The organism is Cytobacillus gottheilii (genome assembly GCF_001636345.1).
In the GTDB taxonomy this organism is placed as follows: domain Bacteria; phylum Bacillota; class Bacilli; order Bacillales; family Cytobacillaceae; genus Cytobacillus; species Cytobacillus gottheilii.
This window is the reverse complement of record NZ_KV440945.1, coordinates 3660233-3717903: the sequence shown is the minus strand read 5'-3', so window position 1 is coordinate 3717903 and position 57671 is coordinate 3660233. Positions and strand designations below refer to the sequence as shown.

Genomic DNA, 57671 nt, shown 5'->3' with positions numbered 1-57671 from the left:
GGTACCACTATCTCCACTCAAGACCGCAAAAAGCTGTCTCTCAGCTGCATATTTAAGCCTTCCAAGGATTTCTTGCATCATGGAAGAATCGTAAAGTTCATTCGTTGGCAAATCACGTGTGAACGGAGTATTTTCCATTTCATAGAATGCTTCAAACACGAGAGTCATCCTCCTTCCAGACTGCACGGAAGGTTACGGCAGGTTTCTGTTCAATTTGACGATCCTGGTTCCTTCGTTCAGCTGCCCTTAGTAGTCTCGAAGATTCAACACTTTGCACCTGCAGGTGCTCAGGTAATTCAGGACGTTTCCCAGCTCTTTCCCCAATGATAAGCTTCCTGGCCTTCCAAGGAGTATAATCCTCGAACTCAATGGTAAGATCCTCTATATTCGCAGGGTCATAAACTACATCCACCTTTCGCCCAATGAATGCCAAGCCCACTTCATATTTTTGATCCATGAAACTGATACACCCTGATTTATCAACCTTCCTTGTTTCACAGTGTAGAAATGCAGTGCTTAACGTTTCCTCATCAATAAAGCGAATTGCTTTTCTATCGGAACGGAAAGCCGTTTCCGGACTAATTTTCTCTTCAAGGGCAGAGTGAGGTTTATTCTGATAGCACTCTGTCAGCCACACCTGAAAAAGTTCATTCAGATGATCTAAAGTTTTTGGTTTCTCAATGATAGCTTCACTTATAAATGAATCTATAACTCTATTAAACCTTTCAATTTTGCCCTTGGATTCAGCTGCATACGGCTTAGTGTAAGAAAGGCGGGTGCCTATTTTAGAACATGTACGGGACATCCATTTGGTTCGATACTGCTTTCCATTATCAAAATAAACGGCTTCTGGAACACCGTACTTTTGGATTGCTTGCCGAAAGGCATCTTCAATGATTCTTGAGTCTAGAGTCGGATAGAAGGCTGCATGAACCACTAACCTGGTTGCATCATCAATAAAAGCGACAAGGTAAACCTGTTTATTGATCCCTTTTGGCCCAATAGGCAGATAAGGACCGTATTTAATATCTGATTGCCAAAGTTGGTTCCGGTGCTGTTTTTGAAATCTTCGGGCAGCTACACCGGATTGAGAATAGAGACGCATATGTCGGGTACTGTAACCTTTTTCCGTTAGTTTTTCTTGAAGAGTAGACCTTTTAATTTGTCCTGGATCAGTTAATCCTTCCCATTCTAGAATCTGGATGATTTGCGCCACACTACGGTTTGGCACTTCCTTTCGAAGAAGGATTGCCTGTTCCAATATATGAGAAGGAATAGCTTCTGACTTCCGAGAAACTTTTCTCCCTTGTGGTTTCAATCCTCCAAATCCATCTTCACGAAATTGAGCCAGATATCGCCTAATAGTTCTTTCAGAAAGACCGCTTACCTGCACTATCTGGTTTTTTAGCTCCTTTATTTTTCCAGCATCAAGCCCTTCTGCCAATAAAGGGGATATCAGTTGGAAACGCTGCACTGCCAACTCCTCTGATTTCTTATGATTTCTCATGCATACACTCTCCTTTTTGTTTCTATCATGAGTGTAAATCAGAGGTTATTGGACAATGAATGCAGAACGGGTATGTATCCAAAAATTAATATTTACTATAGGGCGGACAATTCTTGTCAGCCATCCATTGGCATCTCCTGCCAAGCGTCCTAGCCTTTGAAGTGCAGTCCCTGAACCTTTGGACGTAAGATCTTGGGGGATGGTTCCTTGACGGGTTCTAATCATGATAGAGGTTAAGCAACCAACCCAATAGTCCACATACTCATGAAACCAGCCACTCCACCTCGAAATAGTAGAATCATCGGCTGGAATAGTGTGGTTGGATGGGCTCGTAAGAACGCTTTCAATACATTCAGATTCATACCGTTTGTAAGGGACCAATAAATCCGGAAGTTCATGGTGAATGGTAAGGCAGTTTGTGCACCTTAACCTCCTAATGTTATAGGTCTTACTCTGTCCTGAATGATCCATAGCTTTTCGGTTCTTAGTACCTATAACCAACATGACTTTCCCACAACATGGAGACGGAATCCTACCTGCACCCCTAACTAAAAACTCCAGTAAGCATGTTTTCAATCAGCTGATAATCTGATACAATAATCATATACTTTTTGGTGGGACGTCTCCCGTATAACTGTTGGCGCAGTTATACGTTATGGGAGGCGTCTTTTCCTTTCTACAGAATTAAAAATGTCGAAATGTTTCGAATATATATATGGACATTATAATCGACTAATTCTGGACATGCAATACCGTCAACTTTCGGTAATTTAATGGTGTCAAAAACACTTTGAGTCATGGGTGACAAGCATTTTTATAAATGAATGCCGGTTTATTTATCGAAAGAGGAAAAAAACGGACGTCCAAGAACATGAGGAAGCGGTCAAATCGAATGAACTGGATACGAGGATTACGATCTCTGCCAGTCTAACAAAATTGGATGTAAAGTACCGTGAATTAATTGTCCTCAAATACATACAGGGTTTTTCACAAGAAGAAATTTCTGAGCTGCTAAATTTGCCTATTGGGACGGTAAAATCACGGTTATATAGAGGGCTGCTCATATTAAGAAAAATAATGGAGGAAGGTGAAGAATCATGAATTGTGATGAATTCCAAGAGCGGTTTATAGAGGATATTGAAGGTAACTTGGGAGAGAACGAGAGTGGATTTATTCAAAAGCATATAAGCGAATGTGTCGATTGTTCAGAGGAATATAGAATGCTGAAGCAAATAATTGGAGATTTAAACAATCAAATAGATCCACCTGAAATGCCGCTGCACTTTTTTTCCAATGTACGGAGAAAAACCGAAAAATATGCAACAGTCCAAAAGAAGAAACGTAAGTGGGGATTTGTTGCAAGTATAGGGCTTGCAGCTTCATTAACAGTGTTTACTGGAACTGTAATTGCTACAAACGGTTTCTCATCCTTTACAGATTGGTGGCAGGGGTTCAGTGCAAAAGAAAATGAACAATTAGAACAACTCACAGAAGCCGGTTATGCTGAACCGTTAAAGCTGGAAGCGATTAGCAATGACATCAAAATCACCATTACAGACGTAGTAGCAGACGATATTCAAACCACCCTTTATTATGAAGTTGAGGACTTAAAAAGGGAGAACTTATATAATTTAGGATTAGAAAACAATATTTTTAAACAAGTTGGTCAATATGGTGAACGTCAGCTATTACAGAATGCTGGTTACTCTTACTATTCAGCAAATGATTATGTTTATAAAGGGAAACAAACTTTTGAGTCATTAATTTCTGAAGATGGATTTATTTTAGCTTCAATTTCAGAGCTATTAAGAATGAAGGAAGATTCAATTGGATATTACTATCCAGAAGACCCAGAATACTCAGTGATTAATGGGGAGTGGGATTTTGAAATCCCTGTGAAAAAACATGAGGCAAAACGGTTTGACTTTAATGTTGTTGCTAATGTTAAGGGAATAGAATTGGAGTTCTATCGATTAATCGTATCCCCAACTACAACAAAGCTCCATTATCGAGTGAGTGGAGATGAAGCCGCCAGAAGCGAATTCCTTATTGATTCACTTGAAGTGAATGATGAAAAGGTTCATAATGAACAGCACTTTAAAGATGCTGCCCCTAATAATCATGGTTACGATCGAGTAGAGATCTTTGATTCTATTTATTTCAAGGATATTCAAAATGTAAAAATCAATATAGCTACTCTATCTACATTTGTTGAAAACTCTAAGGAGTTTACCATCAGTCCTGATGTTAAGAACCAAACATTTGAGTACTTAGGAAATGAAATCTCCATCGCAAATATCAATATGGGTAATCCAACGACATTTACCGTTCATGAGTCATTTACAGGTAAACGTAATTATACAAAATTGTATTATGACGTAAGAGACGAGCTTTATGAAAAAGGTGTTTTCCACGGATTCGAAAATACATTCACTGAAGGAAAATTGGTGGATATCGAAGGAAATGCTTTTGATTATAACTCTAATTATTTCCTAACTGAAGAAATTGAAAAACCACTCTACTATTCAACATCAACTGAATATGCGAGAAAATCGTATAAAGGGAATCCGTTTATCCCTAGTAAGCTAGTAATTGAAGGATATGCTAAAACAGACTTTATTGATCAAAGTGTTTCAATAACGCTCCCGTGAGACTAAAAAGCAGACCAAGATAGGTCTGCTTTTCTTATATAATATGAGGTCTTGAAAAAATGAAATGGATAAATGTGCAATTATAGGAAATCTCCATTCTATACGGGTATATACTTTACAAAATGCCTAGTATTTTTAAGGCATTCAATTGGTTTCTGTTATATGAATAAAGTTCCACTAAAAGAAATAGACAAAGCTAATCTCCAACTTTATCTACATTCTCAATTCTTTATTTGTCCTCAGCCCTAAGAACAAGACTCAAACAACTCAATTCTCTCCCAATGCACATCAGTTAGCTCTTTCTCCAGTTCATCTCTTTGCAGTTTAATTTCCTTCAAAGTAGTTTTCACAAGGTCATACATTTTTTCTGTCTGTGACATGGCATCGTTGATTTTTCCATGGACCATCCAATCGACAACGATACCATCAAAGAAGTAATCGGCAACCGTAAGCATGTTGCCGATATCGTAATCGTGGTCAAAATGCTTTTTAAGATCCAGCAGCTCTTCTCGAAATTGGCGGAGGGTGTGCTGGGCATCGTGGATGAGATCCTGGGCACTATTGTAGCGGCTATGTTTGACAAAAGTAGAAATGGTGCCGCCGCCGAACATATCAAAGGTCGACCAATTATGTGCAGATTCTAATTCGTCCAGTGCCTCATCTAACTGATGTTTTGCTTTTTGTCCGACTTCAATTGCCTCATTGTACTCCTTTAAGCCTGCAAACAGCTCTGCTTCTTTTTCTGAAAGGGTGTATAATTTGTCATTCCAAAATGAATCAGTATCGCGGATTAATCGTTCTTTTTCTTTTAAAATGGCTTCGTATTCCACATCTGCATTCGCTACAGATGTAAGCTCCATTTCAAACTTCTTTATCTCATTTTCCATATCAGCAACGGTTTCCATCGCTTCTTTAAATTTTAGCTTCATAGCTGCAATTAGCTGTTCTTCTTGATCAATCTTCTCAAGTTTTTTGCCAATTAGAGAATAAAAAATGTTGGCAAGGGTGAAAGATTCAAAGCGGCTAACATCTTCTTTTTTCTCTTCTAACATATGCATATACATGTCCCGTTTTTGTATTTCTAGCTGTAAATCGGCCCTTAAGCGTTCCAAATGGTCCTCATACTTCTCTTTTTTCCTTAAATCATCCTTCACAATGAGTAACTTTTCATTCAGCTCAGTAAACATTGGCGCTCCCCCTAAACAGCTCTTTATAGTATATACGCAAATGGCAGAATAAGGTTTCAAATTTGGAGGGAATCTTGTACCCATTTGGTGACAGTTAAATAAAGTTAATCGTGATTGGATAGATAAGTTGTAACGAATAAAACATATCCTCGCTGTTTATGGGATTTTATGTTAAAGTTTGGGTGAATAAATATTTTTTACTGTTTGTTACTTTGTGAATAACGATTTTCTAGAATGGGGGATTGTATGTTTAGTTTTCAAACCTTTAAAGATAAACGTTATTGGATTCTTTTGCTTCCGTTTTTAATTGTTTATATAGTAGTTGCTATATTTAGTTCGGGTTATTTCACAGGAAAGCCGATATTGGCACTATTATTTCCGTTTTTAAGCGTAATGCTGTTTTGGGGGACATACCACTTATGGAAGTATGTTGCAACAAAAAGAGAAGATTGAAGTTTTAAAGCGTGATAAATAATGAGCTAACGGAAATGCGCTAGTAAAAACGCACAGTCATAATTGACTGTGCGTTTTGTTTTTATCTTTATGACCCCGTTACCTAACCAGTTCGGTCTTTATATCAACTTAGTTCTCTTTAGATAGGTATAGAAATTTTTCATAGGTTCTTTCTAATGTGATACAAAATTCCAAAGAAATCACACACTTATGAATACCCAACTGTATCCCCACAACTCCAAACCGCACACCAAAGTAAATAAAAAGAGTAGTTATGAACAATCACATTATTCTCATGAAGAAGCCGATATACTTACCCTATGAGCAATAAAAGCAGTGTAAAAAGGAGTTAGTGTGAGGGAATACCCCCAAACTAGCTGCAGGAAACTGCATTGGAGGTCAAACAATGAAAATCATAAGTGTAAAAGGCCTGAAAAAGTCCTACGGAAAAAATCAGGTACTTAAAGGCCTGGATTTTGAAGCAAACGAAGGTGAGGTTATTGGCGTTATCGGTAAAAATGGTGCAGGCAAGTCAACTTTTCTTGAGATTTTAATGACGATTAAGGATTTTGATCAGGGTGAGGTTTTGCTTTTTAATGAGAATTTGCAGAAGATCACGCTGGATAAGCTGGGCGAAATCCGAAGAGATATTTCGGTTGTGCTGCAGCCTACGTATTTTTATAAGTCATTAAAAGTGGAAGAGCTGTTGAAGCTGTTTAAAGCTTATTATAAGTCGAATAAAGAGATTGAGGAGATTATGGCTGATTTTAAACTTGAGCCTCATCGGAAATCTTATTTTGAGAAGTTGTCTGGCGGATGGAAGCAGAAGGTTAGTTTGGCGATTGCTTTTTTGTCGGAGCCGAAGCTGATTATTTTGGATGAGCCAACGACTGGTTTGGATCCTCATATGCGCAATGTGCTGTGGTCCTATATTGTTGACTATAACAAGAGCAGAGGCGGGACTGTGATTTTAACGACGCATTATATGGATGAAATTGAGATGTATTGCGATAAAGTGATGCTTATTGAAAACGGAAAGAATGAAATGTTTGAGAGTACAGAAAATATTTTGTCACTAGGGTACAAATCAATGAATGACTTTTACCTTTCTAAAGTGCCGGTATAGGAGGAGATCAGTATGTTAGCCACACAGTTAAAATATGATTTAATTATGTTTTCGAGGGAGCTGTTTTATTTAATATTCTCCATTGTGGTTCCGCCGGTCACATACGTGTTTTTGGGGCACCTGGTTGGTGAGAATACATTCGCGGGCGGTTTGAGCTATGCCCAAACGTATACTCCATCGTTTATTTTATTGATTACGTTTTCTGTTGTTTTCTTTATAACAGCACCTTTTTTTGCTGTGATCATTCTTGTGATCAGTGATCATTTATGCTTCTTAGCGAATTCCTTTCTGTTTGATATTTCCGTGGAAATGGTAAATGCTCAACTGTCCTACTATGGTTTGCATTTGCTTTTCTTTCTCTTATTTTCAGTTATTCTCAGTGTCATCACCCATAAGGTGATTAGAAAACTGAAGCAGTTCGTACCTGTTTTTAAGCATTATTTTTTATTCTTGATGAGTTTAACTGTTCTGACGGTATCATTCTTTTATATTAATATTCTAGTATCCGATAGATCAGGTTTCTCAAGTGAGATTGTCCAGTTTAACAGCTTCATATTTTTAGCCTATTTTGCATTATTTATCACGATATTGGGACTTCTGCTTTTTTCGGTGATTAAAGAAATGAAAGTGAAAAATAAGCAGGAGGAGTATAAGCAATTGCGGATGTACTCGGAGAATTTAGAAGAAATGTATGGGGAGCTGCAAAAGTTCCGGCATGATTATATAAACATCTTATCTTCCATGTCAGAGTATATCAGAACGAAAGATATGGAAGGGTTAGAAACCTATTTTAATGAAAAGGTCATGCCCACCGGCCAGGGGATTAAAAAAAATCATTATAAGCTTGGTGCCTTACAAAATGTGAAAGTGACTGAAGTGAAAGGGACATTAGTCTCAAAGCTGATTAAGGCACAGGACTTAGGGATCGATATTGCCCTTGAGGCAACGGAGCCAGTACATCAAATAAATATGGATTATATCCGATTGTGCCGCTGTTTGGGAATCATCCTCGACAATGCGATAGAAGAAGCGGAACAGTTCGACGGAAGCAGTATACATATTGCTTTTATTCAAAAAGAAAATGCCTTGCTCATTGTGGTCGCTAATACGATTGGCGGAGAAATACCAAAGCTTTATAAAGTATTCCAGCAAGGATACTCGACCAAAGGGGAAAACAGAGGGTTAGGATTAAGCAATTTAAAGGAAATTGTCTCTAAATGCGAAAATGTGACACTGGAGACAAAAATAAAGGGGAAAATGTTTTTTCAGGAATTAGAGATTGCTGATTGAACGGAGGAGTTCATATGGTGGATATTTTTATTTGTGAAGATGATCAACAGCAAAAGGAAAAAATCACAAACTATATAAAAAACTATATTATGATCGAACAATTAGATATGAGAATCACCCTTTCTACCGATAATCCTGATGAAATCATAGATTATGTAAAGTCTAACAGAGTGACTGGCTTATATTTTCTTGATGTGGATTTAAAGCATGAAAAAAGCGGGATCGTGTTAGGAGCCGAAATCAGAAAATACGATGCTAGAGGATCGATTGTCTTTGTTACCACACATTCAGAACTCACGTATTTGACGTTTTTATATAAAGTGGAAGCACTTGACTATATCATTAAAGATGATTTTACGGATTTTACAGCAGCGTGTCATTGATTGTATCGTGACAGCGAACGAACGCCACTTGTCTAATAGTGGTGAGGCGAAAAAAAGATTTCAGATTAAAAATGGCGATAAGGTTATAAGCGAGGATTACGACAATATATTATTCTTCGAAACAAGCTCCAAACTGCATAAAATCATTATGCATACAGATTCCAGGCAGGTTGAATTTTACGGGAAACTAAAGGAGATAAAAGAGATCGATGACAGGTTTTATCGGTGCCACAATTCCTTTGTCGTCAACATAGAAAATATTTCAGCTATCGATAAAAAAACACGTGAAATTACCATGGTGAATGGGGAGGTTTGTTATTCATCCAGCCGTTTTCTTAACGGGTTACAGAGAGCTTGGGAGAAGAAGTAAAATAGGAACAAAGCGCGGGTGCATCGTAATGATGCGCCTTTTTGTGCGACGGGCAGTTGCATTGGGTGCTGACTAAGTCAGTACCCTTCAATTTTTTTTTATCGGATAGAGACGTCATCGTGATGAAACGACTAGTTCAACGATAACCAAATTAGAATTCCAGATGGTGAAAATCCATACCCGAGGAGACTGACCTAGCTCGGGAAACCTAATCTAGGGCGACATTGTGAGGTGTTGTCTGAAGGAGATGCGGAAAATCGAGAGACCCGCAGGTGAAAGAATAGACCCTAATGCAAGAAGTGTGAAGCACGGCGGCGGGATAAGTTGGTGACTTTGCGAAAAGTGAGGAAACCCACTAAGAGGCATTTCCTTTAGAAGTCAGAACAAGGAAATGTGACTTATCATGTGATGGTGCAGGGTATGTTCTGAAGGAAAATGCGATGACCCCGTGAGGTCTCCACCTTACCAAACAGGCTGGGTTCTCGTCTATAAGGGCAATCCGAAATGACAAAGAACGGGTGGAGAAGTCAGACGTTCTCATAGTACGGAAGTAACTTAATGACCATAACATTAAGTGAACGGAAGGGGAACGACCTATGGCTCCAAGCCATGAACAAGATGTAATGCCAACAATGAAGTTACTGAGGTAAAACTGCTTGAAAGTACATCAAGGAAAGGCGAGGAATACGCAATGAATCAAGAGTGGAAATTTAAATTACACAGTGTTTATGGACAACTTCTATTCGACCGTAAACTCACGAAAAGCTTTGAGCAAGTGAAAGCAAATAAGGGTGCAGGCGGAATAGATGGTGAAACAATTGAAAGTTATGAACGAAACCTGCATGACAATATCATGAATCTTCTTGGAAAGTTGAAATCAAAAACATATCATCCTCAACCTGTTCGCAGAGTCTATATTCCAAAGAAAAATGGAAAGAAGCGTCCATTAGGAATCCCAACAATAGAGGACCGTATTGTGCAACAAAGCGTAGTCAATGTTCTTCAACCTAAATTTGAAGAACAACTTTTCCATAGCTGGTCAGTGGGATATCGTCCAAATCGAGGAGTCAAAAGAGCCTTACAGATCATCTTGTGGAATATTGAACAAGGATATAATCACATATATGACTGTGATATCAAAGGATTCTTTGACAATATCCCTCATGAGAAATTGATAAAAGTGCTAAAGAAATATGTTTCAGACCGGACAACCTTGAATTTGGTCGAGAAATGGCTTAAAGCAGGATATATGGAAGAAGGGAAAAGACTACACTCGGATTACGGAACACCGCAAGGTGGAGTAATATCACCACTCCTTGCGAATGTCTATCTCAATGAAATGGATTGGATATGGGATCTGCATGGAATACGTTTTGTTCGTTACGCAGATGATTTTCTTCTTTTCGCCAAAACAAATGATGACATACAAAAGGCTGCCGCCTTAACGAAAGACGAGCTAAAAGAATTAGGATTAGAAATTGCCAAGGAGAAAACAAAAGTTGTAGACTTTCAAAAAGATAACTTTGATTTCTTAGGTTTCACTTTCCACCACTGGAGAGAAGGAAAGAACAACAAAAAGCCTGTCTTTCACGTAACACCTAAAGCAGAATCCATTAAAGACTTTCGTCTTAAAATAAAAGAGAAGACAAGAAAGAACCTTACTTTAAGTAAGGAAGAATGGATCAAACGGGTGAATCCCATCATAAGAGGAAAAGTGAATTATTATGTCACTATTATTTCGGCGATTAAAGAGAATGCAGATCTGGGTCTTAAAAGTAACTGTAAAACGAGATGGGTTCGGAGAACTCTAGAAGCCCTAGATGGATATATAAGAAGAAGACTGAGAGTGGCTTTTATTCATAAGCATCCTTCTCAAAGGAAAGGAATGAAGATGCAAAGCAGATGGAATAATGTATTCTTTCTAAAAATCAACCTCATTCCCACCTACTGGCTTTATCTAAACAAAGCTTATGGTTACACGAAAGAACAGTACATGGATGACATAACAAAGAAATCCAAACACCGTGTGAAGAATAGAATTAGACGCGCAAAAGAAAAAGGTGAAGAATATTATTCTTCACACCGTCTAAGCAAGATGCAAAATGCCTGGAATGCATCCTCTTGATAACATTATAAACATATGGGTAAGCCGTATGCCTTAATAAGGCATGTACGGTTTGATAAGGGGGAAGCCATGTAAGTGGTTTCCCTACTTTATGTTTGGCGGTTTTATTGAAGAAAAAACAATAAGTGAAGTGCTTAATCAGCCAGCAAAAAAATGATTAAGTTTGTGAGTATGAGATAAGTGTGCTCAAAAAAGTCTATTAACAGTAATGTCAGCAGGCGTTTTTGTTTTACACATTCAAAATTATCAAAAAATTATTGCAATTATCTAAATGTTATTTATAATAAAGTTGAGAGGTGATTCAGGTGTCAACTAATAGTATGTCTGAGGAAAAAGCATTAACCCCAAGAGGAATCGAAACTCGAGAGAAGCTTTTGAAAGCAGCTGAAGAGGTTTTTGGGCAGAAGGGATATTTTGAGGCTTCCATTGTTAATATTTCGCAGGAAGCCAAAGTTGCACAGGGAACGTTTTATAATTATTTTCCTTCAAAGAAAGATATTTATGATGAGTTAATTCGGAGCTATAGCCGGGATTTGCGCCTAGCGATTAAAGAAGGAATGGCAGAAAGCTCGTCTTTTGAAGAAGCACAGCGAAATGGCTTTTTTGCTTTCTTCAGCTGGGTAAAAAATCATCCCAATTTGTATAGTATTGTCCAGCAGGCTATTGTGGTGGATCAGGAGCTATTCCGCTGGTATTACGGTAAGCTTGCTAATGGATTTTTAAAGAGCTTGTCTCAAGGGATTGAAGCAGGAGAATTTAAGGACCTGGATCAAGACACAGTTGCCTATTGTTTAATGTCCATTGGCCAGTTCTTGGGAATGAGATGGGTGTATTGGGAAAAGAAAGAGGTTCCTGAAGAAGCATTTGAAGCTGCGATGACGCTTATTTTTCAGGGGTTAAAAAAGTAAAGAGGGGGAGTTCGATGAAAGGGATTGCCTATTGGATTGAAAAATGGGCATACACACATCCAGATCGAACAGCAGTGATTACAGATAACGAAAAGGTGTCCTATAAACAGTTAGATAGGATGATCAATTCATCTGCCCAGAAGATCCATGAAAAACTACAGGGAAGAAAAGGGGAGCGCATCGCAATATTGTCGCACAATCGGCTGGAGTACATAGTCCTTTTATTTGCCGTTGCCAAGGCAGAATGTGTGGCGGTCCCGCTGAATATTCGCTTAAGTGCGAAGGAACTAATCTTCCAGCTCAATGACAGCGGTTCAAAGATCCTTTTTGCCGAAGAGGATAATGCGGAGTTTGCAGCATCCCTTGTTGAGCAGAGTGAACTTGAAAGTTTAGGATTCATGGAAGGTTTATGCGAGGAGACTCAAACAAGCATTGCTTTTGAGGGAACGATTGATGAGGAGGCACCATACATTATCTGCTACACCTCAGGAACAACCGGCAAGCCAAAGGGGGCTGTGTTGACACAGAGCAATATGTTTTGGAATGCCGTTAATAACAAGCTTGCGATCGATTTAACGTCAGAGGATCGCTGCATTGTACTTCTTCCGCTGTTTCATATTGGGGGAATCGGGCTGTTTGCGTTTCCATCCTTATTTTCAGGCGGAACAATTGTCATCCCAGGAAAATTTGAACCTGAAAAAGCACTGTCGATGATTGAACAGCATGGAGTGACAGTGGTGATGGGCGTTCCAACTATCCATCAGGCATTGCTTATGAGCCCAGCATTCAATACCGCTGATTTGAGTAAAGTCCGCTGGTTCTATAATGGGGGAGCACCGTGCCCGCGTGAATTAATAGATGGCTATTTTGATAGAGGCTTTTTGTTCGGCCAGGGATTTGGGATGACCGAAACGTCTCCTACTCTATTTATGCTTTCGAAAGAAGACGCACCAAGAAAGAGAGGTTCCATTGGCAAGCCCGTGTTGTTTTCCGAATATAAGCTGATTGATTCTGAGGGGGAAGAAGCTGAAAAAGGGGCAGTTGGCGAGCTGGCTGTTAGAGGGCCAAATATTATGAAGGAATATTGGAACAGGGATGATGCCACAAAGGATGCACTAAGAAATGGATGGCTGCTGACAGGAGATTTAGCGAAAACAGATGATGAAGGTTTCCTGTACATTGTTGGCAGGAAAAAAGAAATGATTATTTCTGGAGGAGAAAACATTTATCCGCTCGAAGTGGAGCAGGTCATCAGCCAAATGGAAGGTATTGCTGAGGTAGCAGTTGTTGGAAATGCCGATCCTCTTTGGGGGGAAGTGCCTGCCGCATTTATTGTAAAGGAAAATGAAAGCGCTTTAACAGAAGAAGGAGTGATTCAATACTGCCAAGGAAATCTGGCAAAATATAAGATTCCAAAGAAAGTTACTTTTTTAAAAGAACTGCCAAAGAATGCTACTGGAAAAATTCAAAAAACAAGACTCTTAGGAAGCAGGTGACGTGATGAATAGTTATAGTATCGGTCAGCAGGCATCTTGCAGCAAAACGATTACAGAAACAGATTTTATTCTGTTTGCAGGAGTAAGCGGTGACTTTAATCCCATCCATATTGACGCGGAATATGCAAAGAAAACGAGATTTAAACAGCGTATTGCACACGGGCTTTTAACTTCAAGCTTATTATCACAGCTCTTGGGTGTTCATCTTCCAGGCAAAGGAGCCATTTATGTCGAGCAGAACATCCGGTTTAAAGCGCCCGTTTTTATAGGTGACACGATTACAGCGAAAGGAACAGTTCAAGAAATTGATGAGGAAAGACGAATACTGACACTGCTGACACAGTGCTTTAATCAAGATGGGGCAATCGTTTTGACAGGTACCGCCAAGATGATGGTTCCTGAGGATGGAGGAGTAATCTAATGGGAATCGGCATAAAAGCAACAGGCGTCTTTTTTCCGCCTGGCATAGAAACGGCAGAAGACTTAGCCTTAAAAACGGGCATACCTGAGAAGGTGATAATCGAAAAGTTTGGTTTAGTGCAAAAGCATGTAGCAGATGAAAGCATGCATGCATCAGATCTAGCTGCTGCCGCAGGCAGACAGGCGCTTGAAGGGATGGATCCACTATCCATTGACGTGGTGATCTATTTTGGCAGCCCACATAAAGATTATTATGTCTGGTCTAGCGCGCCGAAAATACAGTATGAATTGGGTGCGAAAAATGCTTATGCATTTGAAATCATGAATGTCAGCTCTTGTTTTCCGATTGCCTTGAAGGTAGCAAAGGATATGATAAATTCGGATCGATCCATTCAAAATATACTGCTTGTTGGAGGCTGCAAGGAGTCGCAGATCGTTGACTATAACAACCCGCGTTCGCGCTTTATGTTCAACTTTGCCGACGGAGGCACTGCAGCCCTCGTAACAAGGGATTCCGCCGAAAGTGAAATCCTACAGAGTGCTATCCTGACAGATGGATCCTTTCATGATGATGTCAGAACACCTGCTGGAGGGTCGAAGCATTTTGCCAGCCATGAAACGGTCGAAAAAAATCTCCATTATATTGATGTGAAGGATCCGCAATCCATGAAAGACAGACTGGATCCAGTGTCTATCGCCAATTTTGATTATGTTGTTCGCAAGGCACTTCAAAGAAGCGGTTATACTCCTCAAGATATTAAACTCCTAATGCCATTGCATACAAAACGATCAATGTTCAAAGAGCTTTTACAAACACTTGAACTTCCTGAAGAAAAAGCAATCTACTTAAATCATCATGGCCATATGTCAGCACTTGACCCATGCATTGGCCTTCACTTTGCACAGGAAAAAGGACTACTGAATCCTGGTGATCTTGCTGTAGCAGTTAGTGCGGGAACTGGGTATACATGGGCAGCGACTGTTGTGAAGTGGAAAGGAGAGAAAAAATGAAAAGGGTAAAGAGACTTGTCCTTTTGCTCCTTCTATTTTCTTTTTGGTGCACTTCCAGCGGGTTTGCAGAAGAATCCTATCGTTTCCAGCATGCTTGGGGAAATGAGACAGATCCATCTAACGAGTTTCGAACGCCGGTAGCAATGGCTAAAGATCACTCAGGGAATATTTACATGGCAGATATGGGGAATCATCGGATTGTAAAAATGGATTCCTCCGGTAAAATTCTACAGACATTTGGCACGCTTGGCCATTCCCCTGGCCAATTCAATATGCCCTTTGGCATCGCGGTAGATCAGGAAGGCAATATTCTGGTTGCAGATACAGGAAACTACCGAATTCAAAAGTTCGATTCTAAATTCGGGTTTATAAAAAGCTGGGGAACAAAAGGGGAGGGCGAGAATCAATTCGGTTTTCCAAGAGAAATTGCAATCGATCAGCAAAACAATTATTACATTACAGATGAATTTAATCACCGAATCCAAAAGTTTGATTCTGATGGCGAGTATCTACTGACGATTGGATCCTATGGAAAAGGTGATGGCCAGATGGCCCTCCCACAAGGCATAGCGGTCAACAATAAGGGCGAAGTCTATGTAGCTGATACGTACAACAATAGAATACAAGTATTTGATCAAAACGGGAGCTTCAAAAGGAAAATCGGAGGGCTTGAGCCTGGATATGGCTCCTATCAATTTTACCATCCGAGAGGAATTAACTTTGAGCCCAAAAGTGGTGCTTTGTATATAGCAGACACTTATAATAACCGAATCATGAAATTTGATGAAAATGATCGGTTTGTTTATACAACAGGGATGTTTCCTAATTTAGTGTATCCGAATCAGATTCTGCCGGACGAGGATGGCGATTTATTCATTACAGACACAGGCAATAATCGTATTGAGGTATACAAGGAAATTGGGCTGAGTGTTACCTATAAAATGACCATCGGCTTAAGCAGATACGGAGACAAACAATATGCTGGACCTTATGATGTTCAAAGTGATTCAAAAGGAAATGTCTTTGTATCCGATTCTTTTAATCATCGAATTTTGAAATATAATGCAAACGGAAGTCTAGTAAGCAAATGGGGAAGCATGTTCGGTACTGGGGGTCCTTTTGGCTATGGCAGTTATTTTGGCCAATTTTTTGTACCGCGGCAAATAGCGGTTGACTGTTACGATAATGTCTATGTAGCAGACTCAGTGAATCATCGGATTCAAAAGTTTACCAATTCAGGGACTTTCCTTGCATCATATGGCTCATTAGGAACATTAAGCGGCTTTTTCCAATTTCCAAGCGGAGTGGCTGTTGACAGTAAAGGCAATATCTTTGTGTCAGACTCGGAAAATAATCGAATTCAAAAGTTTAATTCCTTTTTCGTCTACATGAAAGAGTGGGGCAGAAAAGGGACTGGCAATGGTGAGTTCTCTCAGCCGATGCAGCTTGCAATCGATTCTAAAGACAATGTATATGCAGTAGACCGAATCAACAATCGTGTCCAGAAATTCGATAATAATGGAAATTTTATCACGAAGTGGGGAACCAATAGCGGCAGCGGACACCTCGATCCATTGGAAAATTGGGGAGAGGAGCCGGGTGATTTGTTCTTGCCTACAGGTATTGCCATTGATGAGCAGGACCGTGTCTATGTGACTGATACCTCAAATAATCGCATGAATGTTTATGATGAAAATGGAAGATTCATAGAACAATTCGGTTCTTTTAGCGGTGAAGACGGGCAGTTTTTCTCACCTCAGGGGCTGGATATTGATCATAATGGAAACATCATAATCGCAGACGGATTGCTTCAGAAAATACAGTTCTTTAGAAAAGAATATTAAGGGGGAATGAGGAATGAGGAATAAGATGTTTGGCTTTAAGTCTGGTTTAACTAGTATCATCGTACTCACTCTTTTATTTATATCAGGTTGTTCTGGGGACAGTGCAAGCTCGGAAGAAGATACTATCAAAATCGGTGTTCTTTCTTCCTTAACCGGTCCGCTTGAAACATATGGAAAGCAGACAGTTGCTGGATTTGAACTGGGGCTGGAGTATGCAACAGAAGGGTCGAATGAAGTAGCAGGCAAAAAGGTAGAGTTTATTGTTGAAGATACGGAAACAAAACCGGATGTTGCGGTAAGGAAAGCTACTAAACTTCTGGAAGAGGATGAGGTAGATTTCTTAGTAGGTTCATCAAGCTCCGGAGATACGCTTGCCGTCTTGCCGCTTGCTGAGGAATACGAAAAAATTATGGTGGTTGAGCCTGCAGTTGCAGACAGCATCACCGGTGAAAACTGGAACAAGTACATCTTCCGGACAGGACGCAACTCCTCACAGGATGCAGTTGCTGGTGCAGCCGCAATTGCTGAAAAGAATGTGAAAATTGCTACCTTCGCACAGGATAATGCCTATGGAAGAGAGGGAATTGCGGCTTTTAAAGAGGGCGCAGAGAATCTGGGTGCCACGATTATAAATGAACAATATGCAGATCCAAATTCAACTGATTTTACAGCAAACATTCAAAGCATCATTAACGAAAAGCCCGATTATCTCTATATCGTCTGGTCAGGGTCCAATGCACCGTGGAAGCAGTTAAAAGATATGCAGCTTGAAGAGCAGGGGATTAAGATATCTACTGCCGCCCAAGATATCCCTTCTTTAAAAACAATGGATTCCTTAGTTGGCATGAGCGGATTTTCCATCTACTATCACACACTGCCGGATAATGAAGTAAATGATTGGCTGGTAGAGAAGCATAAGGAAAAATTCGATGGGGAAATTCCTGATCTCTTTACCGCCGGCGGGATGACGGCTGCGATTTCTATTGTGGAGGCACTTAAGAAAACAGAAGGCGACAAAGATGTGGACGGCCTGATAAGCACAATGGAAAATATGGAGTTTGAGACACCGAAGGGAACAATGAAATTCCGGGCAGAGGACCATCAGGCTTTACAATCTTTGTATGCTGTAACCCTTGAGGAGCAGGAAGGTGTGGATCATCCAGTCCCAGTTCTAATCAAGGAACTAAACATGGACGAAACAGAGCCGCCGATCAGAAATGGCAAATAAAAATTCAGAATAGTTAGATATATGAGAAGGGAGAGGATTTTCGGCATGGAACATATTCTTGAAACGAAAAACCTATCTGTTTCCTTTGGTGAGCATGATGTTATAAAAGATGTGACCTTGAAAATAGAGCGCGGAAAGCTAATCTCAATTATTGGGCCAAACGGGGCGGGTAAAACAACTCTTTTTAACCTCTTGAGCGGCCAAATTTCGCCGACTAAGGGAGATATTTATTTTAAAAACGAGAAAATAACAAAGCTATCTGTTGCACTACGGGCGAGAAGGGGCATTGGCCGCTCCTTCCAACTCACGAATATTTTTCCGGAGCTGACTGTCCTTGAAAATATCAGGCTGGCTATCCAGTCATCTGACAGCGATTACTACTCAATCCTGCCGCGGCTTTCTTTCATGAACCGCCAGATGGATGAGGCAAACGCTTTTATGGAGAAATGTATGCTGGGCGGCAAGGAAGAGGTACTGGCACAGGATTTGGCTCATGGGGAAAAAAGAAAGCTGGAGCTTGCGATGCTGCTGGCTCTCAAAACAGAATTGCTGCTTCTTGATGAACCTACTGCAGGAATATCGATTGAAGAAATTCCTGCTATTCTGGAAGTAATCGAGAATATTAAAAAGGAAGGCTTGTACACCATTGTATTGATCGAACACAAAATGGATATGGTTATGCATTTATCAGATATGCTTGTGGTTTTATTCAATGGCGAGCTATTGGCCAGTGGAAATCCGCAGGAAATTATAAAGGATGAGAGGGTTCAAACGGCATACTTAGGAGGCTTGCATCGTGAGTCTATTAAAACTGGATAATTTGGAAACGTATTTGGAGCAATATCACATTCTACAGGGCGTGTCCATGTCTGTTGAAGAAGGAAGCATCACGGTTCTGTTCGGCAGAAATGGAGCAGGCAAAACAACAACGCTCCGTTCGATTATGGGCTTCAATCCATCTACTACTGGAACGGTGCATTTTCATAACCAGAATATCAGTAAACTCTCTACCCACCTGATATCAAGAAAAGGAATCGGATATGTACCTGAAAATCAGGGCATATTCAGCGGACTGACAGTAGAGGAAACACTGAATTTAGCTAAGGCAAAGAGCGCAGGAGAGACAGAAGCTAAAATGGAATGGATGCTGCAGCTATTCCCAGACTTAAAGAAATTCTGGCGCAAAAAAAGCGGCTTGCTGTCTGGCGGGCAAAAGCAGATGCTGGCGATAGCCAGGGCGTATATAAATGGAGATGGCTTACTGCTGATTGATGAGCCCAGTAAAGGCTTGTCTCCTATTATGGTCGAAAAACTAATGGAATCGCTTCTTAAAATGAAGGAAAAAACGACCATTCTTCTTGTTGAACAAAATTTTCTGATGGCAAGCCAAATTGGCGATTACTTTTATATAATGGACGACGGAAAAATAGTTCATGAAGGTTTGATGGAGGATCTTAAGGAAGACAAAGAAACCTGCCAGAAATACTTAGGCATAGCGTAGGCAGCGAAGGGAGGATGCAAATGGAAGTCTTTATTAATTTATTGGTCAACGGAGTTTCAACAGGTCTGCTTATATTCCTTCTGGCTGCTGGACTTACATTAATCTTTGGATTAATGAGTGTGTTGAATTTTGCCCATGGCGGACTATTCGTCTGGGGAGCTTTTTCAGGTGCATGGATCTTTACGGAAACAAACAGCTTTTTATTGGCGATTGCTGGTGCCATTCTGATCGGAATGGGCTTAGGCTGGGTAATGGAGAGATTTCTTATTCGGCCTGTTTACGGGAACCATGTCCGGCAGCTGCTGATAACATTGGGCGGCATGCTGATTTTATCAGAAAGCATCAAAATCTTTTGGGGTCCTAATCCCATTCGCGTAAATATGCCGGGATGGCTTGAGGGGAGCTATCAGTTTGACGGAATCATTATCATTAAATACCGTGTATTTGTGATCGTAATTGGCTTGCTTCTGTATCTGGCCTTATGGCTTCTGCTCAGGCATACACAGATCGGCTTGATGATCAGGGCTGGTGTCATGGATAAGGAAATGGTACAGGCGCTCGGAATTAATGTAAAGGGACTGTTTACCTTTGTGTTTCTGCTTGGAGCGGCATTGGCTGCTTTAGGAGGAGCGCTTTTGGCGCCATATTCAGGAGTCGTTTTTGCGGAAATGGGTATGCAGTACGCTATATTAGCTTTCATTGTTGTGATCATTGGCGGAATGGGCAGCCTGCAGGGATCTGCACTTGCTTCCCTGATTGTAGGTGTAGCAGGAGCATTTGCTGCCTATTTTATGCCTGATTTGTCACTCGCATTGAACATGCTCCTATTGGTCATTGTTTTATTAGTGAAACCAACTGGATTGCTGGGAGAAAAGGGGAGTGCAGTATGAGGGGGTTATTTCATAAGGTGCCAATGTATTGGGGGCTTGCCATTGTCCTGTTTATGCTGCTGTTCCCATTTGTCAACGACTCCCGAAGCACACTGATTTTGTTAACACAAATCTTCATCTTTGCTATTTTTGCGATGAGCTTTGATATCCTTTTAGGGTATACCGGCATCGTATCCTTTGGCCATTGTATGTTTTTTGGAATTGGTGCATACAGCACGGCCATTATTTTTAATCAATTGGAAGCAAATCTGCTTACATTTATGATCGGTTTGGTTATTGGGATTGCTCTTTCAGTCCTGGTAAGCTATATCATCGGCTTATTATCGTTAAGGCTCAAAAGCCATTTTTATGCGATGCTGACGCTGGCCGTTTCACAGCTTTTCCTCGTCCTGGCGGAGAAGTGGCGCGGGGTAACACATGGCGGAGACGGATTTACCTTCAGTGTGCCTGATCTATTTAAAGACCGTACTTCCTTCTATTATATTACACTCCTAAGTGTGGCAGTTGTGTTTATCCTGCTGAAGCTTTTCACGGAATCATCCACAGGCAAAGTGCTGAAAGCCATCTCTCAGAATGAACATCGGGCAGAGGCATTAGGGTATAAAACGCTTCATTATAAGCTGATTGCCAGTGTAACCGCAGGGGTTGCCGCATCTTTTAGCGGAGCATTGTATGCTGTGTCATTAAGGTTCATCAATACCAATGTTTTTTCCATCGAAGTCACGCTCGATGCATTATTAATGACGATGATTGGAGGACTGGGAACGCTTGCCGGGGCTATTGCCGGAGCAGGAATTATCGAGTTTTTAAGGCATTATCTCTCAGAGCTTGCAATGGCATACCCCATTTTTGAAAGATGGACCATTATCCTCGGGTTCCTATATATAGTAGTACTTCTTGGATTCCCTTCTGGTTTGGCAGGATTTATTAAAAAATTAACTTTAAAAAAGAAGAGGAAGGTAAAGAAGAAAGAGGAATTGAAGAAGATTGCTTAGCAGGGCATTTATTGACCTTAAATAGTTGACTAAAAAAGGGGGCAGGTTTTTGCTCCCTTTTAATTTTTCAATCGTGTTTAGGTGAAATAGTTGTTCAACATTATGTTGAAGCCTTTTATTGTCTTAGAAATAACCTAGTAGTCAGTGATTTTAAAAAATACGTAGACTTTCAATAATCCTGCTCTGTCCCGCTCACGTATTACTTCTCAGAGTTTTGCTATGTGCTGATTTATTTACTAGATTATTCCCAATGAATATCAAGATATAGCAGAATAAAGAACTTGTTTCACAGCCACATCTTTAGTTCCGCTGCTTTTGTCCTGTTTTTATATCTGTTTAAAATTCCGATTGACCAAATCGTTATAGTTCTGTATGTTTTGAATAGGAGGAATTTTCCGAAATATTTTCTTGTTTCGGTGGTTTTCACCTTCTTTATATTTATTGAGATTGGAGGTGCAGAGCAATCTTTATAGCTAGTCTTAATTAATACTATTTTATAAGGAGTGAAAGCTATGAAAATCAGTAAGGTTTTTAGCGTATTGCTTTCTTTGCTTGTAGCATTTTCTTTATTCCCGATTTCTTCATTTGCACAGACGGAAGATGAGGATGTAATTGAGGTTGAGGGAGCTCCTTTAGATCCTTCGATTGATCCAATGGGGCCAAGGCATCAGATCAGTTATATTGATGAAGATTTGGAAAGCAAAGCAGATTTTATTATGCTTTATACTTCTGAATTTGCAACAGAAGTTACAGTGAAAAAGAACTGGGTTGCTGTACAGGTTGATGAAAATAATACTGTGACAAAAGTGGTCAATCAATCAGTGAATGGTGCACCGCCAGTTTGGGAAGATGAGCAATCACTAGCCATTCCTGAAGGCGGATATGTCCTGCTTGCACATGATGATTCATGGGCAACAAAAAACTTCCGCAAATTTCTGGCAGCTAATTTTAAAGATGGCGATGTGATTAAGCTAAGGAAAAATGGAGAGGTAGTACCGATTACTGAGTTTATGACAGGAAATGGTCTGAAGGCCAGTATTAATTTACAGAATGAAAAAATGTATACGCTTACAGAATCTCAGGCAGACATCTCTGGATCTATCCAAAACTTTGAAAGTGATCAAACCTATCGATTAGTAATCAATGAGCAAGAGGTAGAACTGCAAGAAGACGGTTTATTCCAGTATGTATATGAGCTATCAAAGGGAACCAATTACATCGATGTAAAAATATATAAGAATGATATTTTGCATGATATGGAGTCGTTAATTGTCTACTATCAGGACAATCCATCGGCAGAAAAAGAAGTTTTTCTTTGGGTTGAGCAGGGTCCTAACGCAAGAAGGTTCCAATCCAGCGAAGATGTCCGCAGTATGCTTCTGGAGGCCAAAGATGCAGGAGTAACAGCGGTTGTATTAGATGTGAAGGGAGTTGAAGGCTTCGCATCCTATCAAAAGAATGATCTGACCAATCGCCCATATGTGAGTGAAATGACAGCAGAAGGCAGAGCTGGTTCAAATCCAGAACTGGATTTACTGCAGGAGTTTATTGACCATGGACATCAATTAGATATCGAGGTTCATGCTTCTTTTAACGTGTTTGCGGAAGGATCGATTGCGCATAATGAATATGCCGTGTTAGAGGATCATCCAGAGTGGGAAGAGATGGTCTACAGATCAGAGGATAACGGAGCTATTTTACCATTAAGAGAAAGTGCTTATGGCAAGAAGGGTGCTTTAGTGGCTTTTGTTAATCCGTCTAATCCTGAGGTTCGGGACTATCAGTTAAAAACCTTTGAAGAAGTCATGAAAAACTACGATGTTGATGGCGTTTTATTAGACCGCGGCAGATATGATAATTATTTTGCTGATTTTAGCGACCTCTCCAGGACGCAATTTGAAGAATACCTGGCTGAACAGGGAAAAACATTAACCAATTGGCCTCAGGATGTCTTTTATTATGAAGGCAGCAACCGTGTGGATGGGCCGCTTATCAATGAATGGTTTACGTTCAGATCCAGTGTGATTAATAGTTACTTAGAAGAAACGAGAGAATTAGTAGACCAATATAATCTTAGCCAAAGCAGAGATATTCAATTATCAGCATATGTAGGATCCTGGTATGAGTCCTATTATCTAAATGGTGTAAACTGGTCAAGTCCAACCTTCACCTATGACTCCCGATTAGAATTTCCGCAGGACAGTTTATATGGAGAAGATTATGCTGAAACAGCATATACAGATAAGCTGGATTTCCTCATGATTGGTACGTATCAGACAACAGCACAGGAAATTAATAAATATATTACGCTGGGCAATATTTTAACAGATGGAAAAGTGCCGCTTTATGCCGGAATGGCGTTAGTTAATGTACAAGATCCGTCTCTGCAGCGGGAGGTTTTCCAGGCAGGTCTTCAAAATACAAGCGGACTTATGCTGTTTGACTATTCACAGGCGAACTTTCCGGTTATTAAAGCATCCATTGCAGATGAGGAATATGTGAAGGATTATGTTTTAGGCATTAGTAATCCAACTGATCCGGAAAATCCATTTGCTGGCGATTTCTTGAATATTAACCGCAATGATGATAATTTGAATGTTTTTTCTGATTCGTTTGGTTTATCAACGGCAACCAATAAATGGGGCGTAGAAGCTGTTGTGGATGCTAGCGGTGAAGTCGTTAAAATGGTGAACAAGGAGCAGGCGATGAATTGGAATTGGACAAATGTTGATGACAATAATAGCCAGATCCCTGAGGGCGGCTTCGTCATTTCCGCACTTGATCGTTCAGGTGCCCGTGAAAAAAGAGTTCTAGTTGCAAATAATTTTGATATTGGAGATAGAGTGCGATCTGCTTCACTGAGCGGTTCCTTAAACTACGAGGGCAAATCTTTTTCAACAGCAGGATTCGAATATGAGGGAAAAGTGGATGCAATAGGACCAGGTGAAGCAAAGGTTTTTGTAAATGGGGAAGAGGCAGCTGTTCAATCATCCGGTGAATTCTCTCTGCCAGTATCGCTGCAGCCTGGTGAGAATCAGATTGACATCGTCGTGTATGTTGACGATTATAAAACACATAATCAAGTGGTAACCGTTTTTGGCGAGGAAGCTGCTGGTTTCGATGAAGTGATCCAGTTTGTTGAAGAAGCAGACTTTCCTAATAAGGGCATCCAGCAGGCAATACTTTCAAAACTTCAGAATGCAAAGCGTGATTTTGATGCAGCCCGGACACACGAAGAAAACGGCTTAATAGAACAAGCTGAGAAAGCTAGAGTGAAAGGGAATAAAAAATTGGATGACCTTCATTCCTTTGTTCAAAAACATGCAGGCAAACATATTTTGGCTGAAGTGGCTGAACAGCTTGGGGGATACATTGAAAAATTAAAGGAAGATTAATAGAAGGGCACAATGGGTGTTGCAGCATCCTTTGTGCTTTTTTTGAAGGGTTCTGTTTTCCAGCTAACTTGGGTCAGAGGGACAGGTCCCATTTCCCACTGCAAATAATAATGAGTCAAGGGACCTGTCCCCATTGACGCAAGAGGGATGGTTTTGTATTCTATAATTGGAGGATATATCCTCTTTTTAATTTAATGAAGGAATGTTTCTTCAAAAGAAATCATACTTATATAAAGGAGATGCTGTATGCAAAAAACAGAGAATTCGAAACCGCTATTGATTATAAAATCTGTTTATAATTCGCTGACGAAAACAGAGCAAAAGGTAGCGAATTATATAATGGAGCATCATAAGGAAGCTGTGTATTCCTCTGTAACAGATTTAGCAGAATCAGTTGGAGTTGGTGAAACAACTGTTTTGCGTTTTTGCAGGAAATTAGGCTATAGAGGCTTTCAGGAATTTAAATTATCAGTTGCACAAAATTTAATGGAAGTTGACGAACATGTATATGGGAAAATTGATGAGAATGACTCTGTAGACGTTATTACGAAGAAAATTGCCAATCAGAATATTAGTTCAATAAACGACACTGTAGCTTTATTTCAAGAAAGTGTCCTGGAAGCTGCGGTAGAGAAAATCAACCGTGCTAACAAGATTCTATTCTTTGGTGTAGGCTCCTCGGGAATGACGGCCTTAGATGGAAAACATCGTTTAATGAGACTGGGATATAATACCGAGCATGTTTCTGATTCACATATCATGTCCATGACGGCCTCATTGTTAGGTGAAGAGGATTTAGTCATTGCAATCTCTTCATCAGGCAGCACCAAAGATGTTGTGGATGCAGTGAAAATTGCCAAAGATAATAAAGCTTATGTGATCTGTATTACTAACCAGGCAAGATCACCAATTACTAAATATGCCGATCTCATTTTCCTGGCTGCGAATAAAGAATCTCCTTTTGAAGGAGGCATTTTTTCATCCAAAATTGCTCAGCTTGTACTATTGGATGTGCTGGCAACAAACGCGGCTCTCAAAAATAAAGAACAGGCATCAAAGGCAATCAAAAATACAGCGGAATCGGTTTTAGACAAGCTGTACTAATATCCAGCAGAGAAGGTGAAATAGAATGGTCCGCCAAAATAAAGTATTTGAGGTTCTTGAGAATATTGTTGATTTAGTGATATTAAATTTCTTATTCATCCTATGCTCCATACCAATTGTAACGGCAATCCCTGCATTTGTTGCTTTAGTTGGATCTGTTAAATCAATGTATGAAGAAGACTCAATCCCAGCTTGGAAACAATTCTTACTTCTTTTTTATCAATATATAAAAAAAGGAGTGAAAATTTGGATCGTTCTATTGTTTATCTCAGTTGTCATAATTGGAGATATTATTGCTGTATTTTATATGCCGAATGAACTCCAGAATTTCCTGCTTCCTTTAATGATCCTCTTAGTTCTGCTATTTTCAGGAATCGGCAGCAATCTTATCAAACTATTTATCTTAGGAGAATCCCATTTTAAACCGCTCTTTATTACTAGCTTTATCCTATTTATCAGAAAACCGCTAAAACCTTTACTTATTATTTTCTTCACTATGCTGATTGTGATCCTATCAATCTACCTGAAGTTTGTTCCCTTTTTCATATCTTTTAGTTTAATAGCATTTACGGTGTATTTAGCGATGTTCGAACAAAAAAGTGAATATGCTGCAAATCAAGTTTAGAACAAAATGGAGATTTTTTTATTTTTTTAATAAAAAGGTGGATTTAATCTCCAAAAGGTGATAAATTCTAAATAGATAGAAAACTTTTTTAGAAACACCTTATGAAAACGGTTACAACCTATCTCATAAGACGTAAGGAAATTATCTAGAGGTACCAAAATAAAAAATTTGTGGGGGGAATTGCAATGAGCAAAGGTTTCAAAAAAGTATTATCGGCAGCGCTGTTTTTACTTGTTTTGGGAGTATTAGCGGCATGTAACTCTGAGGACGCAGGCTCATCAGATTCTGAAAAAGGTGATGGAGAAACATCTATTGAATTTTGGACAATCGCACTTCAGCCAACATTCAATGATTATTTCAACGATCTTATTGCAAAATATGAAGAAGAGAATCCTGGCGTAAAAGTTGACTGGAAGGACTTCCCGTATGATGCTGTTCAAAACAAGTTATTAACAAGTATTGCAAGTGATCAAGCACCTGACGTTGTTAACTTAAATACGGTTATGGCCCAGCAAATGGCATCAAAAGAAGCTTTAGTAGATTTCAACGAGCAATTAACGGATGAGGAAAAAGCTATTTATTTTGAAGGAATCTATAATTCTACTGCACAAGGTGATGGTTCATATGCACTTCCTTGGTATACAGGTATTCCGGTTCTTTACATCAACAAGACATTAGCAGAAGAAGCTGGTCTTGATGTAAGCAACCCTCCAGAGACAAAAGAAGATCTGGCGGATTGGGGAAAACAAATTGCTGATACTACAGGTTCATTTGGTTATGTATTCTCCATGGAAACACGTTCAATCCTTGAAGAAGGCTACAAAATTGTAGATGGCGATAAAGCAATATTCAATAATGATGAAGTAAAAGAATATATTCAAGGCAATATTGATTTAATCGAGGCTGGAGTTATTCCAAAGGATGTTCCTGCATTTGATAAGCAGATTCAATTATTTGGCAGTGAACAAGTGGGAATGATCATCTCAAGCTCATCGTTTATTAACCAATTAAAGACAGCTTCACCAGATGTTTATGAAAATACTGTCGCTGTTCCGGCACCTGTTGGAAAAGCAGGCATTCGTTTCACAAATACGATGAATCTAGTTGTTCCAAAAGATTCTAAGAATGTAGATGCAGCAACTGATTTTGCCCATTTTCTAACAAATGATGAGAATCAGCTGGCATTCTCTAAAACAGCCAACACACTTCCTTCTACTAAGGAAGCTGCGAAGGATGAACATTTCTATAAAAATGATGGAACATTAGAAGGGCAAGCACTAACTGCTTCTGTAGAAAGCTTGGATAAAGCGACAGACTTCTATCTTGGTGTTGAAAACGCAAGCGATGTGGATAGTGCAATCAATAAACGTTTGCAAAATATCTACATCAATGGTGAAGATCTAGACACTGAGCTTGAAGCAGCTGAGAAAGAAGTAAATGATATTTTAGCTCGTTAACTTTAAGGAGGAAAGAAAATCTCCGGTAAGCGTGCTTTTACTAGCAGCCTCGAACAAATCGGGCACAAATACGCCATGGCGCATTTGATGATATCAAATTGAATGGGCAGATGAACTTCTGCCCATTTTCGTTTAGGAGGAAAAACCCTATGGGAAAGAAAAGGGCTCTCGGTTACAGCAGATATTCCGAAGTTCAGACGGCATGGCTATTTATGGCGCCAGGACTCATATTGCTTGTTCTATTTACCTTTTGGCCGATTATTTACAGTCTTCCTTTGGCCTTTACAAACTATTCGGTCATAGGAGAAACATCATTTATAGGACTGGACAACTTCAAACGTGCATTTTCTGACGTAGATTTTATTGCTTCGATTAAAAACTCACTGCTTTATATGATTATTGTTCCCTTTATTCAAATTATCTCCATTTTAATGGCTGTTTTGGTCAATCGGAAAATTGCAGGAATTAAGTTTTTCAGAACAGCTTATTATATTCCAGTTGTAACCTCAATGGTTGCTGTTGCGATAATCTGGGGCTGGCTAATGAGCTCAAACGGAGTTCTAAACTACCTGTTAATGTCAATAGGAATCATAGATGAGAAAGTGAATTGGCTTTCTGATAAGGATACAGCACTATGGTCTCTAATGTTCATTACGTTATGGAAAGGCTTAGGGTATTACATGATGATTTATCTTGCCGGCCTACAGGCAATTCCTCAAGATTGTATCGAGGCAGCCAAGATCGATGGAGCGAGTAACTTCCAAGTAATCCGCAAGATCATCGTTCCTTTGCTAAAACCCTATATCTTCTTATGTACGCTTGTTTCCTTAATGGGAGCGATTCGAGTATTTGATGAAGTATTCGTCTTAACCTCTGGCGGCCCTGGAAATGCAACGTTAACAAGCAGTGTGTATATTTACCAGCAAGGGTTTGAGCAATTCGAGTTTGGATACTCATCTGCACTTGGGTTAATTGTGAGTGTAATTATCATATTCTTCAGTATTTTCATCTTCCTGTTTAACAAGAGGGGTGGTGTAAATCCATATTAATATGGATGACCCTATGAAAAAAAAGAATCCGTTTAAAAATTTTGTCAGTAAATTGATTGTCTATGTGCTGTTAATCTTATTTGCTCTCTTCATGATGGGGCCGTTTCTCTGGTTATTAAGTGTGTCCCTTATGCCTGGTGAAAATATCTTTGCATTCCCGCCAGCGATATTTCCAACTTTTATAGATTTCAAGAACTATCTGGAAGTTTGGGAGTATATGGATTTTCTAAAATATATATGGAACACCGTAATTATCACATTCCTCGGTGTTACATTAAGTATTTTATTTAGTGCTTTAACGGCCTATCCGTTAGCCATTTTCAGATTCAAAGGGAGAAATTTTATCTTCCTGCTGCTCGTTTCAACCATGATTATTCCTGCAGCCGCAGCACTTGTTGTTAACTATTTAACAATTAATAACCTAGGCTTGATTAATACCTTTACTGGTGTAGTGCTGCCAACACTTGTTTCCGTTTTTAATGTCTTCCTTTTCAGGCAGGCATTTATGGGGATACCGGGAGATATAAGAGACTCGGGAAGAATGGACGGCGCTTCTGAATTCCGGATTTGGGTTCAGTTAATGATGCCAATGATCAAGCCAGCTGTCGCTGTTGTAGGCTTATTTGAATTTATGGCGAACTGGAATAGCTTCCTATGGCCAATCATTGTGCTGGATACAGAGAAATATCCATTAGCTTCTGCATTAAGCTTTTTAAATGGCCAGTTTTCATATAACTTTGGTTGGATTGCTGCCGGTACAATCATCTCAGTCATTCCAATCATCATCGTGTTCTTATTCACACAAAAATATTATATGGAAGGCATATCAGGAGCCATAAAAGGATAAAAAAGGGAGACCTCACATGTACAAAATTGCTTACATCCCGCTCGACGAACGCCCATGCAACTTCAACTTTCCAAGTATGCTTTGGGCCTCGGGGACAGGTCCCTCGACCCAAAATCTCGTTAGACCAGATATCAGCATAATGGGAGATAAAAAAACACCGGGAAACACGGAAAAAATATGGGAATGGCTGTATAAAGAAGCAGAAGATTCTGATGGGATCATTCTTTCCATCGATACATTATTGTATGGAGGCATTATTCCTTCCAGATTGCATCATCTCACACTGGAAGAATGCAAAAACGCACTAGCGGGACTTTCCAGGATTAAAGAAATAAATCCAGATGTAAAAATATACGCCTTCAGCTTAATCATGAGATGTCCGAAGTATTCAAGCAGTGATGAAGAACCGGACTATTATGGTGATTGGGGAAGTGAAATCTTCCAATATGGAAAGCTCCATCACTTGATTACAGCCAATTTGGCATCTGACGAAGAAAGGAAGCAATATGAAGATCTGAAGCAGCAGCTGCCGCAGGAGTTTGCCGATGATTATTTATCCCGGAGAAAAATCAATGTCGAGGTCAATAAGCTCGTCCTTCAATATGTCAAAAATGGAAGCATTGATTTCTTGGTTATTCCTCAGGATGATTCTGCACCTTACGGCTGGACAGCGATTGATCAGCAGGAGGTAAGAGAAGCGATTGCCTCTTTTGATCTTGAGCTGGATGTCTATATGTATCCTGGAGCAGATGAAGTCGGCTGTACGCTGCTGGCGAGAATGCTCAATAGCTTTAATAAGAAGAGACCATTGGTTTATCCTGTTTTCTCAAGTACAGAAGGTCCGTCAGTTATACCGTTATATGAGGATCGTCCATTAATGGAAAGTTTAAAATATCAGATTTTAGCGGCAGGCGGACTGCTCGCTTCAAATCTCGGGGAAGCTGATTTTGCGTTATTTGTAAATTCACCGGCAGAACCCATGATGGAAGCAGCTTTTCAAGATAATCTTAGTACAAAATATCAGGTGAATCGAAATCTGATTGCTTTTGCGGAAGAGCTCGAATATACAATCTGTGAAAGGAACATTCCATGTGCTGTAGGAGATGTCGCATTTGCAAACGGTTCCGATTTAGCTCTTTTAAAACTTTTAAAAAGAAAGAAGCTTCTATTTAAGCTAGCAGGGTATGCTGGCTGGAATACAAGCTCCAATACTTTAGGAACATGCATTGCACAAGGCATGCTTCACAATCTATATGGCAGCACGGAGACTCATAAAAATTTCCTTGCATTGCGTTATGTAGAAGATGCAGGCTATTGCAGTTCTGTCAGAAAAAATGTCACTCATTCTATTTTGCCTGAATGGGGTTATAACTACTTTTTAGTAGATGGCAAGAATGGAAGAGTTTCCGAAATTGTAAGAGAACAATTAAATGAATTTGCTCAAGAAAACCTCAAGGACGATGAGTGCGAAATCATCATAAAAGATTGTTATATGCCATGGAATCGCATGTTTGAAGTTGGGCTGGAAGTTGAGAAAAGGGTAAGAGGGTAAGGTTATAAGCACCTGTGAAAATATAGTGGGTCAGCGGATCTGTCCCTCGAACCCAAAAAGGAGTTGCTGGCAATGCTGAAGCAGGATACTGCAGATGTTGTGGTTATAGGCGGAGGGTTAGGCGGGTGCATGGCATCCCTGGCTGCTGCCAAAATGGGTTTAAGGGTTATTATGACGGAGGAAACAGATTGGCTAGGAGGACAGCTTACAAGTCAGGCGGTACCTCCAGATGAACATAAATGGATTGAGAAATATGGATGCACCGGCACATTCCGGGAATTTCGAAACAGAGTACGGGAATATTACCGGGCGAATTATCCGCTTACGAAAGAAGCAAGAGAAAATGAAATCCTTAATCCCGGCAATGGCTGGGTAAGCCGGCTGGCACATGAGCCGAAGGTGGCATTAAAGGTCATTGAAGATATGCTTGCTCCTTATATGAACAGCGGGAGAATAAAGGTGCTCTATAACTTTAAAGCGGCAGAAGCGAAAACAGAAGAAGATGCTGTAAAGTCTGTCACGGTGACTCATAACAGCGGGGCTCAAAGTATTGAATTGATTGGACAATACTTTTTAGATGCAACAGAATGCGGAGATGTTCTGCCGATAGCTGGAGTTGAATACGTTTCAGGTGCCGAGTCTATGAATGAAACCGGTGAGCCGCATGCACTGGAAAAAGCAGATCCAATCGATATGCAATCCTTTACATATGTGTTTGCAGTCGATTATATAGAAGGCGGAAATTTTACGATTGATAAACCTGAGCAATATGATTTTTGGCGTGATTATATGCCAAGCTTTTCACATTTGCCTTTATTCAGCTGGTATGCAACAGATGCAGATGATACCACAAAGCTAAAGCAATTCACCTTATTCCCAAATGACGAAGGAATTCCTTCTTTATTTACGTATCGCAGAATCCTGGATACCGAAAATTTAGACAGTGATTTATATGAAGGCGATATTTCCCTCATCAACTGGGCACAGAATGATTATTCTCTGGGACCTATCTATGGGGTGCCGCAAGAGGAAATCGACAAGAATTTATTTAGTGCGAAACAGCAAAGCTTATCCCTTTTGTATTGGCTGCAGACTGAAGCGCCAAGATTGGATGGCGGGAAAGGCTACCCCGGCTTGAGACTACGCAAAGATGTATTGGATACAGAAGACGGCCTTGCCAAATATCCATATATCCGTGAATCAAGAAGAATCAAGGCAGTTTATACGATTACCGAAAAGGATGTCAGCAAGGAGATAAGAGGAGATCAGGGAATATGTGAATATTTTGATAGTGTGGGTGTTGGCAGCTATCATTTGGATCTGCATCACACAACCGTTTCAAAACGCAGCTTCTATATTCCGAATTATCCTTATGAAATACCGCTTGGTGCATTGCTGCCAATTCGTGTAAAGAACCTGCTTCCTGCATGTAAAAATATAGGCACAACTCAAATTACAAACGGCTGCTACAGGCTGCATCCGACAGAATGGAATATTGGAGAATCAGCAGGCTATCTCGCGGCCTACGCACTTAAAAACAATATAACACCACATCAGGTGAGACAAGAAGAAAAGCATTTGCAGGAATATCAAAACCTCTTAGTGAAAAATGGCATTCAGCTTCATTGGCCGGAGGATATTGATCTGTAAATAGAAACCTGCACCAAAAAGCGTCTGTATAGAACGCACAAAGGATTTGCGAATTATGCATTTGGTAAGGAACATGTTATACCGGACGCAACAGCCTTTATAAGAGAGGGTGAGGAAAATGGAACAGCCAAACATATTATGGGTGGACTTTTTAGCAAATGGCACAAGATTGCTGGATCCGGAAAAAATGAAAGAACTCGTTCAGCATGCCGTTAAAAGCAAGATTACCCATCTTGTCATCGATGCAAAAATTCCGTATGGATTTACAACATATAGCAGTAAGTTTGCCTATCATGTCAGTGAAATGAAAGATGAACAATATCATGCCTGGAAAGGCAGGGATTTTCTTCAGGAAATGATCCAACATGCCAAAGGCTCGGGGATGAAGCTGATCGCAAATGTCGATGTATTTGCAGAAGGCAATGGAGTTGAAAAAGAAGGAATGGTATACGACAAGCCGGAATGGCAGGTGGTACATTATGACACAGCACTTTCAAATATGCCGACAGCTGCAGAAAATCAAAATGATTTAACTGTATTTGTAAACCCAATTCATCCAGAGGTTGAAGCATATGAACTCAGCATCATTCAGGAGATTATAGACCGGTATCAGGTTGATGGCGTTGTATTGGATCGATGCAGATATCCGAATATTTATGGAGATTTCAGCAAGTTAAGCAGAGAGAAATTTGAAGCTTTTACAGGCGAAGAAGTAAAAAACTGGCCAGAGGATATTATGATAGTTGAAGAGAAGAAACCGCTCTTTGGTCCGCTTTTTCCAAAATGGGCTGAGTTCCGTGCCAAAAATATTAAGAATTTTGTTCAAAAAGCTAAAAATGTGGTTAAAACAAAAAATTCAGATTTGATTTTTACCATATATGTAGGTTCATGGTATCCGCTTTATTATAACGAAGGCGTCAACTGGGGAAGTGAAACGTATACCCCTGCGTTCGATTGGACTTCTGACACCTATTATACATCCGGGTATGCAGAAGAGTTTGATTTTATTATGATCGGCTGCTATTACCCTGAGGTTACGATCGAAGAAGCGTTAAATAACGGCAGACCTGCTGACTGGTATAGTGTCGAAGGTGCCATTGAAATGAGCAAGGAGGCTGTCAATGGCCAAATTCCTGTGATTGCCAGTTTATATTTAAAGGATTATACGGGCAATGCTGAACAATTTAAAAAGGCTGTTCAGCTATGCAAGGAGCGGTCCAGCGGAGTAATGCTGTTTGACACGGTGTATTTAGAGGATTACAAATGGTGGAACGAACTAGAAGACCTTTAAATAATAATCCTATGGATTAGTATGTAACTGGAGTGTAGGGAATGAATAACAAACAAGCGTTTTTTGCGAAGATTTATAAAAAATTAGTTGTGTCATGTCAAGCACTGTCCGATGAGCCTCTTCATAGCTCCTTTATTATGAGCAGAATGGCAGTGGCTGCAGCCCAGGCAGGTGCTAGCGGCATCCGGGCAAATAGTGTGGAAGATATTCATGAAATTAAAAAAGCAACAGATCTGCCAATCATCGGGATTATTAAGCAGGACTATGATAATTCAGATGTTTTTATCACGCCAACCATGAAGGAAATCGATCTACTCGTAAATGAAGGTGTAGACATGATTGCATTGGACGCCACCATTCGTGTGCGGCCAGATGGCTATACCATTTCAGAGATCTTCCCGGAAATCCGGCGAAAATTCCCGCATCAGTTATTTATGGCGGACTGCTCAACGCTGGAAGAGGGCATCACAGCTGAAAAATTGGGCTTTGATGCCGCCGGAACGACTTTATGCGGCTATACAGAATATACAAAAGGGATTAAGCTGCCTAATGTCGATTTGAATAAGCAGTTTGTTCAGCATTTAAAGATACCTGTCATTGCTGAGGGCGGAATTTCAACTCCTGAGGAATTAAAGGAAGTCTTTGCAACAGGCGTTCACACTGCTGTAGTCGGATCTGCGATCACACGCCCGCAGGTCATTACAAAACGATTTTTACAGGCTATAGAGGAAGCGGTCTCCACTTCAAAAGGCAGCAGTGCCAAACCTTAAAATCTGTTATGAAAGTACCAGAACAAAACAATGCGCAAAAAAACTGCATAGTTTCATAGAGGTGAGCTTGAAATGAAAATATTCGCTGGTGATATCGGCGGGACTTCTATTAAATATTCTGTAACGGATGATCACGGTTATATGATGTTTTTTCATGAAGCAGAAACTGAAAGAGAAAAGGGCGGCCCATACATCATTCAAAAACTGGAGGATCTCATTGCCGGCTATCCGGATATAGAGGCAATAAGCATTAGCACGGCTGGCCAGGTAAACATTGAAGAAGGATCTATCATTTATGCGAATGAAAATCTGCCAAGCTACACCGGTACAAGGATAAAAGATATTCTGGAAGACAGGTTCCGCGTACCTGTAATGGTAGAAAATGATGTTAATGCAGCCGCTCTTGGCGAAAAACATTACGGAGCTGCCAAAGAGTATTCAGATTTTCTGTTTTTGACTTTTGGAACAGGCATAGGCGGGGCGATTGTAATCGATTCAAAGCTGTATCGGGGTTTTACAGGGAGTGCCGGGGAATTTGGCCATATGAACCAGTATCCGAACGGCATTGAATGCGGCTGCGGGAAACAGGGCTGCTATGAACAATATGGCTCCACAACAGCTTTGATTCGAGAAGCAAAAAAAGCAGATCCAGGCTGTACAAATGGAAGACAGCTATTTGCAATGATACAGGATGGAGATCAGAGGCTTTTAGAGGTTTTGGACTCGTGGGCAAATGAAGCGGCAAGGGGCATTGCCAGTTTAGTTCATATCTTCAATCCCCCTTGCGTCATTTTAGGCGGCGGAATCATGGAACAGGATTTGTCTGTCAGACTCGTTTCTGAAAAGCTTTACCAGCATATTATGACTAGCTACTCAGGTGTAAAAATTATAAAATCTCAGCTCGGGAATAAAGCGGGACTGTACGGAGCCATTTCTTTGCATGAAGGAGTTAAACACATTGGAAAAATATAATCAGACCTTTTATAGTTCTCATTTGCAGAAGACGCTGAATTATATGGTTTTAAAGACAAAAGAGAAGATAGAAGATGCCTATGTATTATATGTCCAGGATGGCAGGGATTACTGGGAGCTTGGCGGGCTGGAAAAGGCCGTTCAGAATTTAGTGAGGGAAAATCCTGAGCTGGCACAGCACCTTGTTTTTGTATTAATTCATCCTGGAGATTCAATGGAAAGATGGGAATCATTTAGCCGAAAAGGAGCTTCCTTTCAGCAGTACCTTCGGTTTATGAATGAAGAATTTATTCCTGAGATTGAAAGAAATATAGATGTAGGGAAGATAAGGAAAAGAGGTCTTTTGGGAGATTCATTGGCAGGAAATATTAGCTTAAATATAGCAGCAGAAAAGCCGGAAATATGGACGCACCTATTGCTTCAGTCTCCGGCTGTTTCTGATGAAGATATTGGTCAGCTTGAAGATGTGAATCTTTCAGGATGGGATGTCTATCAATCTGTGGGAATTTATGAAGATGAATTTGTATCCTCGATCTCAAACGAAAAATTATACATTTTAACAAAAAACCGCCAGCTCCACCAAACCTTCCTTTCAAACAAAGCAAAAGTAAACTATATAGAAACAAAAGACGAACACCTGTGGAAAGTGTGGGAAAGAGACCTGCCAGCACTGCTGGAGTTTTGGGGACAGGTCCCTCGACCCAATGAAAATATGGTGGGTTTAGGTGCCTGTCCCCCCGACCCAGCGAAGGAGGCATAATAGTGAAACTGCATTTTACAGGAGATGTGAATGAGGTGCTGGAAGGCCTTGAGATTCTCAGTGCTGATTTAGGGATAAAGATTGCGGATGAGGGATATGTGATTGAGGTCATGAATCGGAAAGGACCTCTGATCGTAGAAAATAAAAATGGCAAAGGTCAGATCTTCTTTGAGAACAAGATTCATTTTTTCAGAGGATTAGGGCTTTGGTTGCAGCATTTTGAAGAAGAGAAAGAATTCACCAAACAAGAGGTTCCACAATTTCAGACGAGTGGTGCGATGATTGATGTCTCGAGAAACGCTGTATTAACGGTTGATGGCATTAAAATGCTATTAAGGAAAATGGCAATTATGGGCTTAAACATGGTCATGGTGTATACAGAGGATACCTACGAGGTACCGGAGCTCCCTTATTTTGGCTATATGCGCGGAAGATACAGGGAGGACGAGATTCGGGCATGTGATGACTATGCTTACACATTAGGTATTGAGATGGTTCCATGTATTCAAACACTGGCACATCTGAAGGAAGCATTAAAATGGGGATACGCGAATGATATGAAGGATACGGACGATATTTTGCTCGCTGGCGAGCCGAAAACCTATGAATTTCTTAGAAAACTGATTGAGGCGGCGATCTCGCCATACCGTACAAAAAGAATCCATATCGGAATGGATGAGGCACTGCAGCTAGGCAGAGGAAAGTATATTGAACAAAACGGCTATCAAAATCGGTTTGAAATCATGAATGGACATCTCAAGGAAGTATTATCGATTACAGAGGAATACGAGCTGCAGCCGATGATCTGGAGTGACATGTATTTTCGATTAGCTTCTGTAAATGGTAACTATTATGATTTTGATTCGGCAATGCTGGAAAAGGTTAAGCAAAGCATTCCAAATGTACAAATGGTGTACTGGGATTACTATCATGCGGAAGCTAGTTTTTATGAAGGAATGCTGAACACCCATAAACAAATTGCAGCTGATCCGATTTTTGCTGGGGGGCTATGGACATGGAATGGAATTTCCCCAAACTATTCGAGAGCTTTCAGGAACTCAGAAGCTGCATTACAGGCCTGCAAAAAAACAGGAATTAAAGAAGTCTTGGCCACAATGTGGGGAGATAACGGAGGAGAAACTCCGATTCAGACGGCACTGCCTGGCTTACAGCTTTTTGCGGAGCATACGTACCATCAGGAAGTAACCAGAGAGCATTTGGAGGAGCGTTTTTATTGCTGCACCGGCTTTAGACTAGATGATTTTCTGCTGTTAAATTCATTTGATGAAGTTCCAGGTGTCATGAAAGATAATTTATATTCCTCCAATCCATCAAAATTTTTACTCTGGCAGGATCTATTAATGGGACTGTTTGATGAAAATATAAAAGGACTTCCGATTGCTGAGCATTATCGCAGTTTATTAGAGGAGCTTCAGAGGACTAAGGAGCATAACCCAGGCATGGAAAACCTGTTTTGCTTTTATGAACAGCTGGCAAAGGTCTTAAGTTTAAAAGCTGAATGGGGAATTGGCATAAAGTCAGCCTATGACAGTGGAGATAAAGAGGAGGCTGCACATTTTCTAGCAAAGCTGGAGGTCCTGAAAGCAGAGACTGATAGACTGCGAAAGGCACATAGAGACGTCTGGTTTTCTATTAATAAACCGTTTGGCTGGGAAGTTCTTGATATTCGCTATGGAGGTTTATTAACCAGAATGGAAACAGCCCAATACCGGATGCAATCATGGATAGACGGCGGCGTGACAAAGCTCGAAGAATTAGAAGAAAGCCGGCTTAGGTATGACGGCCCCGAACAATTCCCTGACAGCGTAACACTGGGCAGGGGAGAAACATACAATCGAATCGTTTCGGCAGGTGGGTTTTGAAGATGGGTTTTGAGGGACAGGTCCCTTGACTCTGTAAAATTATGGTGGGTGAAGGGACCTGTCCCTCCGCCCCAGAAGAGGTGAAAAAAGGTAATGAGATGGCATAATCCAAAAGAGGAACCTTTTCGTATAAGCGGCTTTGCGTGGTTTGGGGAGGAAGAGAGGTATCGAAGGCTTCCGGCTAATCCTGAATATAATTTGCCTGTAAGTGTGGATAGACTGGCCAATGATACTTCCGGCGGACAAATTCGTTTTCGGACCAATGCTTCTAAGTTAGCCATTAAAGTTAAGCTGACGGCTTCAGCAGGAATGGGGCATATGCCTGCTTCTGGTCAATGCGGCTTTGATGTATATGTAGGGAAGCCTGGTCAGCAGCAGTATTATGCATCTACTTATCCGGCCATTCATGATCAGGCTTTTGAGAGAACAATCTGGGATTTAACAGGCAGCAATGCAGAACAGTTAAAGGAAATCACACTGAACTTTCCGCTTTATGTTGGCGTAGTAGAGGTTTTAATAGGAACAAATCCAGATGCAGTCATCGAGTCTCCAACTCCATTCTTTTCCGATAAACGGGTAATTTTCTATGGAACTTCCATAACACAGGGCGGATGTGCCAGTCGGCCGGGTATGTCTTATACAAACATCCTCAGCAGAAGAGTGAATCTGGAATTTATTAACTTGGGATTCTCCGGAAGCGGGAAAGGGGAACATGAAGTAGCATTAACCATTCGGGAAATCGAAAGACCAGCCTGCTTTGTTCTTGATTACGAAGCAAATGCCACCCTTCAGCAATATAAAGCCACACTGCTTCCTTTTATAGAAACGTATCGGAAATATCATCCTCAAGTACCTATCATCGTCGTGTCACGAATCCCATATACACAGGATAAGGCAAAAGGTCAATACGATGAACATCAGGAACGAAGAGAACACTCTAAGAATATTGTAGAGAAATTAAAGGAGCAGGGAGATCAGCATATTGCATTTATAGATGGAATGAAGTTATTAGGTGAATACTGGCATGAATGCACAGTAGATGGAGTTCATCCAAATGATCTTGGATTTATGGAAATGGCGAATCGTATGGAGAGTGCTTTTGACTTTTTAAAAATATAACTTGAAGTATTTTAAAATCATATAGAGAAGAAACATTTTTAAGAGGATAGCATGCCGCTATCCTCTTTTCTTTTTGTAAAAACTGCTCCCCGTTTCAAATTTTATAATATGTGATCCAAATCACTTAATCACTTCTCACCACATGCTATGGTTATATTGAGAATAATAATCATTTCTAAATGAGGTGGTATCATGCCGAAGATCTTAGACTTGAACTTACCGATATATGAACTAACAGCAGCATATCCAGAGCTGATCGAAATTTTAAAAGAGCTTGGTTTTGAGAAAATTACGGATCCAATAATGATGCAGACGGCGGGGAGGATTATGACCATTCCGAAAGGCTGCAGAATGCGGGGAGTTTCAATTGATACAGTGAAAGAAATTTGCGAATAAAAGGGCTTTACTATTACGGAATAAGGATGGGATCATATAAGCGAGCTGATTAATAATCGGGAAAAAACAACAGAGCAGGCATCACAAAGACAGGAAATACTTATGGAAATTATTAAAGATCTGCATGCTGGCAAAACGGTTGCAGAGGTAAAGCAGCGTTTTGAAGATGCAGTCGGAAGCATTTCTATAGCTGAAATTTCTCAATTGGAACAGGCTTTAATGGAGGAAGAAGGAATTCCAGTCGAAGAAGTGCAAAGATTATGCTCTGTTCATACAGCCATTTTCAAAGGTTCTATTGAAGAAATCCACCGCATATCAGACAAGCCTGAAGAAATGCCAGGACATCCGATTCATACCTTTAAATTAGAAAATAAAGAGATTGATCTGCTGACGAACTTTAAACTGCAGCTCCATTTTGAACGTTTTGAGAAAGAAGATAGCGAGGATAATAGATTTAAATTGCTGGAAGATCTTAACTTACTGCTGGATATCGATAAGCATTATAGCCGTAAGGAAAATCTGTTGTTTCCTTATCTTGAGAAATACGGCATCTTTGGACCGACGAAAGTGATGTGGGGTGTGGACGATGAGATCCGTGCGGCCATAAAGGAAGCAAAGCAGCTGCTGCAGTCTTATGAAGGCAATAAGCAAGCAGTCTTGGATAAGGTTTATTATGTTATTCGTGAAGTCAGCGAAATGATTTTTAAAGAAGAAAACATTTTATTTCCGATGGCCCTGCAAACATTAACCGAAGATGAATGGATGAAGGTTGCCAAGGAAAGTGAGGAAATTGGCTATTGTTTAACAGGACCAGCAGGAAAGTGGAAACCTGTGCGGCATGGACACGCAGAAGGTACTGAAGGAATGGTAAACGGACTAATACATTTAGAAACAGGTGTCTTATCAGTACAGCAGCTGGAGCTGATGATGAATCATTTGCCTGTAGATATTACCTTTATTGATCAAGATGATGTTGTCCGTTATTTTTCTCATGGAAAAGAAAGAATTTTCGCGAGAACAAAAGCGGTTATTGGCAGAACGGTGCAAAATTGCCACCCGCCGAAAAGCGTTCATGTTGTTGAGAAACTGCTCGAGGATTTCAAAGCTGGTGTGAAGGATACGGAAGATTTCTGGATTCAATTTAAAGATAATTACGTCTATATCTGCTACTTTGCTGTTAGGAATGAGCAAGGAGAATATTGCGGAACACTTGAGTTTACGCAAAATATACAGCCGATTCGAGAGATTGAGGGGGAGAAACGGATCTTGGCGTGAGGTAAAAGAATACATTAACAGGCACCTAAAATGCAGAGTGGGTTCTATCTTTTAGGTTGTTTTTTTTATTTCAAGCCTAAGTCTCTCTTAAGAAATTTTTTAAGAAAGGGGATTAACGCAAGGGCATTATTCTGAAAAGCAGCGGTTTATCTAGAGAAGAATTAGTAGTAAAATGATAAAAAACATCGAGGTGAACACATGAATTATACTTGCCCATGCTGTGGGTATAAAACATTAGATGAAGAACCCCCTGGTACTTACGAGATTTGTTATTGGGAAGATGATGCTATTCAATTCAATGCCCCTGATGATGCTGGCGGAGCGAATGTAGTTTCCCTAAAACAGGCTCAGTATAATTTTAATAGATTTGGTGCTTGTGATGAAAATAGCGGCAGCTTTGTAAGAGAACCAACTAGTAAAGATATTAAAGATTCTAACTGGAATGCGCTTATATAGTACCATTTTTTACTCAGTTTGCTTCAAAATATTCAGTATCCAAAATTATCCACAAAAACCTGTACATCCATCTAAACAACTTTCCTCCTCCTTTCATATCCTAAATATAAATGAAAGGAGGACGAGCATGAATCACAAACAAACCACCAATGATGACCAGAACCGCTCCTATCTCGGCCAAAATACAAAACGTTTCCCAATAAACAGAAATAAAAGCAAACACTTCTACAAAGAATCTGGAATCATTCATCAAATCGGAACAGATTATGTAGACTTGCTGCAAAGAGATCATACTGTCGTTAGGGTATTAACGAGGCATGTGAAGAAGATCAAATGGGTTGATCATCATTGCCGAAACAAATGCCTGGATCATGTAGATTTTGAAAAGGCATGCAGAGGAAGAGACGATCATTTGAGCTGCTTCGTTTGCAGCCAGCATCACGGGGAATGCCATTGCGATGTAAGCAGCAGGAAGAGATTCATTCATTCATATCTTGATAAACATTGCTCTCATTGTCAAAAACACCATCGGGATTGCCGCTGCGGCAAACAGTTTAATACCATCAAAGATCCCGTTATTCCCTATTGTGATGAGCGGATTCAATTGCGGTTAGCTGGATTGACAGACAGTTTTCTATACAAGTTATTTAAGCATAAAGGCTGCAGAGTCGTTCTGGAGCTGGATCTGTCGGAAACATTAGATTAAGACAAAAAAGGAAGGTGCCGCGGGGGGTTCCTTCCTTTTGGGCTGCCAATCACTAAACTTTTTTATTTCTCCAATTCAATCAAGCAAATATCTTCAAAGTCAATCCAATGTTTTTCATCGTATTTTTGGATGAGCATATCCCGGTCATCGATTTTCTCCAATGTTCCATCAATTTCATGATTGTCAGTTTCTGTTTGGATGTAACAGTAATAGCCAATATAACTTTCAAGGAGCATTTTTAATTTTATGCCGAAAAATAGGTTGAGCAGATACGGGCTTTTAGTAACGAGTTCACCGAAATGGAATGTCAGGTCTCGTCTTAGGCACGGATTGATGCAGATCAGTTCTTGTTCTTCGGTAATATTTTCTCCTCTGTCCAAATCGTGAATGGACAGGATTTTCCTCGTGGGAATAAAGGCTATGTTACAGGTATCTGCTTTTTCAATAATAATAAAATCGATTCCCGCGTCCAGGAAATATCCGCATACTTCTTGCTTTTTTCCGCTGCAGACATAATGGACCGTTACAAATTGATCTCTTAATGAACGAAGGCTTTGCTGAAGAGCTCTTGCATTCGGTTCGCCCGCCTCAAGATCACCCTCTGCATCAACTCCCTTCTCATCCTCTGATACAGCAAGGGCCAAAAGGAGTTCATTTGCTCTCCTGATGCAATCTTCAAGCTCCTCAAGCACACCTGGTGAGAAGGAGCTAAAGGGTGAAGAGAATTTTGGCTGCGGAAGTGTTTCCGGACAGCAATCTTTTGGTACGCAAAAATCATTATCCTCTACTCCTGCAGGAACGAACTCGGGACAGCGAAACAATGTTTTTCCATGAATGAATTCAGCTTCAATACACTCAATGTCATTCCACATTTTTGAATTTCTCAATACTTTAACAGCTGGAGCTGCCTTTTTATAAGCTGAAATGGTCAACAACCTCCTTTTATCTGTACATATACCTAATGTATGGATCTTCACTGATTTATGGTTGGGCAAATGACTAAGGCAGGTGCATTTCTAAATGAAATTGTAAAAATATACATATAGGTTATAGACCAAGCTTTTAGGAACATAACCATTACAAACAGGAAATATGGAGGAGACTGGAGCCATGGGGTATTTAGGGTTTTTGTTATATGGAAACCTTGTACTGATCTTATTACTATATCTATATCTTTATAAAATTCGTAAACTCATCGGTTTCCAGCTGGGGATGAATATTTCAATGCTGGCAGGCGGTTTTTGTGCAATTGCCACAGGCGTAATCCTCATTTATCAGTTTCCATTAAAATTTGTCATCATTACGATGATCACGGTGGTAATAGGGATGATGATTGGCGGCCTTTTTGGTGCACTTTTTGATTATCAGACTCTGTTGACTGGTTATATAAATGGTTTAATGATGGGCATTATGGCACCGATGGTAGGGGCAGCTGCCAACACTAGCATTCTCTTTTTATTTTTTATTGAAGCGGTCTTCCTGCTTTCTCTCCTGCTTGTTTTTCTTTCTGCTAAAAATACATAAGTAAGGAGTTATGAATGTGGAATTATCCCCTCTATTTATTATGCTGATTCTTGTAAATGGTCTAATGGGATTTTTCTTTTATTTTGTCATGTATAAAAAAAGGAAACTATTTGCGGACCGCTTTGGGATGGTAATGGCCGCGTCAGGCAGCAGTATTTTCTGCATGAATCTGGCTATGCTTCTTCACTTCCTTTTTCCATTTGAAATTGGAGTACTTGCGATACTTTCCACTGTGATCGGCGGCGGGATTGGTTTACTGTATGGTGCACTCGTCCGTTTTCAGTCTTTATTGGCTGGCTTCTCCCATGGCAGCATTGGCTCCATCATGGGAACGATGGTTGGTGCGGTAGTGGAAAACCCAGCATTATGCGGATTGCCTGCTGCTTATTTTAATGATGTGGAGAATAATATGATTCTATTTGGTTTATTTGGCACAGGTTTGGTGTTTGCCACATTTGGTTTGTTATTTTACTCCTTGCGAGTATAAATAATATAGATATTTGAAAGGAGAGGAGGCTGAATGGAGAACAGACAGGAGGCAAAAAAGAAAATTCACTTAAATGAATATATGGAAAGATTGCTAGAGCAAAGAAAGCATGAAGTCAGAAAGAAGGATCCTATTAATGAGTTGAATGAACGAAAAGGAGAGGGCCTTACATCTCCTTCAACAATGACGACGACAGAAGAAACAAGGTTATTAATGGAATATATAGACCGGGCAAACATCTTTCATCTATTGGAGAACAATGAAAAACGCGGAAAGTCATTAAAGCTTAGGAAATTTTTTAAATCAAAAAGAAATCAGCAGGTGGAAATTTACTCTGCCATCGGTACTGAATCTCATTACAAGGAGGGAAAAGTCAGTACGGTGGGCCGTGATTTTGTGATGCTGACCAATTTAAAGGAACGGGTGTGGATTCCTTATTCTGTCATTCAATCGGCTAATATTGTGTATGGAATCCCAAACTATTCAAACACCCATCAGCATTATCTTTATGATAATAATTTGCGCACGAAGCTGCTGCGGCAATTCGGGGAAACTGTTTCAAAACGTGACCTTCTAAAGCAGCAATTCATTGAAGAAACATTAAAGACGAATTTAAACACCTGGAAGGACACATGGGTGAATGTCTGGATCGGCAGTGATGTCAAAAAGCTTGGTAAGATTATTGAATCTGAAGACAAATTAACCATTGCTTTTATGGGGAAAAAAGAAGAAATACATTTTGATGAGATACGTTATATTGAGACCATTCGATTGTTAAGAGTATTTACTTATGGCTTTAAAAATTACTATAAAAAGTAGGACAACGGGGGAGGAAGTCATATGACGAGTGAGAAGAATCCGCGCAGTATTGGAGAATTGGAAGATCGTTTTTTTAGAGAGCTATTGGCCTTAAAGGGAACAAGCGTCTTAATTGTAACCGAATCCGATCAGCTCAATTTATTTGGCCAAACCTTTCGTCCCATATTTTGCGGCGAAATAATCGATGTACAGCCAGGTCATCTGACTCTATTTCCAGTCAATATAAAAATAATAAATGCCCCACAATTTAACTTTCCCACACCACTTAGTATTCCATTTGAAAAAATTGCTCACTTTACACCTGACTTTGACTGTAATGAAAGATTTCCACTTACGTAAGGAGGGACCAAAAAATGAGTCATGAAAATAATATTGCAGGAATGAACTTCCCAACTGTCAATGTCATCCATGATCAGGCGCTGGTGGAGACATTTGTTGAGGGCATTGGCAAGAATATCTTTATTTTAACGCCATCATACCCATTTGTTTTTATCGGAAAGCTGGTAGATGTGATTGAGGATCAGGCAGTGGTGGATGTGAAGGTCACCTCCATTTCGGAGCTGGAGAATCGGCAGTGGTTTATTCATATTCATCAAATTGAAGTTTACTATATTCAGCAAAAAGGAATGCCGCGAATTCCTGAGTTAAAGACCAATTTCTGAGTCATCAAGGGGGAGAGCTATGAAACGCAAATTTCATGTTGTGGCGATTTCGATTCGGATTGTGCTCAACAACTTTGGTGACTACAACCGAAATGGCATCATGTATGTTTTAAAGGAAAACGAACAAAAGGTGAAGGATTTAGTCAAGAAAAATCCTTTCACACCAGTTGATTTAGTGCAGCCACTTTGTATCCGGGCCAATGTGGGAGACGAGGTGGAGATTTTATTTGAAAATCAGATCCATTACGCAACAGGCATGCATTTTCAGGAAGCTGATTATGATCCGCAAGATTCAGATGGCGCCAATGCAGGCTTCAATCCAAGTTCTTTAGCAGAACCTGGTGAGAAAATCACTTACACGCTAAATGTAAATCATGAAGGTGTGTATATGTTCACAGATCTAGGAAACCCGGACAGCAGTGATCAGGGAACGAATATTAACGGGATGTTTGGCTGTTTGTTTGTGCAGCCGCGCGGCTCATGGTGGACAGACCCGGTAACAGGGGGACCGATTAACAGCGGTGTGTATGCCGATATCCATCATCCTTTTCTGCCATCCTACCGGGAATATGGATGGATTTTTCATGATGAAATGCCAACTCGGGATGTAACGGGAAATTCTCCGCTGGATCCGATGACCAATCAAGAGCGTGAATCCACTCATGCGGTAAACTATCGCTATGAACCGATGGAAAATCGGGTCCGATTATTAGAAGAGGGAGTCGTTAGCCCGGATGGTCATGGAGAGGAGGTACACCACGATTCATGGGTGTTTGGCGATCCGGCAACGCCTATTTTGCGGGGGTACCGCGGGGATCCTGTAAAACTTAGGCTGGTTCATGGGGGTGTGAAAGAGACCCATGTTCTGCATTATCATGTGCATCAGTGGTCAAAAGATGCGAAAAATACAGAATCAGAAATCTTGGATGCCCAGGCAGTCAGCCCGCAATCCTGGTACACAGTTCAGCCTCATTATGGATTAGGCTCTCTTCAAGGGGCAATTGGGGATGCGATCATTCACTGTCATCTTTATCCCCATTTCGGTGTAGGGATGTGGGGGATTAACCGCATTTTTGATACGCTCCAGGATGGAACTGGCTGTTATCCAAATGGCGAGCCGATTAAGGCGCTGCAGCCGCTGCCTGATAGGCCTTGTCCGCCGAAGCCAACAAAAGAAAGACCAGGATTCCCTAACTTTATTCCAGGAAAGCTTGGGTGTAAAGCACCACGGCCGCCGCTAGGGATTGTGGGCGGACGAGATATGACTGAACTGGAAAGAAACGCGGCCGTGCCAAATGCCAGACCAGGTGCTGTATTTGTCGATCCTTGTGCGCTTGCTGATAACCCTGTGGTGCAGGAGTTTAATGTTTCTCTGATCCAGCTCCCGATTGTATATAATCGCCAAGGCTGGAACGATCCGATCGGAAGAATCTATGTTTTAGATGAAGATATAGAGGATGTGTTAAGCGGAAGAAAAGAACCGGAACCATTGGTTATGCATATGACAGCCAATACGTGCGTGCGCATTAATTTTACAAATCGTCTGCCGGAAGTGGTTGGCGGCAGCGCATTCCAGCTTGTGACAAGAACATATGAAACAGGTGTTCATGTGCATTTCGTTAAATTTGATGTGCTTGTTTCAGATGGTGCGAATGTAGGCTGGAACTATGACTCTAGTGTTCTATCTGGGGAAACAATCCGTTATGAATATTTTGCAGATGTAGAGTTAAAAGCATGGTTTTTCCATGACCATTTGTTTGCGAATTTTCATCAGCAGCATGGCGTCTTTGGAACAGGAGTCGTTCATCCGCGCTTCACCAAGTTTTTAGATTCCAAGACAGGAGAAGAAGTGGATCATGGCGTGCAAATTACCGCGATTCACCCGCTCATTCCTGATTACCGGGATATGGTTCTGATGGTTCAGGATTTTGCTCTGCTATATGACAAAGATGGCTGTCCGCTTCAGCCTCCAGACTTTCCAGGTTCACAGGATGACCCAGGATTATTTGGAGTCAATTATAAAAATGAACCGCTGCAATTCCGGTTAGGAAAAGACAAAGATCCAGCATATTCGTTTAGTTCATATGTTAATTGTGATCCAATTACGCCGATTCTGCACTGTTATGAAGGTGATCCGATTCGTGTCAGACTCCTTCAAGGGGCGCATGAGGAATCGCACAGTTTTAACATTCATGGCTTGCGCTGGAAGGCGGAGCACCCTGACTCTGAAACAAAGTTTAGAGATCAGCAGCATATTGGAATCTCTGAATCTTTTACACTGGAAATGGATGTGCCGAGGTCTGGAGATTATTTATGGACGTTTGAAACAGAAGAAGACTTATGGAATGGTTTATGGGGATTAATTCGAGCCTTTGAAGAAGAAGTGGATTTTCTCATTCCGCTGTCTGACCGTGAACCGCCGCCACAACGCACAACAGCACTGCCGGAGCCGACAGGAAAACCGCCGGAGAAAGCAAAAATCGTTCCATCTCCAGGACCTGTTAATGCAGCAGTCAAAACGTTTAACATCGTCGCCTTTCATAAACCAATAACGTACAGCAAATGGGATGAACGTGATCCCTTTGGAATTGTTTTTGCTCTCGAAGAAGATGTAGAAGATATTTTAGACGGGAAAAATCCTGAACCGCTGATTATCCGTGCCAATCAGGGAGATGTTGTGGAGATTAACCTGACGTCCAAACTGCAGTTTGATCAGTTTCCGTTTCCAGATGGCATTTGGCCTTATCCTCCTGTAAAAGAGCAGGCCTTTTACCCGCCGTCCGTCAGGATATCTCTGCATGCGCAGCTCCTTGATTATGATGTGAAAACTTCTGCGGGAGAAACAGTTGGCTTTAACCCTGATCAGTCAGCAGCTCCCGGTGAAATCATCACCTATAAATGGTATGTCGACAATCCAGTTGGCGCCTGCGGTTTATGGGATATGACTGATATTCGCAATCATCGTTCCCTTGGTACATTCGGCTGCTTCATCGCTGAAGCAAAAGGAACGAAGTATCTGGATCCTTCCACAGGAGAAGAAGTAAAAACGGGTGCGAATGTCGTACTGCGCAATCCATATTTGCCGGATACCAGAGAGTTTGTTCTTGTTCTGTATGATGGCGCAAGGCTGGTGGATAAAAAAGGCGATTTAATTGTGGACCCGGTGGATGCCATTTTAGGCGGAGTAGATCCAGAGGACCGGGATGATTTGGTTGATACGTATGATAATGGCTCTAGAGGATTCAATTATCGGACGGAACGATTAATCAACCGTCTCCGAGAGCATCCAGTATTAAAAGATTTATTCAGTTCGAGAGTGTTTGGCGATCCATCGACACCATTATTTGAAGCATATCCAGGTGATCCGATCACAATACGGTTAGTTAATCCATCAGAACGCCGGCGTGCCCACACATTCCATCTTCATGGCCATTATTGGAATAACGATGACAAAGACATTACGTCTGAAGTGCGATCTGTGGAAGGTGAAATTGTTGCAGGTCATGCCGTTGACTTGCCGCTGCATTACGGAGCAGGCAGCTTATATCAATATCCAGGAGATTATATGTACCGCTCCGGCAACATCCGCTGGGATATCGAGGCAGGAATGTGGGGAATTATCCGCGTTCACAAATCCAAGCAAAACCATCTTTTTGTCTTGAAAAAGAAAAATAAAAATGAAAACAAAATCTAACTGTGATTCCTATGCTGGAGTGTGCTGAAGGATGAAAGTCACAAAAAAGCTTCTAATTTTTTTGGTCATCGTCACAGGTTTTTTCCTCGTTTACTGGTTATGGCCAAGTGACGATGGCTTGCCAATCCTTGATAAAGTGGATGCCTTTGAGTTAGACAATGTTCATGGAGATCGGTATGGCTCTGAGAATGGCAAAGTGAAGCTGGTTTCCTTTTTTTATACAAACTGCCCTGATATTTGTCCGCTAACGATGATGGATTTTAAAATAATACAATCTATGTTAAAAGATAAAGGTTTGTTTGGAGACGAGGTTGAGCTTGTCAGCATTACGCTTGATCCTGCCTATGATACCCAAGAGGTCATAAAGGAATATGCACAAATCTTTGAGACGGATACAAAAGGGTGGAAGTGGCTAAGAGACACCCCGGAAAAAATAATGGAAATTGCCGGCGAATTTCAGATGCAGTATGAATTAGACTCCGAAACAGTACTCTATCATTCTACAACCATGTATTTAGTAGATGAAGAGAACAACATTCGGGCACTATATGACATGGCCTTTGCGGATGAACCTGTGAAGAAGGATGATATAGTGAGAGATATTGAGCTATTGGCGGGAGAGTGATTTCCTGGTATAGAGCAAGATTTTCCGAGAGAGAACTATACGGATCAGACCAAATCAAAGTTGATTTGGTCTTTTTTCATTTAATAGAGTTTAGATACGGACGGTGGGTAATCAATAAGCGGAAAAACTTCTCCTAATAATAAAATTGCACTGAAATGGACTAAAATAGACGGAGAGTTTCCGGTTATTCACTCGAAAAACGAGAAAAATGGCCATTTTTCTGAGCTTAATGGGAAAATCTCCGCTTATTTACCCTAAAAAGAGCGAATTTTGGATTTTAGCCGGAAATTCTCCGCTTATTTAAGCTCACTCACTGGCTGCTTTATTGCAAATACACTGTACTAAACCTTTTACAATATTAAATTTGACTCTTCGCTGGGCAGTACGCGCAGAACCCTTGGTGCAATGCCAGTCATGTTGGCAATGTGTCATTCAGTAGGAAAAGGTAGACCCGCGGCTGCAACCTTCACAAGATTCCCTTCACTTCAGGATCCTATATATTATCAAGGTTAAGGCCGTACACTAATAGGCATCTGAATCTTCGCCTCGTTTACAAACATAGTAGAAATTCTACTCATTCAGACAACTCTTACAGTATGTTGAAAAACGAAGTTTACTAATTAATGGCGATGCCCAATTATTTACGGACATCTCTCACTTGTGCAGGAGTCAGAATATATTGATGAACAACTGGAGGTGAACAGAGTGAGAGAATTATATACAGATGCCCCCTCACACCGAGAAGTGCTGGATGATTGGGAACGAACAGCACTTGAACAATTTTCTGAAAAAATGAGTGATAAAACCAAGCCATTTCCTTGTATCCCGGCGACTATTGGGTTTTCAAAAAATCAATTGCGATATGGTTTTATTGGGGACCCGCGGAATGAGGAAACGTTATATGAACTAGCAGCCATACTAGGCAAGTTCACCAGAGAATCTAAACATTTCGGGCCCTATACTTCACTGATTATTTTTTATCAGACACCAGTTGATTTGAAGGAGACGTATACAGTGGAGGATTACGAACAGCTTTTCTGAAAGCAGCTTAGTGGTTTAAGTGCCGTTGATGCTGAGGAATGGCCAGAAGATATTCCGGTAGATCCTCATCATCCAATTTGGGGGTTTTGTTTCAACGGAGAAAAATACTTTATGTATTGTGCCACTCCTGCTCATGTCAGCCGTCAAAGCCGCCATTTTGACAATATGATGCTTGCAATCACTCCCCGGTGGGTTCTGCAGGAATTTAATAAAAAAGAAAAATTTGCGCGCAGCATTAAAAAGAAAGTCCGTGAAAGATTGACCAAATACGATGATGCGACCATCCACCCAGACTTGAACAGTTACGGATCTGAGGACAACTTTGAATGGAGGCAATATTTTCTTCGAGATGACGATACTTCCTTATCGAAATGTCCCTATCATCGGATGCTGAAATTTTTAAAGCTTGATAAGTAAAAAGGCACAGGAATAGAACTTCCTGCCGCTTTAACCATTTAGCTAAATCGTCTCATTCAGAATACCATTCATTTTGGCAATCGTGGCAAATTCCTTTTGCAGCAGCGCTAACTCATGTTTTTAATGGATGCTGCATCATGATAAATCCCTTTATGGTCTGTAATCTCAAAAGCCGCAATGGCGTCTTCAACTAAAATTGTTTTAAACCAATGTTGGCACTCATCCGCGTAGTTGTTGAGACACCATGCTGAATAGACAAGCCTGTAAATCACAACCAATCGATTTGATTCGCTTTCAAATCATTCTCCAGCTCTGTGCCAATAAAGCCGCTGTTTGCATTTTTGGTGTGTATACCAGTTCATTTGAGTGCGGCTTTACATTTTCCCTTTATATCTGTCCCTAGCATGTTCTTATAGTAATGAAATGGTTTTAAACATATTTTTTTAAATAATAATTTTTCGAAGTTATCATTTATACTCAACACATGAACTTTAAATTGTACATACTTAAGACTTCAGTGTATTTCCGATTTTAAACATATAAGTATCCTGATATACACTTCCAGGCTTCTTGAGAAGTATTTTTTAAGAGGAATAACCTAATTATACTTTCGCATTCAAAAAAAGATATTTCTAAAGAAAATAAACAAACGGATTGACAATTTACCCTATGGGGTATAATATGAGTCTTGTAATTGATTTTTACTAAGAAGATATTTTAGCAAACAAACTAAATTTTTTTGTTTTAGAATATACCTATATGGGTATATATTTTTTTCTATTATAAATACCACAGGGGGTAAAATGATGCTTCAAGCAAATATGCAGCTGGATGCAAAAGGGTTAGCATGTCCAATGCCGGTTGTAAAAACAAAAAAAGCAATGACAGATCTTGCAGAAGGTCAAGTACTGGAAGTTTTAGCAACAGACAAGGGCTCAAAAGCAGACCTCGCTGCATGGGCAAGTTCTGTTGGACATCAGTATATCGGAACAGTGGAAGATGAAGACATTCTTTATCACTATATTCGAAAGGGCAACAATGAACCAGAAGTGGAAAAAGCCTTTGAACAAACTGTAGCACTTAAGGATTTAGATACCCGTGGGGGGATGATTCTTGATGTGCGCGAGGCAGCTGAATATGCATTTGGTCATATTAACGAAGCCAAATCGATTCCGATGGGTGAACTGGAATCACGTCTAGAGGAATTAGATAAAAATGAAGAAATCTATGTGATATGCCGTACAGGGAAAAGATCTGATTTGGCAGCACAGCTATTAGCAAAAAACGGTTTTACAAAAGTTTTTAACGTTCTGCCAGGAATGAATGAGTGGAACGGAATTCTAACAAAAGAAATCTAGGAGGAATTGATTATGTCAAATAAAGTAGCTATTATCGCAGCAAACGGTGGAATGTTTGATGCATACAAAGTATTTAATATTGCAACAGCAGCAGCAGCTTCAGAAAAGGAAGTACAAATTTTCTTCACTTTTGAAGGACTAAACTTAATTCATAAGCAGGCAATACATGCATTAGAAATGCCAGCTGGAAAGGAGCATTTTGCTGAAGGATTTAAAAAAGCAAATGTTCCTTCCATCCCTGAGCTAGTAGAAATGGCACAAGAACTTGGCGTTAAATTTATTGCATGCCAAATGACAATGGATGTTATGGGACTTGCCAAAGAAGATTTCGTTGATGGAATTGAAGTTGGCGGAGCTGTAACATTCCTGGAATATGCTAAAGATGCAGCACCAACATTAACATTCTAATGATAGGCAGTGGGGAACTTTCTCCACTGCAAAAAAATACTTAAAAATATACCTAGGGGGGTAATTAAAAATGACAGTAAGTAAATGGACGGCAGCAAAAATTGCCCGAAAAGTAATTGATAAGAAAGAACTGTTTATTTTAGATGTACGCAATGCAGATGCATTTGCTGATTGGAAAATTGAAGGTCATAAATTCGACTATTTAAATATTCCTTATTTTGAATTGCTGGATGGAGTAGAGGGAATTCTGCCACAACTACCGGAGGATAAGGAAATATTAGTGGTATGTGCCAAGGAAGGGTCATCAGTTATGGTAGCAGAAATGCTATCTGAAGCGGGCAGGGAAGTTGCTTATCTTGAAGGCGGAATGAAATCCTGGAGCAGCTATTTAGAGCCTATAAAAGCAGCGGATTTAGAAAATGGCGGAGAGCTCTATCAGTTTGTTCGATTAGGAAAAGGCTGTCTATCTTATATGGTCATTTCAGAAGGTGAAGCTGCTATTTTTGACGCTGTACGATTTACAGATGTTTTTATAAATTTCGCAAAAGAAAAAGGTGCAAAAATCAAGCATGTGTTTGATACGCACTTACATGCAGACCACATTTCTGGCGGAAGGCATATTGCTGCTGAAACGGGTGCATTTTATTATCTGCCAGAGGAAGATGCTGCAGAAGCCGTATTTGATTACACACCATTAACGAATAATCTCAACGTGAAAATCGGTGCATCTCAAATAAATGTAAGTGCGCTATATTCACCTGGTCATACGATCGGCTCCACTTCATTTATGATTGACAATAAGTTTTTACTAACAGGTGATATTCTTTTTATTGACTCAATTGGCCGTCCAGATTTAGCCGGACTTGCAGAAGATTGGGTTGGAGACTTGAGAGATACATTATACTCTCGTTACCGTGAACTTGCAGAAGATCTGGTTGTATTGCCTGCTCACTTCATGATCATTGACGAATTAAATGAGGATGGCACAATAGCAAGGCGCCTAGGTGATTTATACAAAGAAAACCATGGTTTAAACATTGAAGATGAAGCGGAATTCCGCCGTACCGTTACAGACCAGTTGCCGCCGCAGCCAAATGCGTATGAACAAATTCGTCAAGTCAATATGGGGAAATTGAATCCTGATCATGGTGAACAAACCGAAATGGAAATTGGGCCGAACCGCTGTGCAGTTCGATAGGTGAAAACGGAGACTGAACCTAGAAAGATACATTAAATAAAAGTATTAAAAGAGCTATTCACATGAATATTACAAAAACATTAGATGCAAAAGGTCTTACATGTCCTATGCCGATCGTTAAAACAAAAAAAGCAATGGACACTCTTAACTCCGGGGAGATCCTCGAAGTTCTGACAACAGACAAAGGAGCGCTAAGCGATATTCCAGCTTGGGTGAAATCAGGCGGTCATACCATCTTAGAGCAGAAAACAGAAGTAGAGACTCTATATTTTTATATTCAAAAAGCATAATGAAAACCAAATAGCGAGCAGTCATCATTGCTCGCTTTTCTATACTGGAAAGAAGGCTGGATTATGGACGTAATATTTTTAATCGTGGTATTTGCTATTGGATTTATTGGTTCTTTTTTATCCGGTATGTTAGGTGTTGGCGGTTCAATCATTAAATATCCAATGTTATTGTATATTCCGCCATTATTCGGCCTTACAGCTTTTACAGCTCATGAGGTTTCAGGCATAAGTGCCGTACAAGTGCTTTTTGCTTCGATTGCCGGAGTCTGGGCATATCGGAAAGGCGGATATTTAAATAAGCAGCTCATTATCTATATGGGAGGATCCATTCTGATCGGCAGCCTAATCGGCAGTTTTGGATCCAGCTATTTATCAGAGCAGGCAGTGAACATTGTATATGGAATTCTTGCTGTCATTGCAGCTGTTATGATGGTGATGCCTAAAAAGCAGGCAGATGATGTGCCGCTAAATGAAGTGACATTTAATAAGGGACTTGCAGCCATTTTAGCACTAATCGTTGGAATAGCATCTGGAATTGTTGGTGCTGCAGGAGGATTCCTGCTTGTGCCGATCATGCTGACAATCCTCCACATTCCAACGCGAATGACGATTGCAACAAGTCTGGCCGTTACGTTTATTTCTTCAATAGGCGGCAGTATAGGGAAACTCGTTACCGGTCAAGTAGACTATTGGCCAGCAATCATTATGATTACGGCAAGCCTGTTAGCAGCTCCACTTGGCGCAAAAGCTGGCAAAAACATAAATACAAAGATGCTGCAATTACTTTTAGCACTAATGATTGCAGGAACAGCCGTGAAGATTTGGTTTGATATTTTAGTGTGAAAGTTGCGGCTTGATACTCCCAAGCTTTCGATAAATACCTAAACATTTTAAATCGGAGGTTATCACTTGAAAGAAATTACGGCAAAGGAATTAGAACAGAAACAAAACACAAGAGAAAAATTAAATATTGTTGACGTAAGGGAAGACGAGGAGGTAGCAATGGGGAAAATCCCAGGAGCAAAGCATATCCCACTTGGGCAGATTCCAGCTCGGCTAAATGAATTAGATAAACAGGAGCACTACTACATCGTGTGCCGATCAGGCGGAAGAAGCAGCAATGCATGTCAATTTCTTATTCAAAATGGCTATAACGTAACAAATATGGCAGGCGGCATGCTGGACTGGGAAGGAGAAGTAGAATAGTCTCTATTTCTCTATCAAAAAAATTACCGAATTAGGAGTGATCATATGGGGATCATTGAATGGATTTTGTTAATCATCGTTTTTGCATTTCTCGTTAGTCGTTTTATGCCTGTAAAAGGCGTCAATAAAATTGGTGTTCAAGAAGCTAAAGGTAAATTTAAGGATAATGGCGTTCAATTTATTGATGTTCGCACACCTGGTGAGTATAAAGCAAATCATCGCAAACCTTTTCAAAATATTCCACTGTCAAATATGTCCATTGAAATTGAGAAACTGGACAAGGAAAAAGAGGTCGTTGTCATATGCCAAAGCGGAATGAGAAGTACTAAAGCTGCAAAGATGCTTAAGAAAAACGGCTTCCAAAAGATATACAATGTTAAAGGCGGTATGAGTGCCTGGATTTAGGAAAGGATGACAGTCATGGCAAAATTAGTGACACCTGAGGAAGTAATGAAAAGAATTCAAACTGGTGAAGAAGTCAATATAATCGATGTTCGCGAAAAGAGCGAAACAGCAGCTGGCATAATTCCAGGAGCAGAGCATATTCCGTTAGGACAGCTGGTGTTGCGTAAATCGGAACTGGATCAGGGAAAAGATTATATTATAACTTGTCAATCAGGCAACCGCAGCAAAGCTGCATGTGGAATAATGGAAGCATTAGGTTATAAGGTCGAGGACATGGCTGGCGGTATGAATGCATGGAGCGGAAAAACCGAGTGATATCTAAATAGCATGCATGCCGGCTGTTTTAATCTGCATAAATTGAAGGAATAGAGGCATCTATTATGAATCAGGATATAACCATTTACACCACTACAATGTGCCCTGTGTGTGCTATGGTAAGGGACTTTTTAACACATATGAATATTGAATTTAAAGAAGTGAATGTCGACATGAATCCTATAGCGATGATTAAACTAATAGGAAAAACTAGAAGACTCTCGGTTCCGCAGACACATATTAATGGGAAATGGGTTTTTGGTTTTGATCCGGAAAAGATCATGGTTGCCCTTAAGCAATCCAATTAAAAAGAAAGGAGGAATCATTCATGATGAAAGTTACACCGGCAGCTATATCTGCGATCAAAAAAGAAATACAGACCTTTATCGATGAAGGCAAAAATCCGTTGATCCGCTTATCAATGGGCATTGGCTGAGGAGGTCCACAGCTTCGTCTGGCTCTGGAAGAGTCAGCTTTAGAGAATGATGAAATAACAGAAGTAAATGACATTCAATTTTTAGTGAACGAAA

At 40.4% G+C, this 57671-nt stretch carries 54 protein-coding genes and 3 pseudogenes (1 of these 57 cut by a window edge); 52 read left to right on the top strand and 5 right to left on the bottom strand.

Annotation, left to right across the window (positions count from 1 at the left end; genetic code table 11):
- The 3 genes in view from A6754_RS18000 to A6754_RS23265 are tightly spaced (at most 45 nt apart) and all read right to left on the bottom strand, a layout consistent with a single transcriptional unit that may run on beyond the window.
- A protein-coding gene (locus tag A6754_RS18000) for an ExeA family protein (protein WP_066442446.1) crosses the window boundary here: on the bottom strand, positions 1 to 159 show its beginning. Its footprint begins 642 nt before the window's first position; only the first 159 of its 801 coding nucleotides appear in the window; it begins with the start codon at positions 157 to 159; its stop codon lies beyond the left edge, outside the window.
- A complete protein-coding gene (locus A6754_RS17995; RefSeq protein ID WP_066449071.1) occupies positions 152 to 1507 on the bottom strand; it encodes a DDE-type integrase/transposase/recombinase in 1356 nt (451 codons plus the stop codon). Before A6754_RS17995 ends, A6754_RS18000 begins: the two co-directional genes overlap by 8 nt.
- A 45-nt stretch (positions 1508 to 1552) precedes the next feature.
- Positions 1553 to 2083, bottom strand: a complete 531-nt coding sequence (locus A6754_RS23265) for a DUF6431 domain-containing protein (protein ID WP_257297389.1) — start codon at positions 2081 to 2083, stop codon at positions 1553 to 1555.
- Between the two features lie 219 nt (positions 2084 to 2302).
- On the opposite strand from A6754_RS23265, the pseudogene A6754_RS17990 reads away from it, so the two are divergent.
- Both A6754_RS17990 and A6754_RS17985 read left to right on the top strand, forming a co-directional pair.
- Positions 2303 to 2608: pseudogene (locus A6754_RS17990) on the top strand (RNA polymerase sigma factor); the annotation flags it as partial.
- Positions 2605 to 4158 (top strand): DUF4179 domain-containing protein, encoded by a 1554-nt coding sequence (locus A6754_RS17985; protein WP_066449058.1) that lies wholly within the window; start codon positions 2605 to 2607, stop codon positions 4156 to 4158. The pseudogene A6754_RS17990 and the gene A6754_RS17985, both read left to right, overlap by 4 nt.
- A 245-nt stretch (positions 4159 to 4403) precedes the next feature.
- On the opposite strand, the gene A6754_RS17980 is transcribed toward A6754_RS17985, so the two are convergent.
- A complete protein-coding gene (locus tag A6754_RS17980) occupies positions 4404 to 5345 on the bottom strand; it encodes a coiled-coil domain-containing protein (protein ID WP_066449055.1) in 942 nt (313 codons plus the stop codon).
- 246 nt (positions 5346 to 5591) lie between these two features.
- Between A6754_RS17980 and A6754_RS17975 the strand changes: the two genes are divergently transcribed.
- From A6754_RS17975 to A6754_RS17815, 33 genes and pseudogenes are all read left to right on the top strand, one after another.
- The gene (locus A6754_RS17975) at positions 5592 to 5798 is read left to right on the top strand and encodes a hypothetical protein (RefSeq protein WP_066449052.1); all 207 of its coding nucleotides are present in this window, start codon (positions 5592 to 5594) and stop codon (positions 5796 to 5798) included.
- 406 nt (positions 5799 to 6204) lie between these two features.
- Positions 6205 to 6924, top strand: a complete 720-nt coding sequence (locus tag A6754_RS17970; RefSeq protein ID WP_066449049.1) for an ABC transporter ATP-binding protein — start codon at positions 6205 to 6207, stop codon at positions 6922 to 6924.
- A 12-nt stretch (positions 6925 to 6936) separates the two neighbouring features.
- Positions 6937 to 8214 carry a sensor histidine kinase gene (locus A6754_RS17965; RefSeq protein ID WP_066449046.1) on the top strand — a complete coding sequence of 426 codons (1278 nt, stop codon included), beginning with the start codon at positions 6937 to 6939 and terminating at the stop codon, positions 8212 to 8214.
- A 17-nt stretch (positions 8215 to 8231) separates the two neighbouring features.
- Positions 8232 to 8967: pseudogene (locus A6754_RS17960) on the top strand (LytR/AlgR family response regulator transcription factor).
- 691 nt (positions 8968 to 9658) lie between these two features.
- Positions 9659 to 11092 (top strand): group II intron reverse transcriptase/maturase, encoded by a 1434-nt coding sequence (gene ltrA, locus A6754_RS17955; protein ID WP_066443505.1) that lies wholly within the window; start codon positions 9659 to 9661, stop codon positions 11090 to 11092.
- 320 nt (positions 11093 to 11412) lie between these two features.
- A complete protein-coding gene (locus tag A6754_RS17950; protein ID WP_156495881.1) occupies positions 11413 to 12000 on the top strand; it encodes a TetR/AcrR family transcriptional regulator in 588 nt (195 codons plus the stop codon).
- A 14-nt stretch (positions 12001 to 12014) separates the two neighbouring features.
- A complete protein-coding gene (locus A6754_RS17945; RefSeq protein WP_066449041.1) occupies positions 12015 to 13496 on the top strand; it encodes an o-succinylbenzoate--CoA ligase in 1482 nt (493 codons plus the stop codon).
- A 4-nt stretch (positions 13497 to 13500) separates the two neighbouring features.
- The gene (locus A6754_RS17940) at positions 13501 to 13917 is read left to right on the top strand and encodes a MaoC family dehydratase (protein WP_066451723.1); all 417 of its coding nucleotides are present in this window, start codon (positions 13501 to 13503) and stop codon (positions 13915 to 13917) included.
- Positions 13917 to 14927, top strand: a complete 1011-nt coding sequence (locus tag A6754_RS17935) for a 3-oxoacyl-ACP synthase (RefSeq protein ID WP_066449034.1) — start codon at positions 13917 to 13919, stop codon at positions 14925 to 14927. Before A6754_RS17940 ends, A6754_RS17935 begins: the two co-directional genes overlap by 1 nt.
- Entirely contained in the window at positions 14924 to 16771 is a 1848-nt protein-coding gene (locus tag A6754_RS17930) for a 6-bladed beta-propeller (RefSeq protein ID WP_066449032.1), read from the top strand. The genes A6754_RS17935 and A6754_RS17930 overlap by 4 nt, the downstream gene beginning before the upstream one ends.
- 25 nt (positions 16772 to 16796) lie before the next feature.
- Positions 16797 to 17999 carry a substrate-binding domain-containing protein gene (locus A6754_RS17925; protein WP_371806979.1) on the top strand — a complete coding sequence of 401 codons (1203 nt, stop codon included), beginning with the start codon at positions 16797 to 16799 and terminating at the stop codon, positions 17997 to 17999.
- 45 nt (positions 18000 to 18044) lie between these two features.
- A complete protein-coding gene (locus A6754_RS17920; RefSeq protein ID WP_066449023.1) occupies positions 18045 to 18818 on the top strand; it encodes an ABC transporter ATP-binding protein in 774 nt (257 codons plus the stop codon).
- Positions 18796 to 19500, top strand: a complete 705-nt coding sequence (locus A6754_RS17915; RefSeq protein ID WP_066449020.1) for an ABC transporter ATP-binding protein — start codon at positions 18796 to 18798, stop codon at positions 19498 to 19500. The genes A6754_RS17920 and A6754_RS17915 overlap by 23 nt, the downstream gene beginning before the upstream one ends.
- A gap of 20 nt (positions 19501 to 19520) precedes the next feature.
- Positions 19521 to 20390, top strand: coding sequence for a branched-chain amino acid ABC transporter permease (locus A6754_RS17910; protein ID WP_066449018.1), 870 nt, complete (start codon positions 19521 to 19523; stop codon positions 20388 to 20390).
- 41 nt (positions 20391 to 20431) lie between these two features.
- A complete protein-coding gene (locus A6754_RS17905; protein WP_066451721.1) occupies positions 20432 to 21385 on the top strand; it encodes a branched-chain amino acid ABC transporter permease in 954 nt (317 codons plus the stop codon).
- Between the two features lie 512 nt (positions 21386 to 21897).
- Entirely contained in the window at positions 21898 to 24780 is a 2883-nt protein-coding gene (locus A6754_RS17900) for a family 10 glycosylhydrolase (RefSeq protein WP_066449016.1), read from the top strand.
- Positions 24781 to 25026: 246 nt separating this feature from the next.
- Positions 25027 to 25884 carry a MurR/RpiR family transcriptional regulator gene (locus A6754_RS17895; protein WP_066449013.1) on the top strand — a complete coding sequence of 286 codons (858 nt, stop codon included), beginning with the start codon at positions 25027 to 25029 and terminating at the stop codon, positions 25882 to 25884.
- 25 nt (positions 25885 to 25909) lie between these two features.
- Positions 25910 to 26509, top strand: a complete 600-nt coding sequence (locus tag A6754_RS17890; protein WP_066449011.1) for a DUF624 domain-containing protein — start codon at positions 25910 to 25912, stop codon at positions 26507 to 26509.
- 185 nt (positions 26510 to 26694) lie between these two features.
- Complete coding sequence (locus A6754_RS17885; RefSeq protein WP_066449009.1) at positions 26695 to 27966, top strand: ABC transporter substrate-binding protein; 1272 nt, start codon at positions 26695 to 26697, stop codon at positions 27964 to 27966.
- Between the two features lie 149 nt (positions 27967 to 28115).
- The gene (locus A6754_RS17880) at positions 28116 to 29015 is read left to right on the top strand and encodes a carbohydrate ABC transporter permease (protein WP_066449007.1); all 900 of its coding nucleotides are present in this window, start codon (positions 28116 to 28118) and stop codon (positions 29013 to 29015) included.
- A gap of 13 nt (positions 29016 to 29028) precedes the next feature.
- Positions 29029 to 29862, top strand: coding sequence for a carbohydrate ABC transporter permease (locus tag A6754_RS17875; protein WP_066451719.1), 834 nt, complete (start codon positions 29029 to 29031; stop codon positions 29860 to 29862).
- A gap of 16 nt (positions 29863 to 29878) precedes the next feature.
- The gene (locus A6754_RS17870; protein ID WP_066449004.1) at positions 29879 to 31414 is read left to right on the top strand and encodes a DUF4127 family protein; all 1536 of its coding nucleotides are present in this window, start codon (positions 29879 to 29881) and stop codon (positions 31412 to 31414) included.
- 72 nt (positions 31415 to 31486) lie between these two features.
- Positions 31487 to 33064 (top strand): FAD-dependent oxidoreductase, encoded by a 1578-nt coding sequence (locus A6754_RS17865; RefSeq protein ID WP_066449003.1) that lies wholly within the window; start codon positions 31487 to 31489, stop codon positions 33062 to 33064.
- A gap of 118 nt (positions 33065 to 33182) precedes the next feature.
- Positions 33183 to 34355 carry an alpha amylase family protein gene (locus tag A6754_RS17860; RefSeq protein ID WP_066448999.1) on the top strand — a complete coding sequence of 391 codons (1173 nt, stop codon included), beginning with the start codon at positions 33183 to 33185 and terminating at the stop codon, positions 34353 to 34355.
- 41 nt (positions 34356 to 34396) lie between these two features.
- Positions 34397 to 35125, top strand: coding sequence for an N-acetylmannosamine-6-phosphate 2-epimerase (locus A6754_RS17855; RefSeq protein WP_066448997.1), 729 nt, complete (start codon positions 34397 to 34399; stop codon positions 35123 to 35125).
- 72 nt (positions 35126 to 35197) lie between these two features.
- Complete coding sequence (locus tag A6754_RS17850; RefSeq protein ID WP_066448995.1) at positions 35198 to 36097, top strand: ROK family protein; 900 nt, start codon at positions 35198 to 35200, stop codon at positions 36095 to 36097.
- Positions 36084 to 36857 (top strand): alpha/beta hydrolase, encoded by a 774-nt coding sequence (locus A6754_RS17845; protein WP_066448994.1) that lies wholly within the window; start codon positions 36084 to 36086, stop codon positions 36855 to 36857. Before A6754_RS17850 ends, A6754_RS17845 begins: the two co-directional genes overlap by 14 nt.
- Positions 36858 to 36859: 2 nt before the next feature.
- Positions 36860 to 38740: a beta-N-acetylhexosaminidase gene (locus tag A6754_RS17840; RefSeq protein ID WP_066448992.1), complete on the top strand. Its 1881-nt coding sequence runs from the start codon at positions 36860 to 36862 to the stop codon at positions 38738 to 38740.
- A gap of 93 nt (positions 38741 to 38833) precedes the next feature.
- A complete protein-coding gene (locus A6754_RS17835; protein ID WP_066448990.1) occupies positions 38834 to 39859 on the top strand; it encodes an SGNH/GDSL hydrolase family protein in 1026 nt (341 codons plus the stop codon).
- A 192-nt stretch (positions 39860 to 40051) separates the two neighbouring features.
- Positions 40052 to 40255 carry a DUF1858 domain-containing protein gene (locus A6754_RS17830; protein WP_066448988.1) on the top strand — a complete coding sequence of 68 codons (204 nt, stop codon included), beginning with the start codon at positions 40052 to 40054 and terminating at the stop codon, positions 40253 to 40255.
- Positions 40256 to 40291: 36 nt separating this feature from the next.
- Positions 40292 to 41530 (top strand): DUF438 domain-containing protein, encoded by a 1239-nt coding sequence (locus A6754_RS17825; protein WP_066448984.1) that lies wholly within the window; start codon positions 40292 to 40294, stop codon positions 41528 to 41530.
- Positions 41531 to 41728: 198 nt separating this feature from the next.
- Positions 41729 to 41986 (top strand): CPCC family cysteine-rich protein, encoded by a 258-nt coding sequence (locus A6754_RS17820; protein ID WP_066448981.1) that lies wholly within the window; start codon positions 41729 to 41731, stop codon positions 41984 to 41986.
- A 127-nt stretch (positions 41987 to 42113) separates the two neighbouring features.
- A complete protein-coding gene (locus A6754_RS17815; RefSeq protein WP_066448979.1) occupies positions 42114 to 42692 on the top strand; it encodes a hypothetical protein in 579 nt (192 codons plus the stop codon).
- Between the two features lie 62 nt (positions 42693 to 42754).
- Here the strand turns inward: A6754_RS17815 and A6754_RS17810 are convergent, their stop codons facing one another.
- Complete coding sequence (locus tag A6754_RS17810) at positions 42755 to 43627, bottom strand: hypothetical protein (RefSeq protein WP_156495817.1); 873 nt, start codon at positions 43625 to 43627, stop codon at positions 42755 to 42757.
- Between the two features lie 175 nt (positions 43628 to 43802).
- Here A6754_RS17810 and A6754_RS17805 point away from each other — a divergent pair, with 175 nt between their 5' ends.
- From A6754_RS17805 to A6754_RS17725, 17 genes and pseudogenes are all read left to right on the top strand, one after another.
- Positions 43803 to 44216 carry a hypothetical protein gene (locus A6754_RS17805; protein WP_066448973.1) on the top strand — a complete coding sequence of 138 codons (414 nt, stop codon included), beginning with the start codon at positions 43803 to 43805 and terminating at the stop codon, positions 44214 to 44216.
- 16 nt (positions 44217 to 44232) lie between these two features.
- On the top strand, positions 44233 to 44703 hold the full coding sequence (locus A6754_RS17800) for a hypothetical protein (protein WP_082851731.1): 471 nt from the start codon (positions 44233 to 44235) through the stop codon (positions 44701 to 44703).
- Between the two features lie 33 nt (positions 44704 to 44736).
- Positions 44737 to 45522: a hypothetical protein gene (locus A6754_RS17795; RefSeq protein ID WP_066448969.1), complete on the top strand. Its 786-nt coding sequence runs from the start codon at positions 44737 to 44739 to the stop codon at positions 45520 to 45522.
- Between the two features lie 21 nt (positions 45523 to 45543).
- Entirely contained in the window at positions 45544 to 45861 is a 318-nt protein-coding gene (locus A6754_RS17790; protein WP_066448966.1) for a hypothetical protein, read from the top strand.
- A gap of 14 nt (positions 45862 to 45875) precedes the next feature.
- Positions 45876 to 46184, top strand: a complete 309-nt coding sequence (locus tag A6754_RS17785) for a hypothetical protein (protein WP_066448963.1) — start codon at positions 45876 to 45878, stop codon at positions 46182 to 46184.
- 19 nt (positions 46185 to 46203) lie between these two features.
- Entirely contained in the window at positions 46204 to 49878 is a 3675-nt protein-coding gene (locus A6754_RS17780; protein ID WP_066448960.1) for a multicopper oxidase domain-containing protein, read from the top strand.
- Positions 49879 to 49909: 31 nt separating this feature from the next.
- Positions 49910 to 50503, top strand: a complete 594-nt coding sequence (locus A6754_RS17775; protein WP_066448957.1) for an SCO family protein — start codon at positions 49910 to 49912, stop codon at positions 50501 to 50503.
- A 696-nt stretch (positions 50504 to 51199) separates the two neighbouring features.
- A pseudogene (locus A6754_RS17770) lies at positions 51200 to 51961 on the top strand (YqcI/YcgG family protein).
- Between the two features lie 806 nt (positions 51962 to 52767).
- A complete protein-coding gene (locus A6754_RS17765) occupies positions 52768 to 53319 on the top strand; it encodes a sulfurtransferase TusA family protein (protein ID WP_066448955.1) in 552 nt (183 codons plus the stop codon).
- Positions 53320 to 53331: 12 nt separating this feature from the next.
- Entirely contained in the window at positions 53332 to 53727 is a 396-nt protein-coding gene (locus A6754_RS17760) for a DsrE/DsrF/DrsH-like family protein (RefSeq protein ID WP_066448952.1), read from the top strand.
- 70 nt (positions 53728 to 53797) lie between these two features.
- The gene (locus A6754_RS17755) at positions 53798 to 54925 is read left to right on the top strand and encodes an MBL fold metallo-hydrolase (protein ID WP_066448949.1); all 1128 of its coding nucleotides are present in this window, start codon (positions 53798 to 53800) and stop codon (positions 54923 to 54925) included.
- 62 nt (positions 54926 to 54987) lie between these two features.
- Positions 54988 to 55215 (top strand): sulfurtransferase TusA family protein, encoded by a 228-nt coding sequence (locus A6754_RS17750; RefSeq protein ID WP_066448946.1) that lies wholly within the window; start codon positions 54988 to 54990, stop codon positions 55213 to 55215.
- 63 nt (positions 55216 to 55278) lie between these two features.
- The gene (locus A6754_RS17745; protein WP_066448943.1) at positions 55279 to 56058 is read left to right on the top strand and encodes a sulfite exporter TauE/SafE family protein; all 780 of its coding nucleotides are present in this window, start codon (positions 55279 to 55281) and stop codon (positions 56056 to 56058) included.
- Between the two features lie 66 nt (positions 56059 to 56124).
- Entirely contained in the window at positions 56125 to 56421 is a 297-nt protein-coding gene (locus A6754_RS17740; RefSeq protein WP_066448940.1) for a rhodanese-like domain-containing protein, read from the top strand.
- A 45-nt stretch (positions 56422 to 56466) separates the two neighbouring features.
- Positions 56467 to 56826: a rhodanese-like domain-containing protein gene (locus A6754_RS17735; protein ID WP_066448938.1), complete on the top strand. Its 360-nt coding sequence runs from the start codon at positions 56467 to 56469 to the stop codon at positions 56824 to 56826.
- Between the two features lie 15 nt (positions 56827 to 56841).
- The gene (locus tag A6754_RS17730; protein ID WP_082851730.1) at positions 56842 to 57141 is read left to right on the top strand and encodes a rhodanese-like domain-containing protein; all 300 of its coding nucleotides are present in this window, start codon (positions 56842 to 56844) and stop codon (positions 57139 to 57141) included.
- Positions 57142 to 57206: 65 nt separating this feature from the next.
- Positions 57207 to 57449 carry a glutaredoxin family protein gene (locus tag A6754_RS17725; RefSeq protein WP_066448933.1) on the top strand — a complete coding sequence of 81 codons (243 nt, stop codon included), beginning with the start codon at positions 57207 to 57209 and terminating at the stop codon, positions 57447 to 57449.
- Positions 57450 to 57671 lie beyond the last annotated feature (222 nt).

What these genes read in the sequence shown, in the direction of transcription:
- A6754_RS17995 (WP_066449071.1), bottom strand. Translation starts at nt 1,507, where the DNA reads ATGAGAAATCATAAGAAATCAGAGGAGTTGGCAGTGCAGCGTTTCCAA.
- A6754_RS17985 (WP_066449058.1), top strand. Translation starts at nt 2,605, where the DNA reads ATGAATTGTGATGAATTCCAAGAGCGGTTTATAGAGGATATTGAAGGT.
- A6754_RS17980 (WP_066449055.1), bottom strand. Translation starts at nt 5,345, where the DNA reads ATGTTTACTGAGCTGAATGAAAAGTTACTCATTGTGAAGGATGATTTA.
- A6754_RS17975 (WP_066449052.1), top strand. Translation starts at nt 5,592, where the DNA reads ATGTTTAGTTTTCAAACCTTTAAAGATAAACGTTATTGGATTCTTTTG.
- A6754_RS17970 (WP_066449049.1), top strand. Translation starts at nt 6,205, where the DNA reads ATGAAAATCATAAGTGTAAAAGGCCTGAAAAAGTCCTACGGAAAAAAT.
- A6754_RS17965 (WP_066449046.1), top strand. Translation starts at nt 6,937, where the DNA reads ATGTTAGCCACACAGTTAAAATATGATTTAATTATGTTTTCGAGGGAG.
- ltrA (WP_066443505.1), top strand. Translation starts at nt 9,659, where the DNA reads ATGAATCAAGAGTGGAAATTTAAATTACACAGTGTTTATGGACAACTT.
- A6754_RS17950 (WP_156495881.1), top strand. Translation starts at nt 11,413, where the DNA reads ATGTCTGAGGAAAAAGCATTAACCCCAAGAGGAATCGAAACTCGAGAG.
- A6754_RS17945 (WP_066449041.1), top strand. Translation starts at nt 12,015, where the DNA reads ATGAAAGGGATTGCCTATTGGATTGAAAAATGGGCATACACACATCCA.
- A6754_RS17940 (WP_066451723.1), top strand. Translation starts at nt 13,501, where the DNA reads ATGAATAGTTATAGTATCGGTCAGCAGGCATCTTGCAGCAAAACGATT.
- A6754_RS17935 (WP_066449034.1), top strand. Translation starts at nt 13,917, where the DNA reads ATGGGAATCGGCATAAAAGCAACAGGCGTCTTTTTTCCGCCTGGCATA.
- A6754_RS17930 (WP_066449032.1), top strand. Translation starts at nt 14,924, where the DNA reads ATGAAAAGGGTAAAGAGACTTGTCCTTTTGCTCCTTCTATTTTCTTTT.
- A6754_RS17925 (WP_371806979.1), top strand. Translation starts at nt 16,797, where the DNA reads ATGTTTGGCTTTAAGTCTGGTTTAACTAGTATCATCGTACTCACTCTT.
- A6754_RS17920 (WP_066449023.1), top strand. Translation starts at nt 18,045, where the DNA reads ATGGAACATATTCTTGAAACGAAAAACCTATCTGTTTCCTTTGGTGAG.
- A6754_RS17910 (WP_066449018.1), top strand. Translation starts at nt 19,521, where the DNA reads ATGGAAGTCTTTATTAATTTATTGGTCAACGGAGTTTCAACAGGTCTG.
- A6754_RS17900 (WP_066449016.1), top strand. Translation starts at nt 21,898, where the DNA reads ATGAAAATCAGTAAGGTTTTTAGCGTATTGCTTTCTTTGCTTGTAGCA.
- A6754_RS17895 (WP_066449013.1), top strand. Translation starts at nt 25,027, where the DNA reads ATGCAAAAAACAGAGAATTCGAAACCGCTATTGATTATAAAATCTGTT.
- A6754_RS17890 (WP_066449011.1), top strand. Translation starts at nt 25,910, where the DNA reads ATGGTCCGCCAAAATAAAGTATTTGAGGTTCTTGAGAATATTGTTGAT.
- A6754_RS17885 (WP_066449009.1), top strand. Translation starts at nt 26,695, where the DNA reads ATGAGCAAAGGTTTCAAAAAAGTATTATCGGCAGCGCTGTTTTTACTT.
- A6754_RS17880 (WP_066449007.1), top strand. Translation starts at nt 28,116, where the DNA reads ATGGGAAAGAAAAGGGCTCTCGGTTACAGCAGATATTCCGAAGTTCAG.
- A6754_RS17875 (WP_066451719.1), top strand. Translation starts at nt 29,029, where the DNA reads ATGAAAAAAAAGAATCCGTTTAAAAATTTTGTCAGTAAATTGATTGTC.
- A6754_RS17870 (WP_066449004.1), top strand. Translation starts at nt 29,879, where the DNA reads ATGTACAAAATTGCTTACATCCCGCTCGACGAACGCCCATGCAACTTC.
- A6754_RS17865 (WP_066449003.1), top strand. Translation starts at nt 31,487, where the DNA reads ATGCTGAAGCAGGATACTGCAGATGTTGTGGTTATAGGCGGAGGGTTA.
- A6754_RS17860 (WP_066448999.1), top strand. Translation starts at nt 33,183, where the DNA reads ATGGAACAGCCAAACATATTATGGGTGGACTTTTTAGCAAATGGCACA.
- A6754_RS17855 (WP_066448997.1), top strand. Translation starts at nt 34,397, where the DNA reads ATGAATAACAAACAAGCGTTTTTTGCGAAGATTTATAAAAAATTAGTT.
- A6754_RS17850 (WP_066448995.1), top strand. Translation starts at nt 35,198, where the DNA reads ATGAAAATATTCGCTGGTGATATCGGCGGGACTTCTATTAAATATTCT.
- A6754_RS17835 (WP_066448990.1), top strand. Translation starts at nt 38,834, where the DNA reads ATGAGATGGCATAATCCAAAAGAGGAACCTTTTCGTATAAGCGGCTTT.
- A6754_RS17830 (WP_066448988.1), top strand. Translation starts at nt 40,052, where the DNA reads ATGCCGAAGATCTTAGACTTGAACTTACCGATATATGAACTAACAGCA.
- A6754_RS17820 (WP_066448981.1), top strand. Translation starts at nt 41,729, where the DNA reads ATGAATTATACTTGCCCATGCTGTGGGTATAAAACATTAGATGAAGAA.
- A6754_RS17815 (WP_066448979.1), top strand. Translation starts at nt 42,114, where the DNA reads ATGAATCACAAACAAACCACCAATGATGACCAGAACCGCTCCTATCTC.
- A6754_RS17805 (WP_066448973.1), top strand. Translation starts at nt 43,803, where the DNA reads ATGGGGTATTTAGGGTTTTTGTTATATGGAAACCTTGTACTGATCTTA.
- A6754_RS17795 (WP_066448969.1), top strand. Translation starts at nt 44,737, where the DNA reads ATGGAGAACAGACAGGAGGCAAAAAAGAAAATTCACTTAAATGAATAT.
- A6754_RS17790 (WP_066448966.1), top strand. Translation starts at nt 45,544, where the DNA reads ATGACGAGTGAGAAGAATCCGCGCAGTATTGGAGAATTGGAAGATCGT.
- A6754_RS17785 (WP_066448963.1), top strand. Translation starts at nt 45,876, where the DNA reads ATGAGTCATGAAAATAATATTGCAGGAATGAACTTCCCAACTGTCAAT.
- A6754_RS17780 (WP_066448960.1), top strand. Translation starts at nt 46,204, where the DNA reads ATGAAACGCAAATTTCATGTTGTGGCGATTTCGATTCGGATTGTGCTC.
- A6754_RS17775 (WP_066448957.1), top strand. Translation starts at nt 49,910, where the DNA reads ATGAAAGTCACAAAAAAGCTTCTAATTTTTTTGGTCATCGTCACAGGT.
- A6754_RS17765 (WP_066448955.1), top strand. Translation starts at nt 52,768, where the DNA reads ATGCTTCAAGCAAATATGCAGCTGGATGCAAAAGGGTTAGCATGTCCA.
- A6754_RS17760 (WP_066448952.1), top strand. Translation starts at nt 53,332, where the DNA reads ATGTCAAATAAAGTAGCTATTATCGCAGCAAACGGTGGAATGTTTGAT.
- A6754_RS17755 (WP_066448949.1), top strand. Translation starts at nt 53,798, where the DNA reads ATGACAGTAAGTAAATGGACGGCAGCAAAAATTGCCCGAAAAGTAATT.
- A6754_RS17750 (WP_066448946.1), top strand. Translation starts at nt 54,988, where the DNA reads ATGAATATTACAAAAACATTAGATGCAAAAGGTCTTACATGTCCTATG.
- A6754_RS17745 (WP_066448943.1), top strand. Translation starts at nt 55,279, where the DNA reads ATGGACGTAATATTTTTAATCGTGGTATTTGCTATTGGATTTATTGGT.
- A6754_RS17735 (WP_066448938.1), top strand. Translation starts at nt 56,467, where the DNA reads ATGGGGATCATTGAATGGATTTTGTTAATCATCGTTTTTGCATTTCTC.
- A6754_RS17730 (WP_082851730.1), top strand. Translation starts at nt 56,842, where the DNA reads ATGGCAAAATTAGTGACACCTGAGGAAGTAATGAAAAGAATTCAAACT.
- A6754_RS17725 (WP_066448933.1), top strand. Translation starts at nt 57,207, where the DNA reads ATGAATCAGGATATAACCATTTACACCACTACAATGTGCCCTGTGTGT.